63 protein-coding genes are annotated in these 50,624 nt (G+C 65.2%); 36 read left to right on the top strand and 27 right to left on the bottom strand.

Features of this window, described 5'->3' with window-relative positions; all coding sequences use genetic code 11:
• Positions 1–402: 402 nt before the first annotated feature.
• The 27 genes from N5J73_RS14285 to N5J73_RS14155 all read right to left on the bottom strand — a co-directional run bounded on the left by N5J73_RS14285 (position 403) and on the right by N5J73_RS14155 (position 16,123).
• Positions 403–1,053 (bottom strand): response regulator transcription factor, encoded by a 651-nt coding sequence (locus N5J73_RS14285; protein ID WP_049448343.1) that lies wholly within the window; start codon positions 1,051–1,053, stop codon positions 403–405.
• A gap of 28 nt (positions 1,054–1,081) precedes the next feature.
• Positions 1,082–2,137, bottom strand: a complete 1,056-nt coding sequence (locus N5J73_RS14280) for an ABC transporter substrate-binding protein (protein WP_049448326.1) — start codon at positions 2,135–2,137, stop codon at positions 1,082–1,084.
• Positions 2,134–3,525: a sensor histidine kinase gene (locus N5J73_RS14275; protein WP_049448328.1), complete on the bottom strand. Its 1,392-nt coding sequence runs from the start codon at positions 3,523–3,525 to the stop codon at positions 2,134–2,136. Before N5J73_RS14275 ends, N5J73_RS14280 begins: the two co-directional genes overlap by 4 nt.
• Positions 3,518–4,207, bottom strand: a complete 690-nt coding sequence (locus N5J73_RS14270) for a response regulator transcription factor (RefSeq protein ID WP_049448329.1) — start codon at positions 4,205–4,207, stop codon at positions 3,518–3,520. Before N5J73_RS14270 ends, N5J73_RS14275 begins: the two co-directional genes overlap by 8 nt.
• Before the next feature lie 150 nt (positions 4,208–4,357).
• Positions 4,358–4,681 carry a phage protein Gp27 family protein gene (locus N5J73_RS14265; protein ID WP_057503404.1) on the bottom strand — a complete coding sequence of 108 codons (324 nt, stop codon included), beginning with the start codon at positions 4,679–4,681 and terminating at the stop codon, positions 4,358–4,360.
• A gap of 39 nt (positions 4,682–4,720) precedes the next feature.
• The gene (locus N5J73_RS14260; protein WP_057503403.1) at positions 4,721–5,068 is read right to left on the bottom strand and encodes a Mor transcription activator family protein; all 348 of its coding nucleotides are present in this window, start codon (positions 5,066–5,068) and stop codon (positions 4,721–4,723) included.
• A 5-nt stretch (positions 5,069–5,073) separates the two neighbouring features.
• Positions 5,074–5,538 carry a regulatory protein GemA gene (locus N5J73_RS14255; protein WP_057503402.1) on the bottom strand — a complete coding sequence of 155 codons (465 nt, stop codon included), beginning with the start codon at positions 5,536–5,538 and terminating at the stop codon, positions 5,074–5,076.
• A gap of 171 nt (positions 5,539–5,709) precedes the next feature.
• Complete coding sequence (locus N5J73_RS14250) at positions 5,710–6,423, bottom strand: DUF2786 domain-containing protein (RefSeq protein ID WP_082587862.1); 714 nt, start codon at positions 6,421–6,423, stop codon at positions 5,710–5,712.
• Between the two features lie 3 nt (positions 6,424–6,426).
• Entirely contained in the window at positions 6,427–7,335 is a 909-nt protein-coding gene (locus N5J73_RS14245) for a recombination-associated protein RdgC (protein ID WP_057503399.1), read from the bottom strand.
• Positions 7,322–7,639, bottom strand: a complete 318-nt coding sequence (locus N5J73_RS14240) for a hypothetical protein (protein ID WP_064968336.1) — start codon at positions 7,637–7,639, stop codon at positions 7,322–7,324. Before N5J73_RS14240 ends, N5J73_RS14245 begins: the two co-directional genes overlap by 14 nt.
• Positions 7,636–8,307, bottom strand: a complete 672-nt coding sequence (locus tag N5J73_RS14235; protein WP_057503398.1) for a hypothetical protein — start codon at positions 8,305–8,307, stop codon at positions 7,636–7,638. Before N5J73_RS14235 ends, N5J73_RS14240 begins: the two co-directional genes overlap by 4 nt.
• A gap of 1 nt (position 8,308) precedes the next feature.
• Positions 8,309–8,920, bottom strand: coding sequence for a DUF3164 family protein (locus N5J73_RS14230; protein ID WP_057503397.1), 612 nt, complete (start codon positions 8,918–8,920; stop codon positions 8,309–8,311).
• The gene (locus N5J73_RS14225) at positions 8,917–9,171 is read right to left on the bottom strand and encodes a hypothetical protein (RefSeq protein ID WP_057503396.1); all 255 of its coding nucleotides are present in this window, start codon (positions 9,169–9,171) and stop codon (positions 8,917–8,919) included. The genes N5J73_RS14230 and N5J73_RS14225 overlap by 4 nt, the downstream gene beginning before the upstream one ends.
• The gene (locus tag N5J73_RS14220; RefSeq protein ID WP_279941106.1) at positions 9,171–9,650 is read right to left on the bottom strand and encodes a hypothetical protein; all 480 of its coding nucleotides are present in this window, start codon (positions 9,648–9,650) and stop codon (positions 9,171–9,173) included. Before N5J73_RS14220 ends, N5J73_RS14225 begins: the two co-directional genes overlap by 1 nt.
• Positions 9,647–9,874: a hypothetical protein gene (locus N5J73_RS14215; RefSeq protein WP_008265784.1), complete on the bottom strand. Its 228-nt coding sequence runs from the start codon at positions 9,872–9,874 to the stop codon at positions 9,647–9,649. The genes N5J73_RS14220 and N5J73_RS14215 overlap by 4 nt, the downstream gene beginning before the upstream one ends.
• The gene (locus N5J73_RS14210; protein ID WP_040006676.1) at positions 9,867–10,142 is read right to left on the bottom strand and encodes a hypothetical protein; all 276 of its coding nucleotides are present in this window, start codon (positions 10,140–10,142) and stop codon (positions 9,867–9,869) included. Before N5J73_RS14210 ends, N5J73_RS14215 begins: the two co-directional genes overlap by 8 nt.
• A complete protein-coding gene (locus N5J73_RS14205; protein ID WP_024957596.1) occupies positions 10,132–10,521 on the bottom strand; it encodes a hypothetical protein in 390 nt (129 codons plus the stop codon). The genes N5J73_RS14210 and N5J73_RS14205 overlap by 11 nt, the downstream gene beginning before the upstream one ends.
• A gap of 1 nt (position 10,522) precedes the next feature.
• Positions 10,523–10,825, bottom strand: a complete 303-nt coding sequence (locus N5J73_RS14200) for a hypothetical protein (protein ID WP_057503394.1) — start codon at positions 10,823–10,825, stop codon at positions 10,523–10,525.
• Positions 10,825–11,067, bottom strand: coding sequence for a hypothetical protein (locus N5J73_RS14195; RefSeq protein ID WP_057503393.1), 243 nt, complete (start codon positions 11,065–11,067; stop codon positions 10,825–10,827). The genes N5J73_RS14200 and N5J73_RS14195 overlap by 1 nt, the downstream gene beginning before the upstream one ends.
• Positions 11,060–11,296: a hypothetical protein gene (locus tag N5J73_RS14190; RefSeq protein ID WP_057503392.1), complete on the bottom strand. Its 237-nt coding sequence runs from the start codon at positions 11,294–11,296 to the stop codon at positions 11,060–11,062. The genes N5J73_RS14195 and N5J73_RS14190 overlap by 8 nt, the downstream gene beginning before the upstream one ends.
• Position 11,297: 1 nt before the next feature.
• Complete coding sequence (locus N5J73_RS14185; protein ID WP_057503391.1) at positions 11,298–12,473, bottom strand: AAA family ATPase; 1,176 nt, start codon at positions 12,471–12,473, stop codon at positions 11,298–11,300.
• Entirely contained in the window at positions 12,470–12,628 is a 159-nt protein-coding gene (locus tag N5J73_RS14180) for a hypothetical protein (protein WP_008268046.1), read from the bottom strand. The genes N5J73_RS14185 and N5J73_RS14180 overlap by 4 nt, the downstream gene beginning before the upstream one ends.
• Entirely contained in the window at positions 12,628–14,442 is a 1,815-nt protein-coding gene (locus N5J73_RS14175; protein WP_279941103.1) for a DDE-type integrase/transposase/recombinase, read from the bottom strand. Before N5J73_RS14175 ends, N5J73_RS14180 begins: the two co-directional genes overlap by 1 nt.
• Position 14,443: 1 nt before the next feature.
• The gene (locus N5J73_RS14170; RefSeq protein ID WP_279941102.1) at positions 14,444–15,379 is read right to left on the bottom strand and encodes a hypothetical protein; all 936 of its coding nucleotides are present in this window, start codon (positions 15,377–15,379) and stop codon (positions 14,444–14,446) included.
• 14 nt (positions 15,380–15,393) lie between these two features.
• Positions 15,394–15,687 carry a helix-turn-helix domain-containing protein gene (locus N5J73_RS14165; RefSeq protein ID WP_057503388.1) on the bottom strand — a complete coding sequence of 98 codons (294 nt, stop codon included), beginning with the start codon at positions 15,685–15,687 and terminating at the stop codon, positions 15,394–15,396.
• A complete protein-coding gene (locus N5J73_RS14160; RefSeq protein ID WP_057503387.1) occupies positions 15,684–15,917 on the bottom strand; it encodes a hypothetical protein in 234 nt (77 codons plus the stop codon). The genes N5J73_RS14165 and N5J73_RS14160 overlap by 4 nt, the downstream gene beginning before the upstream one ends.
• Positions 15,914–16,123 carry a hypothetical protein gene (locus N5J73_RS14155; protein WP_024957605.1) on the bottom strand — a complete coding sequence of 70 codons (210 nt, stop codon included), beginning with the start codon at positions 16,121–16,123 and terminating at the stop codon, positions 15,914–15,916. The genes N5J73_RS14160 and N5J73_RS14155 overlap by 4 nt, the downstream gene beginning before the upstream one ends.
• 113 nt (positions 16,124–16,236) lie before the next feature.
• Between N5J73_RS14155 and N5J73_RS14150 the strand changes: the two genes are divergently transcribed.
• The 36 genes from N5J73_RS14150 to N5J73_RS13980 all read left to right on the top strand — a co-directional run bounded on the left by N5J73_RS14150 (position 16,237) and on the right by N5J73_RS13980 (position 50,561).
• On the top strand, positions 16,237–16,611 hold the full coding sequence (locus N5J73_RS14150) for a helix-turn-helix domain-containing protein (protein ID WP_099590020.1): 375 nt from the start codon (positions 16,237–16,239) through the stop codon (positions 16,609–16,611).
• Between the two features lie 102 nt (positions 16,612–16,713).
• A complete protein-coding gene (locus N5J73_RS14145) occupies positions 16,714–17,331 on the top strand; it encodes a hypothetical protein (RefSeq protein WP_099590021.1) in 618 nt (205 codons plus the stop codon).
• 192 nt (positions 17,332–17,523) lie between these two features.
• A complete protein-coding gene (locus N5J73_RS14140; RefSeq protein WP_197631435.1) occupies positions 17,524–18,042 on the top strand; it encodes a lysozyme in 519 nt (172 codons plus the stop codon).
• Positions 18,042–18,548: a lysis system i-spanin subunit Rz gene (locus N5J73_RS14135; RefSeq protein WP_099590023.1), complete on the top strand. Its 507-nt coding sequence runs from the start codon at positions 18,042–18,044 to the stop codon at positions 18,546–18,548. The genes N5J73_RS14140 and N5J73_RS14135 overlap by 1 nt, the downstream gene beginning before the upstream one ends.
• The gene (locus N5J73_RS14130; protein ID WP_008265891.1) at positions 18,545–18,862 is read left to right on the top strand and encodes a hypothetical protein; all 318 of its coding nucleotides are present in this window, start codon (positions 18,545–18,547) and stop codon (positions 18,860–18,862) included. Before N5J73_RS14135 ends, N5J73_RS14130 begins: the two co-directional genes overlap by 4 nt.
• Positions 18,859–19,182: a hypothetical protein gene (locus N5J73_RS14125; protein ID WP_024957611.1), complete on the top strand. Its 324-nt coding sequence runs from the start codon at positions 18,859–18,861 to the stop codon at positions 19,180–19,182. Before N5J73_RS14130 ends, N5J73_RS14125 begins: the two co-directional genes overlap by 4 nt.
• Before the next feature lie 13 nt (positions 19,183–19,195).
• Positions 19,196–19,744, top strand: coding sequence for a phage protein Gp27 family protein (locus N5J73_RS14120; protein ID WP_279941101.1), 549 nt, complete (start codon positions 19,196–19,198; stop codon positions 19,742–19,744).
• The gene (locus N5J73_RS14115) at positions 19,745–21,481 is read left to right on the top strand and encodes a hypothetical protein (RefSeq protein ID WP_107378969.1); all 1,737 of its coding nucleotides are present in this window, start codon (positions 19,745–19,747) and stop codon (positions 21,479–21,481) included.
• Positions 21,478–23,004, top strand: a complete 1,527-nt coding sequence (locus tag N5J73_RS14110; protein ID WP_107378968.1) for a DUF935 family protein — start codon at positions 21,478–21,480, stop codon at positions 23,002–23,004. Before N5J73_RS14115 ends, N5J73_RS14110 begins: the two co-directional genes overlap by 4 nt.
• A 3-nt stretch (positions 23,005–23,007) precedes the next feature.
• Positions 23,008–24,285, top strand: a complete 1,278-nt coding sequence (locus N5J73_RS14105) for a phage minor head protein (RefSeq protein WP_099590028.1) — start codon at positions 23,008–23,010, stop codon at positions 24,283–24,285.
• The gene (locus N5J73_RS14100; protein ID WP_057503380.1) at positions 24,285–24,854 is read left to right on the top strand and encodes a phage virion morphogenesis protein; all 570 of its coding nucleotides are present in this window, start codon (positions 24,285–24,287) and stop codon (positions 24,852–24,854) included. Before N5J73_RS14105 ends, N5J73_RS14100 begins: the two co-directional genes overlap by 1 nt.
• A 296-nt stretch (positions 24,855–25,150) precedes the next feature.
• Positions 25,151–26,356 (top strand): hypothetical protein, encoded by a 1,206-nt coding sequence (locus N5J73_RS14095; protein ID WP_279941099.1) that lies wholly within the window; start codon positions 25,151–25,153, stop codon positions 26,354–26,356.
• A gap of 22 nt (positions 26,357–26,378) precedes the next feature.
• Positions 26,379–26,720: a capsid cement protein gene (locus tag N5J73_RS14090; protein ID WP_049399127.1), complete on the top strand. Its 342-nt coding sequence runs from the start codon at positions 26,379–26,381 to the stop codon at positions 26,718–26,720.
• Positions 26,721–26,745: 25 nt separating this feature from the next.
• Positions 26,746–27,690 carry a hypothetical protein gene (locus tag N5J73_RS14085; RefSeq protein ID WP_279941097.1) on the top strand — a complete coding sequence of 315 codons (945 nt, stop codon included), beginning with the start codon at positions 26,746–26,748 and terminating at the stop codon, positions 27,688–27,690.
• Positions 27,691–27,851: 161 nt separating this feature from the next.
• On the top strand, positions 27,852–28,337 hold the full coding sequence (locus N5J73_RS14080) for a hypothetical protein (protein WP_279941095.1): 486 nt from the start codon (positions 27,852–27,854) through the stop codon (positions 28,335–28,337).
• Positions 28,338–28,346: 9 nt separating this feature from the next.
• Entirely contained in the window at positions 28,347–28,880 is a 534-nt protein-coding gene (locus N5J73_RS14075; RefSeq protein WP_107378967.1) for a DUF1320 domain-containing protein, read from the top strand.
• A complete protein-coding gene (locus N5J73_RS14070; protein ID WP_234367979.1) occupies positions 28,877–29,353 on the top strand; it encodes a hypothetical protein in 477 nt (158 codons plus the stop codon). Before N5J73_RS14075 ends, N5J73_RS14070 begins: the two co-directional genes overlap by 4 nt.
• Positions 29,350–29,562, top strand: coding sequence for a hypothetical protein (locus tag N5J73_RS14065; protein WP_107378966.1), 213 nt, complete (start codon positions 29,350–29,352; stop codon positions 29,560–29,562). The genes N5J73_RS14070 and N5J73_RS14065 overlap by 4 nt, the downstream gene beginning before the upstream one ends.
• A gap of 3 nt (positions 29,563–29,565) precedes the next feature.
• Positions 29,566–30,321, top strand: a complete 756-nt coding sequence (locus N5J73_RS14060) for a hypothetical protein (protein ID WP_107378965.1) — start codon at positions 29,566–29,568, stop codon at positions 30,319–30,321.
• Positions 30,321–30,830, top strand: coding sequence for a DUF6631 family protein (locus tag N5J73_RS14055; protein WP_107378964.1), 510 nt, complete (start codon positions 30,321–30,323; stop codon positions 30,828–30,830). Before N5J73_RS14060 ends, N5J73_RS14055 begins: the two co-directional genes overlap by 1 nt.
• A 184-nt stretch (positions 30,831–31,014) precedes the next feature.
• On the top strand, positions 31,015–34,479 hold the full coding sequence (locus tag N5J73_RS14050) for a phage tail length tape measure family protein (RefSeq protein WP_279941092.1): 3,465 nt from the start codon (positions 31,015–31,017) through the stop codon (positions 34,477–34,479).
• A gap of 2 nt (positions 34,480–34,481) precedes the next feature.
• Complete coding sequence (locus N5J73_RS14045; RefSeq protein ID WP_236509559.1) at positions 34,482–35,459, top strand: hypothetical protein; 978 nt, start codon at positions 34,482–34,484, stop codon at positions 35,457–35,459.
• Between the two features lie 3 nt (positions 35,460–35,462).
• Positions 35,463–36,437: a hypothetical protein gene (locus N5J73_RS14040; protein ID WP_279941090.1), complete on the top strand. Its 975-nt coding sequence runs from the start codon at positions 35,463–35,465 to the stop codon at positions 36,435–36,437.
• On the top strand, positions 36,437–38,137 hold the full coding sequence (locus N5J73_RS14035) for a hypothetical protein (protein WP_279941089.1): 1,701 nt from the start codon (positions 36,437–36,439) through the stop codon (positions 38,135–38,137). The genes N5J73_RS14040 and N5J73_RS14035 overlap by 1 nt, the downstream gene beginning before the upstream one ends.
• Positions 38,134–38,916, top strand: a complete 783-nt coding sequence (locus tag N5J73_RS14030) for a phage BR0599 family protein (RefSeq protein ID WP_279941087.1) — start codon at positions 38,134–38,136, stop codon at positions 38,914–38,916. The genes N5J73_RS14035 and N5J73_RS14030 overlap by 4 nt, the downstream gene beginning before the upstream one ends.
• 11 nt (positions 38,917–38,927) lie before the next feature.
• Entirely contained in the window at positions 38,928–39,158 is a 231-nt protein-coding gene (locus tag N5J73_RS14025; RefSeq protein ID WP_099589394.1) for a hypothetical protein, read from the top strand.
• Entirely contained in the window at positions 39,158–39,385 is a 228-nt protein-coding gene (locus N5J73_RS14020) for a hypothetical protein (RefSeq protein ID WP_279941086.1), read from the top strand. The genes N5J73_RS14025 and N5J73_RS14020 overlap by 1 nt, the downstream gene beginning before the upstream one ends.
• Positions 39,378–41,636 (top strand): hypothetical protein, encoded by a 2,259-nt coding sequence (locus N5J73_RS14015; protein WP_279941084.1) that lies wholly within the window; start codon positions 39,378–39,380, stop codon positions 41,634–41,636. Before N5J73_RS14020 ends, N5J73_RS14015 begins: the two co-directional genes overlap by 8 nt.
• 5 nt (positions 41,637–41,641) lie before the next feature.
• Positions 41,642–42,085 carry a hypothetical protein gene (locus N5J73_RS14010; RefSeq protein ID WP_279941083.1) on the top strand — a complete coding sequence of 148 codons (444 nt, stop codon included), beginning with the start codon at positions 41,642–41,644 and terminating at the stop codon, positions 42,083–42,085.
• The gene (locus N5J73_RS24215; RefSeq protein WP_345782447.1) at positions 42,010–42,978 is read left to right on the top strand and encodes a glycine-rich domain-containing protein; all 969 of its coding nucleotides are present in this window, start codon (positions 42,010–42,012) and stop codon (positions 42,976–42,978) included. Before N5J73_RS14010 ends, N5J73_RS24215 begins: the two co-directional genes overlap by 76 nt.
• Positions 42,975–43,718, top strand: coding sequence for a serine hydrolase (locus N5J73_RS14005; protein ID WP_279941082.1), 744 nt, complete (start codon positions 42,975–42,977; stop codon positions 43,716–43,718). The genes N5J73_RS24215 and N5J73_RS14005 overlap by 4 nt, the downstream gene beginning before the upstream one ends.
• 344 nt (positions 43,719–44,062) lie before the next feature.
• A complete protein-coding gene (locus N5J73_RS14000; RefSeq protein WP_049448331.1) occupies positions 44,063–45,202 on the top strand; it encodes a porin in 1,140 nt (379 codons plus the stop codon).
• A gap of 75 nt (positions 45,203–45,277) precedes the next feature.
• Positions 45,278–46,606, top strand: a complete 1,329-nt coding sequence (locus tag N5J73_RS13995) for a CitMHS family transporter (RefSeq protein ID WP_049448344.1) — start codon at positions 45,278–45,280, stop codon at positions 46,604–46,606.
• 24 nt (positions 46,607–46,630) lie between these two features.
• The gene (gene phbB / locus N5J73_RS13990) at positions 46,631–47,371 is read left to right on the top strand and encodes an acetoacetyl-CoA reductase (protein ID WP_049448332.1); all 741 of its coding nucleotides are present in this window, start codon (positions 46,631–46,633) and stop codon (positions 47,369–47,371) included.
• Between the two features lie 207 nt (positions 47,372–47,578).
• Positions 47,579–48,103 (top strand): hypothetical protein, encoded by a 525-nt coding sequence (locus tag N5J73_RS13985; RefSeq protein WP_049448333.1) that lies wholly within the window; start codon positions 47,579–47,581, stop codon positions 48,101–48,103.
• A 160-nt stretch (positions 48,104–48,263) separates the two neighbouring features.
• Positions 48,264–50,561: a TonB-dependent receptor gene (locus N5J73_RS13980; RefSeq protein WP_049448334.1), complete on the top strand. Its 2,298-nt coding sequence runs from the start codon at positions 48,264–48,266 to the stop codon at positions 50,559–50,561.
• Positions 50,562–50,624: the final 63 nt, after the last annotated feature.

Here is a 50,624-nt window from a genome sequence, read left to right as displayed (position 1 = left end):
ACCCAACCCGACCGGCCTCCGACAGATTTCGGTGGCCTGCACCCACGGAGAAGAAAATAAGATCAAAAGCGGGTCGCGCGCTGCGCTTGCTCGTGTAGAGCCGAGCCCATGCTCGGCTTCACGGACCGGCCAGAAAGCAGCCGAGCGTGGGCTCGGCTCTACAAAAAGCGGCCTGTCAGGCTGCCTTTGCTTTTGATCTTCTTTTCTCTTCCGTGGGTGGACGTGCACGGAACCTGTCCGTGGCCGGGCAGGTGGGCTGCGCAGGGGCGTGAGCCGCATGGATGCGGCGACCGAGCTTACATGGACGTACTTGCAGCGGCCCCTGTGCAGTCCACCTGCCCGGCCTCACCCATGAACTGCTCTACGTGTCCACCCACGAGGGGCGGCGCCGTTGGCTGGAAACTACAACCCGGTGCCGGCGTCGCCCTCAGGCTCCAGCGCCTTCACCAGTACCGCTGCCTGTGTGCGGCTGTGGCATTCGAGCTTCTTCAGGATCGCAGTGACATGTACCTTCACCGTGTTCTCGGCCAACCCCAGCGTGTAGGCGATCTGCTTGTTGAGCAGGCCATCGGCCAGGCACAGCAGCACGCGGAACTGCTGCGGGGTCAGCTGCGCCAGGCGGCTGGCCAGCAGTGCGTCGGCCTCGGAGCGTTCGGCGGCCATCGCCGGGAACCACAGGCCGCCATCGAGCACCGCCTGCACCGCCTCGCCGATGGTCTCGGCCGGGGCCGACTTCGGGATGAAACCGGCCGCGCCGAACTGCTGGGCACGGCGGATCACCCGCGGATGATCGTTGGACGAGAGGATCACCACCGGGATGTCCGGATGCGAGCCGCGCACGTGCAGCAGCGCGGAGAAACCGTGTGCACCGGGCATGGTCAGGTCGAGCAGCACCAGGTCCACGTCCGGGTGCGCGTCGAGTGCTTCGGCCAATGCCTCGGCGCTGGCGACCTCGCGCACCTGCGCCAGCGGCAGGCTCTGCCGCAATGACTGCACCACCGCCGAACGCAGCAGCGGGTGGTCATCGGCGATCAGGATGGTGTATTCGCTCATGCGGCCATTGTACGGGCAGGCCGGAGCCTCAGCGCCCTGCCGGCTCCACGCTGCTGCGCCAGGCATCGAGGAACTGGCGGCGCTTGAGTGCGTCCAGATACACCAGCAGGCCCGGGCCGAGCTGGATCGGACGGCGGCTGCGGCCGGGCGCATCGTCGCCACGTGCGTTGCCGGTCACGATCGGCATCAGCCGCGCCTCGCGCGACAGGACCTGCTGGCCTCGCGGGGACAGCAGGTAATCGAGGAAGCGTCGCGCTTCTTCCGGGTGTGGGCCGGTGCGCGGGATCACCGCGGTGCGCAGCACCACCAGGGTGTAGTCCTCGGGCTCCACAATCGCCAGCGGCGCACCCGCGTCGATGCGCGCCTGCGCGTAGGAGCCGAGCACGTTGTAGACCAGCGACAGCTGTCCGCTGGCGACCTTGTCCAGCAGAACACCGGTGCGCTCCTCGCGCACCACGTCGTTGTCGCCGAGCGCGCCCAGCAACGCGCCGGCAATGCTGCCGCGCTGCGCATCCTGGGTCGCCAACAGGTAGCCGACGCTGCTGCGCTCAATGTCATAGGTGCCGACCTTGCCGCGCAGGGGCGCCCCCTCCGCGCGCAGCCGGTCCAACAGCTGGCGGCGCGTGTGCGGCACCTTGGCCGAAGGCATCGCGCGGGTGTTGTAGACCATCACCACCGGCTCATAGCTGATGCCGAATGCCTCGTTGCGCCACTGCGCCCAGGCCGGCAGCGCGGCCGTCTGCGCCGAACGGTGTGGCAGCGCGTGACCGTCATTGACCAGTTTGGTCTGCAGGTCCATGCCGCTGGAGATCAGCAGGTCCGGCGATGCCGGTCCGCCGCGGTCGTGCAGGTAACGTGCGTACAGGTCCTGGGTGATGATGTCCTCGTACACCACTTCCGTGCCGGGGTGCAGCCGCTGGTAATCGGCAATCACCACCGCGAACACTTCGATGTCGGTGGTGCCGTGGATGCGCAGCTGCGCAGTGGCCTTTGCCTGGGCCGGGAAGCGGCGTACGTCGCCCGGTGCTGCAAGCACCGGCACGGCCAACAGCAAGGCAACGGCAGCAGCGAACAGGCGGATCATGGACTGCTCCGGGGCAGGCGGATGGTGGCGATCAACCCGCCCTGCGGGCGGTTGCTGAGGTCGATGCGGCCGCCATGGCTGTCGACCACGCGCTTGACGATGGCCAGGCCCAGCCCGGCGCCACCGGACGGCGCGCCTTCGCCACGGGCGAAGCGCTCGAACACGCGCTCGGCATCGGCGGCCGCGATGCCGGCGCCATGGTCGGCGATGGTCAGCACGGCCTGCCCGCCTTCCACGGTCAACGCGATCTGCAACGGGCCGTCGCCGCCGTACTTGAGGGCGTTGTCGACCAGGTTCTTGATCGCCTCGCGCAGCAGCAGCGCATCACCATGCACCTGCACCGGTTCGGCGGTCATCGCCAGTTGTACGCGCGGCGCCGGGCTGGCCTGCGGCAGCGCTTCATGCAGGGCCTGGTGCACCGTCTCGGCCAGGTCCACCGCCGCAAAGCGCTGCAGATGCGAACGATGGATCACACTGGCATCGCTGAGCAGCTGGTTCAACAGCCGGCTCATGTGGGTGGCATTGCGCTCGATCGCCTGCAGGCTGCGCCGCATGTCTTCGGGGTCGTCGTCATCCAGCGCCAGCTGTGCCTGCGCGCGCAGGGCAGCCAACGGCGTACGCATCTGGTGCGCGGCCTCGGCCATGAACGCGCGCAAGGTCTCGTTGCTGCTGGACAGGCGTTCCATGAAGCGGTTCAACGCCGCCACCATCTGGTCCATCTCGCGCGGCACGCGCGCATCCAGCGGTTTCAGATCGGACGGCTCGCGGCGCGACAGCTCGCGTTCCACCCGCACCAATGGCCGGAACGCGCGATGCACGCCAAAGGCCACCAGCGCCAGCAGCAGCCCGGACAGCACGCCGATCGCCAGCAATGCACGGTTGACCATGTCCTGCGCGACCGCTTCTCGCGCTCGCCGGGTCTGGCCCACCTGCACCTGTACTTCGCCCTGCGCCGAGGCGGCGGCGAAACTGCGGCCGACCACCACGAAGCGCACGGTCTCGCCGCTGTACGCCGCATCAAACAGCTGCGGTTGCGTGCCGGGCCGGCGCGGCGGCGCCGGCAGGTCGCCATAGCCGGTGATCAGGTTGCCGCGGCTGTCTGCGACCCGATAGAACACACGGTCTTCCGGGGCCATCGCCAGCAGGTCCAGCGCGGCATAGGGCAGATCGACCTGCCACTGGCCATCGACCAGGGCCACCGAATCGGCAATGGACAACGCCGAGGACACCAGCAGGTGATCGTAGGAACGGTTGGCGGCGCGCTGGCCATAGCCGCGCGCGGCAAACAGCAGGGCCACCGCGAAGACCGCCAGCAACGCGCCGAGGTAGACCAGCAGCGTGCGCCGTAGCGAGCCCGGTGCGGCGTTCGCAGCGCGTGCGTCAGCCATCGGCGTCGCTGCCGCCGTCGCTGGCTTCCAGCAGGTAGCCGACGCCGCGCACTGTGGTGATGCGCAACGGCGCACTGGCCAGTTTTTTTCTCAAGCGACCGACATACAGCTCGATGGCGTTCGGGCCGGCTTCGTCGTCGAAGCCGAACAGGCCATTGCCGATCTCGTCCTTGCCGACCACCTGGCCGAGGCGGCCGACCAGGATCTCCAACAGTCGGTATTCGCGGTTGGGCAGTTCGATCGGTTCGCCGTCGAGGCTCACCCGGTGCGCCGCGTTGTCGAACTGGAAGCCTCCGATCTGCACCACTTCGCTGGCCTGGCCACGTGCACGCCGCAGCAGCACGCGGCAGCGCGCTTCGAACTCGCGGAAATCGAACGGTTTGCCCAGGTAGTCGTCGGCGCCGACATCCAGCGCCTGCACGCGGTCTTCAATGCCATCGCGCGCGGTCAGCATCAGTACCGGTGTGCTGTCGCCGTGCTCGCGCATGCCCGCCAGCACGCGCAGGCCATCGAGCTTGGGCAGGCCGATATCCAGCACCACCAGGTCGAAGCTCTGGTAACGCAGCACGCTGGCCGCCGCCAAGCCATCGGCCTGCCAGTCCACGGCGTGCCCACTGCGGCGCATGCGGCGGATGATCGCATCGGCCAGATCCGGGTTGTCTTCGACCAGCAGCAGGCGCATGGGCACGGGGGTGGGAGGGGAAACGAATGCTACCGCATGCTGTGCAGGGGTGGGATATATGGGGGCCGCTGGCGTGATAAATGCGGGACTATCCCGGACAAAGCGGGACTACCGCTCGCTTACGTCGGCGACTGATTGCGCCTGGTGCAATCAGTCGCCTGCTCGTTCCAAGGCCGCGAGCTCGGCGAGGATCTGATGCTCACGGACCCTCAGCTGGCCAAGTTCGACCAGTAGACCGATCTTGCTGCTGTTCAAAGCCCCGGATTGTCGGCGGCGCTGCATCATCGTGGCGATGACACCCCCACCCTCAGCATCAAGCGTACGAAGTTGCTGGGAGTAGTCATTGATAGCCGTCTTGCTGATCGAGAATCCGAGGTCGGCCAGCCATTTGGAAAGCTCGACAGACTGGGAATACCCGTTCTTCCGCAACCTTTCGTGTGCCTCGGCCAGAATTTCAGGTGGCAACGTGGCCATTTTGGGCGGTCTGGGCATAGCTTCTCTCGGAAGGTGCAATCAAGGGGAGTTGAGGAACAGGTTCATCTGGTTCAGGTTCCGATCCCGAAGGATGGCTCTAGCCAGCAATTTGCGAATGCCCTGTTCGGACATCCTGTACTGCTTCGCCAGGGCAGGGATCGTTGTGCCCGTTCGTTGGGCCTCGAGTATCTCACGCTCGCGAGGGGTGAGCTTAAAGGCTGCATCCTGAGGAAAGTAGATCGTTTGGCCACCCCAGTTCTCGGCCAACATATCGGCCACTACCGCTCCGATATGCTCGGCTGCATCGTCATCGAGGCCGAACTTCCGCGCAGCTTTGGCCGCCGCCTCAGCAGCATTGTCCAACAGCGCGTTACGGCGGGCCTCCATCGACCTCATGCCGAAGGAGCCTCCCGCCGGGCACGGCGATTGGCGTCGATCTGAAGAGCGGCAATCACTTTGGACAGCTGATCCGGGTTGCACCATTCCAGGCGTCCTACCTTGAACATGTGGCGGGCCACCGAATGTGCATATTCCCACTCGCGCCCCGAATCGGCCAGCAGCGCCTCGATCTTGGACAGCTGCGGGGACAGGTCGCCCTTGGGACGACCGGCCCAGCGCTTGGCCGCATACGCTGCCTTGGCGGGGATGCCACCCAGGCGGCGCAACTCATTGGCGATCGCATCGAGCTGCCGGCGATCGCACTTGCCGGCGCTGCGCTGGGCAACGCCATGCTCCCTGGATACACGCTCGACCAGGTCACGGTAGACGTCCTCGCAGAGGCTGAGCTTCTTGGCACCGGCGTGGATCGCGGCCAGTACCCGGTTACGGCCGTCGCCGGCCTTGCGAGCGCGGGTCATGCCTTGCTCCTTGCGGCCTGGGCGGCTCGGAGGGCGATCTGCCACGCCGGAACCTCCAGGCCGGACTGATCCAGAAGCCGCAGCAGGCCGGCTCGGGATCCGGCCACGATGCGGCCGCCAGCCGTCAGGACGTCGGCGATCTGGGACTTCTTGGTAAGGGGAGCCCTTCGTTCAGTAGCCACCGGTCGTCTCCAGCTTCTTCTGACCTTCCTCCAGGCCTTGGTTGAGCTTGGCCTGCCGCCCTGCGTCATAGCCGCTGGCGTAATCGTCGGCTTTGGACCGCCCACCTTTGATTTGCTTGCCGGTGCTGACCTCAACTTCGCCGCAACGAAGGCTCACCGCTGCGTCGATAGACTCACGGCGCCCTTCCGGCAGCTCTGCACGCGGGAACAGTCGGTAGATCGCAGCCACCCAGCCGAGTGCAAACTCTTCTGCGCGGCGCTGGCGATTCGCCAACTTACGAACGCGTGCAACGTGACGGGCCTTGTCGCGCTGCAACTGGCGGCGCAGCACGGTGAAGGCATATGCGGCGATCTGAGGATCGGCACCAGCACCGAAGAAGCGGAGCGTGGTACGGCCCTGCCAGATGAACTGCTCTTCCTTGAAGGACATCCCACGCTGGCGATTGCCGATCACGCGGCACCTATAGCCATCGGCAACCAAGGCGGCCAGGGCAATCAACGACTGGGGCAGATCACCACCACGAAAGCCGGTTGCGGCCTCGGTATCGCCGATTTCACTGGTGGCCGCGTCCGACTCGGTGAGGCCATAGCGGTCCATCAGCGCCCGAGCCTGGCGCAGTGCCGTCGCCGCCTCGGTGGCATTGGATGAGGCCGCCAGGCGGAGACATGCCTGGATCTTCCGCAAAGCTTGATCACGGGTCATCGATCAACCCTCCCGGCCAGAGAGCTGGAAGGCTTGTTCCAGCATCAGGAACAGGCGACGGATCTCGCCGCTCTGCAGGGCAAAGCGGGCGTCGAACTCGGCGCGGCGGCCGTCGGCATCGGCCTGCTCCAGTTGGGAGAGCGCGCCGTCCAGGAACTTCAGCTTGCGCAACACCAGGTCATCGCCCAGCTCGAAGGACAGCGCGTCCTCCAGCACCAGGGCCAGCTTGGTGACCTGCTTGCCGGCATCCAGGTGCTTGTCGATCTCGTCGCTGCGCAGTTCCTGGTCGCTGCAGCGCACCTTGGCGCCACCCTCGACCGGATCACGCAACTCGGCGGACTCGCCAAGGGACAGGCCTTCCGGCAGAGGCTCGCCAGCGATCCACCCGGTCAGGACCGAGCGCGGCGCGACTTCGGCATTCAGCGGCATCGCCGGGAAGCTGCCGAGCAGGCCGCGAATATCGGACACGAAGGCCTCAGCCACCTTGCGGCTGGAGGTGTCCACGGCCACATAGCCGTTGGCAAGGTCCAGAATAGCGTCGTGGCGGCTGTTCTTGACGAAGGCCTTGGGCAGTAGCTCGTGCAGGACGTCGTCCTTCATGCGCTTGCGCTCACGGCCACCCGGTCGACGCCCCTGTTCCTGTTCCATGACCTGAAGACGACTCTCCAGCGCACGGTTGACCACCGCGCCGGGCAGGATCTTGTCCTCGCCGCCCACGGTCAGCCAAAGGAAGTCGCCCTGCCGGCAGGACAGGTGCTCCTGCTCCTCGCGGCCGAAGGGGGAAATGAAGCCGCGAGAGTTCATTTCCAGAGGGCCGACCGGCTCCAGCACGCCATACGGCAGCACCGTCTCCACTTCGGAGAAGTCGGTGCTGGTTGGGAAGCGGAACAGCACCAGGTTACGCACGAACATGGCGGTTCTCCTCTGAGTTGGTGCCACCGTTGGCGGCGCTCATTGCACCCCAACGCAGGCGGCGCGGATGCTGGGAACACCACGCCAACCAGAGGCCCAGTGCGTCACCCTTTTCCCGCTGCGTCTGCGCCTCTGGCACGCCCGGTACAAGCAGCATCCCCTGCAGCAGTCCCTTTCCGTGCCTGGCTGCGACGCTGATCACCTTGCGCAGCTGTGCGCCGCTTCCTTCTGCGATGAAAATCGCACCGTCCGGCACACTCGTGCCGAACCCGATCTGGCCATTGGCCCAGCAGTACGCGATCACGAGTGCACCCCCAGGAGGTTGATTGGGCCACTGCGCTGCAAGACCAGCACCGGCGGGTGGAGCAGCAGCTCGAGAATGGCGTTGAGGGCCGCTTCGGCTTGGGCTTCGCACTTCTCGGCCATGCCATGCCCAACCTGGCGAGCAATGGCCGTGGCCACGTTCCGCTTCGTCTGCGGGTCGCGCAGGCCACACACGAAGTCGAGCCCGTCCATGCGCCGGATCGCGTCAGCCGTGGTAGACGCCATCGCACCTACCGCCCGCTGGGCGCACGGACCGCACATCGGCGATTCCGCCAAGCCGGTGGGCATGTCGCAGTTGACGCACGCGTTGCGCGGGCCGGAGGTGGCCACCTCAACGTCGGTACGCTCCTCGAAGAACAGCAGGGTCGGCTGCGAAATGTGGCGCTTCAGTCGCCAGGGAAACCCGTCGCCTCGGGCCTCGATGTACTGCAAGGCCAGTTGGACGCTGCCGCGAACTGGCCCGCTTACAGAGCCGCAAGTCGAGTCGTAGCCGCGCACGCCGTCCAGCTCAATGGACGGAGCATGGATCTCCACGTTCGCACGCGCAGCCTGGTCGGCGATCGCCACTGCCAGCACCAGGGTGTTGGCATTCAGTGCACCGCGAACGCCGTCGAAGCGGAAGGTGCAGGTGTCTCGGATCTTGGGCATGTCAGACCCCCGCCACATCGAGGGAAATCGGCTGGTACTGACCCCGTGCATCGCGCTCGTAGAAGCGCACGTAGGTCTTGCTGCCCACCACCGTCACCGCATCACTGATCGCGGTCATTGCCCGCTGCCAGCGGGCGTCATCGAACTGCAGCCGGCGCAGTGACAGCACCTCTGCCGTCTTGATGCTGCCGTCCTGGCCCACCTTGAAGGCGCTGTTGACCAGGGTGCGCAGCTCGGCGCGTGAGCCTTCGGTCCAGTCGTTCAGGCACTCATCGATGAGGGCCTTGGCAGCCTGCAGGCGCTCATCGAACTGGATGGTGTCCTGGCAGGCGCGCAGGATCTTGAAGCGGCCATCGTAGGAATACAGGCTGACGTTGCCCTTGTCGCCGCCGATCTTGGCGCCGTACTGCTCGCCGCTGAGCTGCACGAACGCGCCGATATCGGTGAACGTATCCGCTTTGAAGGTGCGCAGGGCTTCGCGCAGCTCCAGGGCGCGCTGGATCTTCTCCTGCACCAGCTGGTCACGCGTCAGATCGATCGGTTTGATCTGTGCCTCGGGCACCAACCGACCATTACGGTCCTCGCGGTAGCCTTCGGGAATGGATGGGGTCATTGGGCGCCTCCTTGGGCGGCGGGGGTGACAAACGGTTGAGTGGGCCGAAGGACGTCCGGGACGCCTTCGACATGGATAGGGCTGTTGGCGGTGAACCAGTCGGCGCGCCAGCGGCGGGCGGCATCCAGCGAGATGCCGAGCAGGCCGGAAATGCGCTGTGGGGTGAGCTGGCGCGGGTTCTGTGTACGGGCCCACAGTGCAAAGCGCATCGCGCGCAAGTGGTCGTAGCGCTGACGGCCTGTACGTGCCATCACTCCACCCCGCCGAAGATGCGATCGAAGTGGTTGTGCAGCGAATCGACCAGGCGGCCACCGAGGTAAGGCGGCAACTCACCTTCCAGATCCTCCTGGGACTGGCATACGGTGCCGATGGACGGCGTCAGGGGGCCTTTGTCGAAAGCGGGGCCTTTGTAGCCGCCAGCAGCAGATTGGGCCTTCTGCGCCCCTGTCATACCCGGCCGGGTACCACGCACACGCTGCGCCTGCGCGGCAGCCAACGCCGCTTGGTCGATCTTCCAGTCGGGGTTGAGGCGGTAGTTGCGGGCCAGCCCTTCGCCGACGCGCAGGATCATTCCGCACCGCACCGCCTTGGCGACCGCGTTGGACACATAGCCGCGGTAATGGAAGCCGTGCTCCATCACCCGATCGATCAGATCCGCAGAACGGACCACGCTGGCGCCCAGTGACAGGGCGATAGCGTGCTGCATTGCGACGCTGGGGACGGCGCTCATGGCTGAACAACCTGCGGCTGCGTGATGCCGGCTTCCGTACGCGTCAGCACGATGACCGGTGCAGGGCTGGGCGTAGTGCGAGCGACCACGCAAACCACCGCGCGGTGCTTGCCGTCGACCTTGCTGCGGGCCTGGGCGTCTTCGATCGCCTTGTCCGAGTCGGTGAAGGTGTCGCCACCCACCCACTCAGCAGGGACCACCAGGAACTGGCCGCGCTCAGCCATGAGCCACCTCCCGCAGCATCGGAGGACGCTGGGTCCACTCCAGCTGCACGCCCTGGTACTCAGCGGCCATCACGCGGTCCTGCCCGCCGCTGCCGTTGGGCTGGCGGCGCTTGAGGTGGCCACCCACCATCGTGGGAGGGCGGTCCAGAATCAGCACCGCGCGACGGCCATTGCTGTGCAGGCCCAGGATCTCGATGCCGCTGTTCTCCAGCTCGCGTGCCGTGTTGGCGGCGGCATACAGCACGTCGGAATTGCGTTCATGGTTCATGGTTGGATTCCTCGTCGGTAGCGGGCTTGTCCAGCCCGAGTTGTCCGTACAGATCCGGGAGCGCAACGCGCTTCATCGCGCTGACCTGCTCCAGGGAGGTCATGGCGCGCCCGACCAGGAAGGTGCAGGCGCGATCCAGTTCGGCCGCACTGGCGGCCAGGTGGTAGCCGTGAGCCGGGTGGGCGCAGATCGGGTGTCCCTCGCGCCGCAGCTGCTCGATGATCTGGCGCAGGCGGCGCTCGTCGGCGGTGCTGGTACGTGAAGTGATCTGCTGCACCAGGTCGCGGGCGGTGATGCCGTTGACGGCGCCGCGACGGCCCTGCAGCTGCAAAAGCACCGTCTGTGGGGACAGCTCTTGCGGTAGCAGGGCCAGCTGCATGTCAGTCGGCCCTCCGATCAATGCCGGCGGCGACGGCCAGGTCGACGATTGCGTCCGCATCCAGGTACCAGCGCTTGCTGGTGCTGGAAGACGTGACCTGAATGCCATAGCTGGGCAGAAGATCGATCCCGTACTCGCCGCCGGTCTGCATGTCCAGGATGTACAGCGTGGCCACCGCTGAGTCCTCCAGGAAGGGCGGCTTGCTCGCCACCATCCCTACGGGCCGATGGCGCTTGGGGTGGGCGCTGTGGCTCTTCCGGTTGCGCACCTGCCCGTGGCAGCGTTTGAGCGTCGGAACGGCCATCACTCCTCCTCGTCGTCGTCGCCGTCGCGCAGCTGGTCGACCAGCGCACGCAGCTGCTGCAGGTTGAGGCTGTCCAGGAGCGAGGCCATGTTCTGGCCGTCCCGCCAGTCGATGTGCGCTCGGCGGAACAGATCCCGGTGCATCACCGTCACCTGGCGATCGGGGAGTTCCGCTTCGCGCAGCAGCTGATGCGCGAAGCTGCGCAGGTACGGCAGCCCGTCGGTGGCGGCGCGGTCAGCCATTCGCCACCCCTTCGCGCTGAAGCACGTCGGCTGGGACATGGGCGATGATCCGTTCCCAGCTGGCGCGGGGCACGATCACCACCTGCAGGATGTCCAGGTTGATCGGCTCGGGCTTATCCTGAACATCGAAGGGGATCAGGATGGCCTCGGTAGCGAACGGCCACTGGTCGCCCTGCGGTGCCCTCACCATCGCTTCTGCCACCGGCCAGCCCTCAGTTCGGATCGCCATCTCACACCCCCCGCACGACATCAGCGGTGACGGTTGGCACGCCCAGGTCAGCGGCGCGGTTCATCGCCGCGGTCAGCGCGTTCTGGACGGCCAGCGGGTACAGCAGCGACCCTGCGCCGCGCGAAGGGACCAGCTTGGCGCGCAGGGCATCGATGGCCCCCTGTTCCACGACCTTGTCCAGAGGCACCTGGGCACGCTTGAAGCGGTGCGAAAGGTACGCTCCCAGCTCGTTATCCAGTGGCGGAAGCGTGATGATTTCGATGCGCTGCACGACTTCGCGCACCTCCGGGTTGTGTTCGGAGAGCTTCACGCCCAGCTCGGGCTGGCCGATCAGGATCACCGACAGCAGCGGGCGCAGGCCGTCCTTCAGCTCGCGGAAGCGCTTGAGGTGCTTCAGGGTTGGCAGCGGCAGGCTGTGAGCCTCCTCGATCACCAGCACATGGCTGTGGCCCGAGCGGGAACTGTCACGCAGGGATTCGTGCAGCTGGCGGAAGCGGGATTCGGGGCTGCTCTTCGGCTTGGCCAGCGGGGCGACAGCGGCCATGATCGCCTCGGCGATATGGTGGCTGCGCAGGGTCTTGCCCACGGCATCGCTGCCTTCGCTGGCCAGCACGTAGGGTTGGATCACGATGACGGCCTGTTCCTCGCGCTGGATGCGATCGACCAGATCTTCGCGCAGCGTGCTCTTGCCAGCACCGCTCTCGCCGATCACCGCAGCAAAGCCGCCGTGGCGGGCTACCTGGTACATGCTCTCGCGGACATAGCGAATGTCCGGCGACAGGAACACCTCTTCGGCGCTGGCCGGATCGGCGAAAGGATTGCTGGTGAGGCCGAAGTGACGCTTGGCCTGTGGAGTCAAAGCCTGAAAACGCAGTAGCATGGGATCTTCCTCGTCGTGAATGTCGTTGTCGTTATCGGTGTCTTGCGGTGGGGAAACCGGGGCTGGCGTGACCCCGCACGTCGGCCCCTCCTTTTCATGCCAGTGGGCGTCGGTTACGCCGTGCTGGGTCAGGCAGGAACTGATGGCAGCGCGCACCGCTGCCGGATCGCAGCTGGTGGGCAACTGGCCGTGGTTGATCAAGGCATTGAGGGCCGGACGGCTCAGACCTGCAGCACTGGCCAGGTCTCCCTGCTTGATGCCGGCCTCGGTGAGCAGGCGCTTCAGACGCAACGTCATGGGCGAGCCCTCCGCCCCTGCAAGGCAGCCTTCGCAGCTGCATAGGTGTTGAAGCCAGCCTTTCGCGCAGCGATCTCCAGAGCCTGGCAGTAGCCGAATCCGTCGCGTTCCTGGATGAGGCGTGCGTCTTTCTTGATGCTGTCGAGCGAAGCCATCACGCGGCACCTCCTTCCACCAGCCGGAGACCACCGCGCTCAGGCGTTGCCAGGGCGTGCGCCCAGGACTCGACCTGATCCACCGGCAGGCCTTCCGGCCAGCGCTGGGCGGTGCGTGCGTAGTGGTCGGGCGACCAAGCCGAACCGGCGGCCTCCAGTAGCGGCTTCAAGCGCATGGCCGCTTCCACATGGTTCAGCGGCGGTAGCTCGGCGCGGATGGGCGTGACCGAATCGACCGTGAAGCGAGGGGCCTCCACCACATCGGGAACCGCAACATCCACGCGATGGCCGCGCCGCGGCAGGTGTTGAATCTCCGGTGCCTGCTGCACCGACTTGTAGGGGTCGATTCGGCCACCGAACGGCATGGCCTTGGCCTTGCGCTGCGACTTGGCCTGCTCGTCGGTCTCGGCATCCATCGCCAGGCGCTCGACCCGTTTGCGGTTTGTGTCCGCCGGGGTATCGGCGTGCGCGCGGTAGGTGCCGACCGCCACCGCACCGGTGAACCCGTATGCGTCTGCCTCCAGCGGCTCCATCGTGTACCAGGTGTCGCGGCCAGCATCGTCGGTAAACAGCGCCTGTGCACCGAATTCGCTGCCGAAGGCATTGCGGGCAACGGTCAGCTTCTGGCCCACAATCACGCCCGGCACGCCGGACACATCAAAGGTCTTGCCCAGGAAGCTGATACGCAGCAGTGGGTTGACCTTGCGCAGTTCCGGTGCGCGGGTCGCCAGCTTCATGCAGTCCTCCGCCGCCGGTACCAGGCGCAGCTGATCAGGCTTGATCGTCATCCACGCCTGGTAACGCGAGGACTTGTGCCGGGTGTGCTGAGCGGTGGCATTGAAGTTACGCATCCAGCGCCACGCCGATGCATTGAGCTGCTCAAGGCTCTGCACGTTGTCGAAGCGAAGGCGGTGCTCGAACTTGCGTTCGATCAGGTCGTTGGTCTTTTCGACCTGGCCCTTTGCCCACGGCTGGCCAGGCTGATTGATCCAGATCCGGATGCCCAGGGCGGCGCACAGGTTCTTGAACATCGCGCCCGTATTGGCGCTGCCGGGGTCCACCATCACCATCGTCGGTGCGCCACAGAACGGATCAGCCGCACCGCGGTACTGCATGGCGTTGATGAAGGTGCGGCACAGGTTCTCGCCGCTCTCCGCGCCCAGCACGTACTCCACGTAGAAAGCGCCGGTGGTGTGATCGGTGAACACATAGCGCCAGACGCGCTCGTTCTCGACGCGCGCCAGGTTCTTGGGCTTGTTCTTGTAGAACTCGCTTGCCGGCATCGCATGCAGGCCGTCCTGGCGCTTGAGGTAATACAGCACGCACAGGCTGGGATCGGCCTGCCACACCTGGTTGGGATGTTCGCTGGCCAGCTGAACCTTCGGTGCAGGTGCCGACAGCTGATCAGGGTGCAAGCGATTGGTGCGTAAGGCCTTGGCTGCCGAGCTCTCGCTCAGCAGTCGGATCTCGCCGGTACCGGCATCCACAGTCTCGCCGCGCACCATGCCATTGGCGCGCAGCATGTCGATGGCCTCGCCGATGCTGGCCAGGCGTTTGCCGGTGCCGCGACGCGACTCCAGCAACACAGCGGAAATCAGTTCCAGTTCCTGCTGGGTCCAGTCGGAGTTGCCCCGATCGCTGCGGCGCTTGCGCGGCTTCAGCGAACAGGTCAGCTTCGAGACCTGTCGGTACAACGTCTGTACGCTGCAGCCCCATTCGGCGGCGTATCGCTCGGCAATGGCGCGTTTCTGGCCGTGCCCGGCGCAGAGCAGGTCAGCAGCGGCCTGCTCGATCAAGCTGGCGCTGAGGGCCATATCAGCCCTCCCGCTTCCAGTCGGCCAGGCGGCGGTCATGGATCACCGTGACGCCCACCTCCTGATGGTCGCGGACAAGACGCAGGTCGTTGATCAGGCTGGCGATGATCCCGGCCACCTGCTCATCAACGTTGAGGTCGTGTTGCTCGGCGTGCTGCATCAGCGTGATCACCGCGCCGCTGAAGCCGGCTTCTTCACTGCCGCTGGCGATGGCAAGGCGCACCTGGGAGGCGGCCAGCTCCAGTTGGGTCAGCAGTTCCTGCGACTGTTCGTCCGGCGTGGCCTTCTTCCACTTCTTCTGAGCTTTTGCCGTCTTCTCCTCCGCCTTGTTGAGATCGTCGCTCAACTTGGTGATGCGCTGATCCTTGGCGTCAAGATCGGCGCGGGCTTCGCGGATGGCTGCGCGGAGCTCAGCGCGGGACATCGTCTCAACATCGTCGAGTGACAGGCCGCCGGTCTCGCCTTGTTCGGCGAGCTCGATGAACTGCTCCTCCGGCAGCGAGAGCAATTCGATCAGGCGGCTCTGGCTCTTGCTAGCGGTAATCAAATCCCTCGCATGCGAGGGATTTGGCAGGTTGGCCACGCGGCGAGCGGCTTCCATCATCCGCCGGGCCTGCTCTTGACCAAGCCCAAGTCGCTCCAGAAGGCCATACCAGTCGCCGTGGATTGCGCATTCGCGGGCCACCACCAGGTAGCGCCCGGCGCGCAGGAAGGCTTCGCAGCCCCGGTGCAGTTCGCTGCGGATCGCGTTTTCATAGTGGTCCGGGTGCCACGGCAGGCCGTCGCCGAACTGGTCCACCACCTCGCTCTGGTGCTCACTGAGGATGACCAGCTCCTGGCTGCGCTCGGCCAGCTTGTCCGCGTCCAGATCCTGGACAACCGGCTCGGCCTGGGCGAGCGGCTTGGCGCCGCGCTTGTTGAGTTGCTTCTCTGCCATTTCGATCCTCGTCATCAGTTGGGGCTACGGCTGTAGCGGTTCTTGAAGTCGTCCAGCTGGCGCTCTTCACGAGCCACCTCGGCTTGATGGGCCAAGGCGATCTGGACAATTCGGGGGGCCAGGCGCCAGTTTTCCTGGTCGAAGGGGGAGCGTTCGACCAGGCCGTCTTCGGCCAGGCGCTGCAGGTTGCGCAGCGTGGTGCTGGGGGATTCGCCGATGCCGTCGGCGATCGGCTTCAGGCGCAGACCGGTGCGGCTGTGCCCGGCCAGGGTGAACAGCAGGCGGGTGAAGATGCTCTGCTCGCTCATGCCGCAGCACCCTGTTGACGGCGTGCCAGCTCCGTCAGGATCCGGACGGCGCGGCGGTCGGCTGCGTCGACGGCACCAGCCAGCGGCAGGGTGTTGGCCAGCGGCTCGTCTGATTCGACGGCGCACTGCCAGTTGTTCACAGCGGTGGCGTACTGGTCACGGGCCGAGGCAAGCAACAGCTCCAGTTCGCGGGTCGGGACTTCGTCCAGGGGGCGGCCGGCGGTGCTCATGCTGAGGCGCTCAGGCCTGCGGCCTTCAACAGCCGGCGCCGCAGGGCCTGACCCTTCGGGCCATTCCAGCGTCCGATGAGGACGTCTCGGGCGTTCTGCGGTGGGACGCCGTTCTCCATGCACCAGCCGCGGAGACTGGTGCCCTTGCCAACGAAGGCGGTGCGGACCTTGAGGTGAAGATCCAGGCTGGGGGCGGGTTCGCTCATCGCGTGTATCCTTTGATCCTTGTTCCATTGGTTGGCTGCTGTAGGCGCTGCCAGTGGAAGTAATCATGGTACGGATTTCCGTGCCTGTCAACACATATGGCATGGAATTTCGTATGACTATCGGAACCCGTCTGAAGGCTGAGCGGGAGCGCCTGGGGCTCACGCTGCCCGAGTTCGCAGAACTCGCTGGCGCGAAGAAAAACACGGTGATCGACTGGCAGAGGGACGTATCCAGTCCGCCAGCCGCCAGGCTTGCGGCGCTGGCGGACTCCGGGGTGGATCCGCTTTATGTTTTGACGGGGCTACGCAGCATTGCCCGGCCAGGAATGTCGGAACCCGAGGTCATGCAGTTCAATGAACTGGTAGATACCTTCTGGGCACTTTCCGACACCAGCCGTTCCGTGGCTCTCGGGCTACTGGAGGGACTGCTATTGAAGGACATCAAGGCGGGAGCGTCTCGCGCAGTTCGGAAGCGAACAAGGGCGTAGTGCGAACGTCGTGGCCTCGCCGAGCTTCGATCAACGAAACATCAGGGTTAGTGCCCTGATACCGGTCACCGGGTGACAGTTCATCTGCAGGGAGTTGAATACATGAAAAGCACGGAATTCGCGTCGGCACTGTATGGCAACGAATCTGCCATCAAGCCGAAATCGGCATTGCTTCGCATCGCCTCGAGTGCGCTGCTTGTTCTGGTGCTTTGTGCCGCAAAGGCTACAGTTGGTGCGGACTTCCGTGCCGAACAGCTTGCTCGGCTTGAAGTGGGTAAATCGACACTTCAGGACGCCATAACTGCACTCGGCACGTCGCCTCAGAACTCGCAGATTGGAATTACTGGGTCGGCCGTCTACACGTGGACGTTTGTTGAATCGAAGGTCAACTGGTTCACCGCTCGAGGCAGCGTCGAAACCAAGCAAGTCGTCCTCGTCTTCAATCCTGATGGTTCATTCCAACGCATATCGGATATGCAGGGTGTTGCACTTGATCCACCCACGATGAAGCGCTTGTTCATTGATCCGGCGGCGGACGCCACACGGCGGATCCAAACTGCCCTTGCCGCGCAAGGTCTCACTCAAAATGACGCGCGTGGCGAGCAAAGCCCAACAGCTGCAGGGCTCACGGTCGAGCCTGAGTTGGACAGGGTGAAGGGCGAGGTGCCGGCATCTTCCGGTAAGAGCTGGTGGGAAGCACATAAGCCCAAGAGCGAATAGTCTTCGGCTTCTAAGCACATCGTGACGGGTGCCCACCCTCTCACGCGCGCGCGTGAGATTCCTCGAAACCAGTTTCAAAGACGACGCTCAGCCAAACGCTGAAACTCTGCCCATCGGTTTGGCGCGCACTGGCGCACCTGGCCGACGGGCATCCTCGTCTGCCCGTCGGCCATCTTTCCCTGGAGATGGCGCATGGCAGCAGAGCAACCCGGTAACAAGGCACTGCCCATCGCGGGAGGAATGCTGGCGACCATGCTGGCGTTGCTGCTCGGGTTGGTGCAGCCCTTCGAGGGCTACTCGGCCCAGCCCTATCGTGATGTGGTCGGCAAGCTGACGGTCTGCTACGGCCATACGGCCAAGGTAGAACAGCGCACCTACACCCGCGCCGAATGCGAGCGCCTGCTCCAGTCGGACCTCGGCGTCGCCTGGAACACCGTGCAGAGTTGCATCAAGGTGCCGATGACGGACTACCAGGCAGCTGCCCTGACGTCGTTCGCCTTCAACGTCGGTCCCGGTGGCGCTGGGGTCAAGGACGGTCTGTGCTTCCTGCGCAACGGCCAGCAGCCGCGGATCCGTGTCTACGCCAATCAAGGGCGCTGGGACCTTGCATGTGCCCAGCTGAGCAACTGGGCCAATGCCGGCGGCAAGTCCTATAAGGGATTGGAGCGCCGCCGCACCGCTGAGCGCGCGATGTGCGAGGGCCGGTACTGATGGTCCGCACCCTGACCGCAACGGTCGCCCTGCTGCTGGTGCTCCTGCTGGTCGCCATTGCCGCAGCACTTCTCTATCGCGGCAATGCCCTGGACTCGCAGGCCCGCGATGCCACGGCGCAGCAGCGCGTGACCACGCTTCAATCGCAGCTGGAAAGCGAGCGCAGTGCTCGCGACACCGAGCATACCCAGGCCAGGGAAATGGCTCAGATCGGAGACGAACATGAAGATGATCGGGAGGCGTCCGCGTCCATCCCTGCTGCTGTTGTGGCTGACCTGCGCGCTGGCAATCTCCAGCTGCGCGACGACCTCGCCACCTGTCACACCGCCCGCCTGTCCCAAGCCGTCTCTGGCGCCGTCGAACGTGATGCGAGCGCCCAACTACGTCCAGAGGTTGCAGGCGCTGCTCTTCAAATCGTCACCGAAGCTGAAGACCACGTCCGCTCCTGCCAACGCGTCATCGGCGTCCTCACCGGACAGCGCCCACCCGTCGAGACCAACCCATGATCGTTGAAGTACAGCCGCTCTACCTGGTGTGGTTCGCCGGCATCGGCATCACCCTGCTTGGCGGCCTGATCGCCGGCGGCCGCTGGCTGGTCAACCAACTGCAGCAGCGAACGGATCAGCAGTTGGCCATCCTTATCAACGACAGCAAGCGCTGGCGCGAGGTTGAGAGTCACCTCACCGACTTCCGCCTGGAAGTTGCGAAGGATTACGTCCGCCGCGAGGACTATGCCCGCGGACAGAGCGTTATCGAGGCAAAGCTTGATGCAGTGGCTTCGAAGATCACGAACATGCAAAGCAAGGGGAACACGCCGTGAGTCACGGAAATCAAGGCCCGGATTTGGGCAAGCTGCGCAGGGAGCAGCTGCGCTGGCTGATGTTGCTGGTGCTGGATCGCTCACGCCCCTATCCGATCGGTGAAGCCGTCCTGGCCGGCGCCGCCCAGGACATGTACCCGGATGCCACCGCGCTGGAGGTTCGCCGGGAACTGGACTACCTGGACACCCGTCGCCTGATCGACATCACCAAATCCCCGTCGGGGCCGTGGTCGGCGGAGCTGACCCGCCACGGTGTGGACATCGTCGAGTACAGCATCGACTGCGGTCCGGGGATCGCCCGCCCGCCGAAGTACTGGTGACCCCATGCCTCCCGTGAGCAAGATCGACTTGTTGCCGGCCGATGTGCGTGACGAGCTGGATCGGCGCCTGGTTGCCAACGCCTTCGGTGGCAGCATCTCGCTGTCCGAATGGCTGGGCGAACAGGGCTACGAGATCAGCAAGACCACCGTCAACGAACGCGCCAAGCGGCTCAAGCGCCGCTTGGCTTCGATCAGTGCCAGCACCGAAGCCATGAAACTGGTGGCCGAGCAGGCGCCGGACAATGCCGCCGAGCGCGGTAGCGCGCTGATGGGCCTGCTGCAGACCGACCTGTTCGAAGCACTGCTGCAGTTCCAGGAGGCAGCCGACCAGGACGACGAGAGCATTTCCCCCGCCGATCGCATTGCGCTGTACAGCAAGGCGGCCAAGGCCATTGCCGAGCTGACCCGCTCTTCCATCGTGCGCGAGAAGTTTGCCGGCGAGATCCGCCAGAGGGCGCTGGTCGACGCGGCCAGCCGGGTCGAGGAGGCTGCACGGGCGAAGGGGCTGGACGCCGAGGGCGTGGAGTTCTGGCGCAACAAGGTGCTGCATGGAGTCGGCTAAGTGAGTGCACTGGGTCCCCTGCCGGATACCGAGCGCGTCCTGGACTGGGATGAGCTGCCTGAGAGCGTGCGCTCGATCTCGGCCAACTTCGATCCGAGCAAGGCCGGTGTGCTGATGGCTCATCAGTCCGAATGGATCCGGATGCAGGAAGGGCTGGATATCGCGGTCTGCGAGAAGGGGCGCCGCACTGGCATCACCTTCGCCCAGGCGCTGAGCGACACCATCACCGCCGCTTCTGCCAAGGACGCCGGCGGCGACAACGTGTGGTACATGGCCGACACCAAGGAAAAGGGTCTGGAGTTCATTGGCTATGTGGCCAAGTTCGCGCCGATCATTGCCCAAGGCCAAGCCTCGCGTATCGAGCAGCACATCTTCCAGGACCAGCAGCCTGACGGCACCAGCCGGCAGATCCAGGCCTTCCGGGTTCGCTTCGCCAGTGGTTTCCGTATCACGGCACTGTCCTCGCGCCCGGAGAACATCCACGGCCTGCAGGGCGTGGTCGACCTGGACGAAGCGGCGCTGCACAAGGACGTGGCCAAGGTGCTCGAATCAGCCACCGCGCTGCTGATCTGGGGTGGCCGGATCCGCGTGTGGTCCACACACCGCGGCAAGAAGAATCCGTTCAACCAGCTGGTGCAGGACGTCCAGGCCGGTCGCTACGGCAAGAAGGCCGGGGTGATCCGCATCAGCTTCGATGATGCCGTGTCCAACGGCCTGTACGAGCGGGTCTGCGCCATGCGTGGCAAGGTGGCCACCGCCGAGGGCAAGAAGGAGTGGTACACCGCCATCCGCTCGGCCTATGGCCCGCGCAAGGCCGCCATGCGCGAGGAGCTGGATGTCATCCCGCGCGACGGAGATGGCTCGGCCATCCCCTCAGTCTGGATCGATCGGGCCATGTCCGAGGTCCGCCCTGTGCTGCGCTTGGTCTTCGATGACGACTTCCCCAAGCGCTCGGAGAAGGAACGCGAGATCTGGTGCTCGGTCTGGATCGCCACCACGCTGCTGCCGGTGCTGCGTGCTGCGGTGGCCGGGTTCACTGGGCGCTGGGCGGTCGGCATGGACTTTGCGCGCCACCGCCACTTCTCGGTCATCAAGCCGGCCAAGGTCAGTCAGGATCTGCGCCGGGATGTGCCGTTCCTGATCGAGATGGCCAACGCGCCCACCCGCCAGCAGGAGCAGATCCTGTGGGCGTTTCTGGACGCGCTGAATGAGGGCTTCCGCGGCCGCTGGTCGTTCGCTGGCGACGCCACCGGGCCGGGCCAGACTCTGATGGAGTACACAGGCGACCGTTACGGCCGTGCCGAGCTCGATGCCGAGACGGGCCGCTACAGCGGTGGCCCAATCCACGAGGTCACCCTGTCGCGCCCCTGGTACAGCGAATGGATGCCCAAGTACATCGCGTTGTTCGAGGACGGATTCATCACCGTGCCCAGGGACGCATCGCTGGAGGATGACCATCGGGCCGTGGAGTACGTTGATGGCATTCCGATGGTGCCGCGCCTGGAGCGCAAGGACCTGCAGGATCCGGAACTGGTGCGCCACGGCGACGGCGCGATCGCAGGCGCCCTGATGCAGTTTGCCGCGCTCAACCACGTCACCTCGGTACCCATCGAGTTCCAGGCGGCCGGCGCTCGCGCCTACATCGGCGACGGCCGAGCCGACGGCGTGGCCACCGTCGTGACCGATGATGCCTTCGGCACGGTCAGCGGCGGCAATGATTTTGGAGGATTCGCATGACCATCGCCCGCCCAGAGATCGGCCGCGAGATTGCCACCACCGCCGATGGCATCGACATCACCCGTGGCTACACCGGGCCGCTGCTGCTGCCCTTTGATAGCGTGCTGCGCAATCGGGGCGGCTATGACCTGCAGATCTACGAGCAGGTGCTGTCCGATCCGGAGGTGAAAACCACCTTCGGATCGCGCCAGGACTCGGTGGTGGCCTGCGAATGGCAGGTGGAGCCCGGTGGCGAGAAGCGCATCGACCGCCAGGCGGCAGAGTATCTGCAGGAGCAGCTGCACGGGATCGGGTGGGACAACGTCACCCGCAAGATGCTGTTTGGCGTGTTCTACGGCTACGGCGTGGCCGAGATCCTGTACAAGGTCGACGGCACCCGCATCGGCCTGGAGGCGATCAAGGTCCGCAATCGCCGACGCTTCCGCTACGGCAAGGAAGGCGACCTGCGCCTGCTCACCCAGACCCAGATGACGGAGGGCGTCCCGGCACTCGCGCCGTACTTCTGGAACTTCTGCTCCGGTGCCGATCACGACGATGAGCCCTACGGCCTGGGGCTGGCGCACTGGCTGTACTGGCCGGTGCTGTTCAAGCGCAACGGGCTCAAGTTCTGGCTGATCTTCCTGGAGAAGTTCGGCATGCCCACCGCAGTGGGCAAGTACGACAGTGAGGCGACCGATCCGGAGAAGTCCAAGCTGCTGCAGGCCACCCGCGCGATCCAGACCGACAGCGGCATCATCATGCCCAAGGGCATGGAGCTGGCGCTGCTGGAGGCCGGGCGCAGTGGCACGGCCGACTACAAGGCCCTGCAGGACTATATGGATGCCACCATCCAGAAGGTGGTGCTGGGCCAGACCGCCAGCACCCAGGGCACACCCGGCAAGCTGGGCAACGACCAGCTGCAGCGGGAAGTGCGCCGCGACATCATCACCTCCGATGCAGACCTGGTGTGTGAGTCCTTCAACAAGGGGCCGGCGCGCTGGCTCACCGAATGGAACTTCCCCGGCGCAGCCATCCCACGGGTCTACCGCGTCACGGAAGAGCCGGAGGATCTGGACGCCACTGCCAGTCGCGACAAGAAGATCCTCGACCTGGGCTACAAGCCCAAGCAGGTCTACATGGACCAGACCTATGGGGACAACTACGAGCCTGTCCAGGCGCTGCCGGAGCCACCTGCGGTACCGACAGCGATCGATGGGCCGCAGTTCGCTGATGCCGGCGGTACGGTGGGTAGCCTGCTGCGCCGGCACTATCCGGCGGCCTTTGCCGACAGCACCCCGAAGGCACCTGATCCTGCCATCGGCCTGGGCCAGCAGCTTGATCGGCGACTGTCGCCCCTCGGTGCTGGTTGGGTGGAGCAGATCCGCCAGCTGGTCGATGAGGTCGATTCGCTGGAGGAACTGCGCGACCGGCTGTTCGAGCTGCATCCGAACATGACCCTGGACGACTACGCCTCGGTGATGGCCGATGCGATGACGGCAGCGACGCTGGCCGGCCGTACCGACGTCCAGGGCGCGGGAGACTGATCAATGGCCGGCGTTGCCTACGCTCAACTGCCGTTCCAGGAGCAGATCGAGTTCTTCCGTCGCAAGAAGAACGTGCTCACCGAGAGCTACCTGGACGTGTGGGAGGCCGAGCACGACACCAGCTTCATGGTGGCCGGTGCCAACCGTGACGCACTGCTGGCCGACTTCCGGCAGTCCATCGACCGTGTCATCGCCGAGGGCCGCACGCTGGAGCAGTTCCGCGAAGACTTCGACCGCATCGTGGCCACGCATGGCTGGGATTACAACGGCGGCCGGAACTGGCGCTCGCGGGTGATCTACGAAACCAACCTGCGTCAGAGCTACAACGCCGGGCGCTGGGCCCAGCTGCAGCAGCTGATCAAGGTACGGCCGTTCTGGCGCTACAACCACAACGATGCCGTCGAACACCCCCGGCCACTGCACGTGTCCTGGAATGGCATGGTGCTACGCCATGATGATCCCTGGTGGCGCTATCACTATCCGGCCAACGGCTGGGGCTGCCAGTGCTACGTCGATGCGCTCAACGAACGCGATCTGCGCCGCTTGGGCAAGGACGGCCCCGACACGGCCCCTGAGGTTGTGATGCAGTCGGTGACGGTCGGGCAGCGCAGTCCCGGTGGACCGCGCACGGTGCTGACGCCGGCAGGCGTCGATCCTGGCTTCGGCTACGCGCCTGGAGCAACGGCGGACCACTGGCCCAGTGGCCGTGGTGGTCCGGTCACACCGCCCTCGCTGACAGGCCAACTGACCTCCGCTCTGCAGAGTGCACTGGAGACGGGCGCGCGGCTGCCAGCGGCGCCCGCTGCCGCCAGTGCCGCCCAGGCCTTGGCGCGGCCGCGTGCCAGGGACGCCCTGCAGGCCGGCTACGCAAGCTGGCTGGCCAGCATTGACGCCGATGCCGCGCACGCTGCTCGCTACCTGGCCGGCGCACTGTCTCCCGGTCTGGTGTCGCAGCTGCAGCGCGCTGCCGTTCGACCAGCGACGGCGGCCTTTGCAGTGTTGGCTGAGCAGCTCCCCATCACTCGGCCTGGCGCGGTCGCCATCGCCGCAGCCGAGCTGCCTATCCGCCTGCTCGATGCGGTGGCCATCCTATTGGACGTGGCCGCAGGCCACCTGCGGTATGTCCTTGCGGTGGGGCGCCCGGCCTTCATGGTGGTCGACGTGGCCATCTCGGAAACGGGCGTCAGCACCATCCAGCCCCAGCTGCAGATGCTGATGCCTTCTGATCTCAAGCGCAGCGTCGCCGATGGCACGCTGCAGCTGCTGCAGGGAGCACTCTGATGGCGCAGCTCGAAGTCACCCTGGATTCGGCAACACCTGCGCTGGCTGATGCGCTGCGCCAGCTGGAGGGCGAAGCACGGCAACTGATCCTGAGAGACTGGGGCGAGTACCTGCTGAGGTCGACACGCGAGCGAGCCAAGAAGGAGCGTGATCCGACCGGACAGCGATGGCGTGCACTGGAGCCAAGCTACAAACGCTGGAAACAGAAGAAGCGCCCCGGCGTCCCGATTCTGAAGTTTGATTTCCACATGCTCGGCGACATGGCATCGTGGCAAACGGATGGGAATGAGGCCGTCTTGGTTGGTACCAATGCGCCCTATGGCGCCATCCATCAGTTCGGCGGCACCATCCGTCACCCGGCGCGCCCGGCCAAGATCTACTTGAAGACTGGCAAAGGCGGTAGCCGGTTCGTCAAAGCCAATCGCAAGAATACGCGCTATAGGCGCTCGATCACGATGCCTGCTTACACGAACACCATCGCTGCTCGCCCTTGGCTTGGCGTCAGTCGCGAGGATGAGAAAGAGCTGCTGGATATCGCTCAAGATCACGTGAGCGGCGCCTTCGATTGATCGTCGCGTGGGAGGCGCTCTGCGCGCCGCTACAGGCGCGCCGCCACACTCGGGCGTCACCCACACCGGCTTGGTGTCTGACACACCTGTGCGGCCGATACTGGCACTTGTTTCCACGCAGGACGATCACCGCACGCGCATCGTGCATCTGCGGTTGAAATTCTCTGCAATGCACCGTCCCAAGACGTGAGACGGTACTGCGGGAAAAAGGAGGGCATGAGCCAGTCCGCTGCCGCCCTCGAAAGTTGGAAACCAGTTTCAAAGACAGCGACCTCTGGCGCGGGAAAACTGGCGGCATGAACCAGCCCGCCGCCACCCTGCAGATCTTCAAAGCCGGCACGCACGTTGCCGAAGACGGCCGCACGCTGACCTTCAGCGAGGCGGATGTGCAGCAGATCGCCGATAGCTACGATCCGGCGCTGCACGAAGCGCCCATTGTGGTGGGCCATCCCAAAACCGACGACCCGGCCTATGGCTGGAGCAAAGTGCTTCAGGCCAAGGACGGCCTCCTGATGGCCGAACCGCACGAGGTAGATCCTGCCTTCGCGGAGCTGGTCAACAACGGCCGCTTCAAGAAGATCAGCGCCTCCATCTTCATGCCCGATTCGCCGGGGAACCCGACGCCGGGCAAGTACTACCTGCGCCACATCGGCTTCCTGGGCGCGCAGCCGCCGGCAGTAAAGGGGCTCAAGTCGGCCTCCTTCGCCGAAGGCGATGACGCTGCGTGCTTTGCCATGTCGCTGGCCCCGCTGGGCTGGACGCTGACGGATCTGTTCCGCCGCTTCCGCGACTGGCTGATCGATACCCAGGGCCTGGAGACGGCTGACCAGGTCATTCCGGACTGGCAGATCCGCGGCATCGAGAGCAGCACACGCGATGACGAAAACTCGCGCACGTCGGCCCTCTTCGCATCGCCATTGCTCACCCAGTTCCCGCGCAGCGCCCTCGATGGACCTGCGCCCGTCCAGGCACCGCCTCCCACTCGTGAACAGGTCAAATCGGAGATCGACCCCATGTCCCAGCAGAACAACGTCGAGCACGCACAGCGCCAGCAGCAGCTCGACCAGCAGGCTTCCACCCTGGACGCTCGCGAGAAGGCCCTCGCCGCCCGTGAACAGGCCGCGCGACGCGAAGACGCAGTGGCGTTCGCCGAAGGCCTGGTGAAGGAAGGCAAGCTGCTGCCGCGCCAGCAGCCGGCCGTGGTGGAACTGCTGTTGGCTCAGCCCAATGGCAAGGATCCGCTGAACTTCGCCGAGGGTGAAACGACGGTGTCCAAGCCGGCCGAATCGGTGCTGCGCGAGCTGCTGACCAGCCTGCCCAAGGCCGTGGACTTCAGCGAGAAGTCCGCTGGCGACGCGCCGAACGCAGCCGCGAACTTCGCAGCGCCTGCGGGAGTGCATGTGGATGCAGGCCGCGCGGATCTCTTCAACAAGGCCAAGGCCTATCAGCAGCAGCACCCTGGCACGTCTTGGGCAGCTGCAGTCGCCGCGGTCGGCGGCTGACTCATCTATCCAGGAGCCCACCATGTCCCAGAACATCGCTCTGCTTACGCTGTCCGTGCTGGCCACGGCAGCCCTTACCAACAACCGTTTCGTCTCCCCGGCGGGCGGCGTAGCAGCTGCCGGCGGCAACGCCTACGGCGTCACGCGCTCCGATGCGGCGATCGGACAACTGGCTCCGGTTGACGTCTTGGGCACGACCCAGGTGACCGCAGGTGCCGCCATTGCTGCGGGCGCTGCCCTTGAGGTCGGCGTCGACGGCAAAGCCGTCACGGCTGACGCGGGCAAGGTCGTCGCCCGCGCGGCACCTGGCGCCAAGGCCGCCGCCGACGGCGACGTGCTCGAAGTGATCCTCATCCCGAACTGACCGGCAAGCGCCGCAGGAGATTTACATGTCCGCACAGATGACCCCCGGCCAGGTTCGCGTCGTTGACCCGATCCTTTCCGAGCACGCCCGTGGCTATCGCCAGGCGCAGCTCGTGGCCACCGCGCTGTTCCCCTTCGCCGATGTCGCCGCCTATGGCGGCCAGGTGATCGAGTTCGGCAAGGAATCCTTCAAGATCTACAACTCCAAGCGTGCCCCTGGCTCGAACACCAAGCGGATCCGCTTTGGCTACCAGGGCAAGCCCTACTCGATCATCCCGAGTGCACTGGAAGCCCTTGTGCCACGCGAGCACATGAAGGACGCAAGCCAGGTGCCTGGCATCAACTTGGGCACGCGAGCTGTCAACACCGCGCTGCGCTCGCTGCTGCTGGAGTACGAGGTGGACAGCGCCAAGATCGCCACCTCCGCCAGCAACTACGACAACGATCACAAGGTGACGCTGGCTGGCAACAACGTGTGGTCCAACGCCGCCTCAAACCCGGCGCAGGATGTCGAAACCGGCAAGGAAGCGGTGCGTGACAGCATCGGCTTGTATCCCAACACCATGCTGCTGTCTGCCAAGTCGTTCAAGCAGCTCAAGCAGCATCCGAAGCTGATCGATCGCTCGGCTAACACAGGCATGCGCAAGGTCACCCTGGACCTGCTCAAGCAGATCTTCGAGATCGACAACATCGTGGTCGGTGGTGGTGTGGTGGCCGACGACAACGGTGCCTTCGGTGACGTCTGGGGTACTTCGGCTGTCTTGGCTTACGTCAGCCCTGGTGCGGACGTGAACGCCAACGTGGAGGAGCCCAGCTATGGCTATGGCTATCGCATCGAAGGCATGCCGCTGGTCGAGCTTCCGTACTGGGATGCGAATGCCAAGAGCTGGATCTACGGCGTCAGCAACGACGCCACCCCGGTTCTGGCCGGTATGGCTGCCGGCTACCTGATTCAGGGCGCCGGCCTGTAATACGCCGCCGGCGACAGGACGTCGCCGGATTGGCTGCCGCTCATCCGTACAACCCAGCGAGCGGCAGCAGCAGGCGAACGCGGGCCTGGCCGTGCGAAGCACAGCAAAACTATGCGTGACAGCCGGAGAGCACGGCACCACACCTATTCGGAGATCTCGTCGTGGCCAAGCCCCGCACTGTGCCGCCCAGCGCACCCAAGACCGTCCAGGACGACACGCCGGCCGACGTGCCGGCCGTGAAGGAAGAGAAGACTACGGACGCGCAGCCGGCGACGGACGGCTCGGTACCGGAGCAAGGCCGAGGTGAGCTGGAGTCCGCCGCGTCGGTTGTCCGTGCAGCCGATGGCGCTGCCGTGGACCAGTCGCAGGCCGACCGTTCGGCAGCGGACCAGGGCGCGGACGCCGAAGCGGGTGTTTCTTCGCCTGATGCTGCGTCTCTCGACGCTGTCACTGCGCCTGCTGCCTCCACGGCTGGGGCCAATGATGCGCCGAGCGCCTGGTGCTTCGAAGTACTCAGCCCGTTCAAGCACAACGGCGTGGTCGTCAAGCCGCCGGCATGGATCGAGATGACCTGGGACGATGCGGAGGACTACCAGGATGCAGGCGTCCTCGGTGATGAACCGGCCACCCCGGAAGAGCTGGAGTAATCGGCCGCCATGTCCTACTGCACGCTCGCACTGCTGTCGGCGGCCAAGCTCGCTCAGGAGCTGGCGCAGGTGGCCACGCCGGAGCGCTATCCGATCGTGGACGATGCGCTGATGGATGCCACGCTGCTCGGCAGCGATCGCAGCGCCTTCGACCCAGCCGACGTGGCGATCGCCGATGAGGCGGCCGCGCACGTGCAGCGCGCTCTGGACGACGCCGATGGCTTGATCAACGGCTACCTGGTCATGCGCAAGCCCAAGCCCTATCCGGTGCCGTTGCCGGCGCCGGTACCGGGGATTGTGTCCACGTGGGCACGGTGGATTGCGCGCTACCTGCTGCATAAGGACCGGGTCAACACCGAGGAGCGCACCGATCCGGTGGTGCGCGACTACAAGGAAGCACTGCGCTTTCTGGAGCTGGTGCGCGATAGCAAGTTCAGCCTCGGCGCCGATGACCCGCTGCCTGCGCCCAGTGGCGGCGCGCCCGAGGTCTGTGCACCGCCGCGGGAGTTCAGCCACCGCACCCTGCAGGACTACGGCCGGTGAGCACGCAGCCCTTCGACATTGGCCTGGTGCGCGATCGCATCCGCCAGGGCGTCAGCGACAAGGACGTGCGTCAGATCCAGGGTAGCGCCGACTACGCCGCCGTCCAGGCGTTGCGCGACTTCCCTGCGCCGTGCTGCTACGTGTTGCTGGCCCGCGAGATGCCGCTGGAGACCAAGACCGGCGCCTCGATCCTGGGCCAGCAGTCGCGCCTGGCGCAGCTGGTCGAAGTCAACTTCGCGGTGGTGACCGTGTGTCGCAACTACCGCGAACAGCGCGGCGCCCAGGTGATTGATGAGCTCCGGATCCTTCTGGGCAAGGTTCGCCAACCACTGCTGGGCTGGACGCCGCCCATTGCCGGTGGCCGTGCCTGCCAGCTCATCGAGGGCAACCTCGAGGACTACGACGCCGCTACCGCCCTGTGGGTCGACGTATGGAAGACCCAGGCCCTTCTTCAACCTGAGATCCCGCGATGACCACCCAGAAATACACGATCAAGAAGCCGGGCCTGACGCTGTCGCGCAAGCCCATTGCCGCCGGCGAAACAGTCGAGGTTCCCGCCGACCTGGTGCCTTGGGCAGTCGAACGCGGCTTCATCGACGCCCCCGAGGCCGATTCCACCCCCAACACATCGCGCAGGGCCGGTGGCCAGGCGCCTACTGCCAGCGCCCAGGAGGCGAAGTAAGCCATGTCTAAGACCGAATATTTCTCGTTCCAGGGCCGCGTGTATCTGGGCCTGCGCAATGCCGACGGCAGCCGCGCGCCGGCGCGCTGGGTGTATGACGGCAGCGTCCTTGAGCTGGCCATGTCCAGCACCCGTGAAACCAAGAAGGAAAGCTGGTCGGGTGTGCGCGGCGTCGCCGCCACCATGACCACCGAGCGCAACCTGGGTGTGCGGCTGACGCTGGGTCAGATCAACACTGACAATCTGGCGCTGGCCACCGACGGCACGCGTCTGGATCTGGCGTCGGGCTCGGTCGCCAACGAGGCCATCGGCGACGTCAAGCCGGGCGACGTGGTCGCATTGGAGTACGCCGCGATCAGCGCGCTGGTGCTGGAGGGCGGTACGCCGGCAGCTCCGCTGGTGGCCGACACCGACTACACCGTCAACCCGGTCACCGGCATGATCACCTTCCTGACCACCAAGTCCGCTGTGGCCGCTAAGACCTACGAGTACGCCGCCCACAGCGTGGTCAAGGTGTTCGAGAGCAGCAAGTCGGAGTACTACGTGCTGTTCGACGCCGTCAACAGTGTCGACGGTACCACTCAGCGCGTCCGCGCCGACGTGAACCGCATTTCGTTCCCGGCGGCTGAATCCCTGGCGCTGATCAACGATACCTTCGGTGAGATCGTGCTCAATGGCGAGGCCAAGATCGATCCGGTTCGCCAGTCCGATCCGCGCTTCGGTCTGTACGCCCGCGTCATGCTGGTGGACGCCGCCTGATGGCCACCCGAATTGGCAACCAGGACCAACTGCCCTCCGAATCCGGCTCGCCGGATTCGGGGGCAGTGGCCGACGAACTGGACATCCTGGCTGCGCAGCAGCAGGGCCAGGTCGACGGCAAGACCATCATCGTGCGCGAGTACGGCTTCTTCGAAGGAGCCCGCATCCTGCCTCTGGCCGCTCCGCTGCTGGCCGACCTGCAGCCGCTGTTTGAGGGAAGTGAGCCCGCGTCGATGCTGGAGGTGACCGATGTACTGCTATCGCACCCTGACCTGATCCGCCATCTTCTGGCCTGCGCCATCGCCCCTGCGCCGGGGGAGTGCCAGGATGCTGCCGCCGAGGTGCGGGCACAGGAAGGCTGGCTGGAAACGCTCAATGAAACCGACGGCGAGCAGATGCTGCTGCTGTGGTGGCAGGCCAACGGAAATTTTTTGCTGCGCCGGCTGCTGCGCAACGCCGTCGGCAAAAGGGTGAGCCAGTCGGCTATGGACGGGTCTTCACCGACCTGATCTGCGCTGGCTACGGCCGCTGCTTTGCCGACATCGGTCGGATGACGCAGCGCCAGATCCTGCTCGCTTGGGAGCATGTCCAAGCCCAACAGCGGCGAGCACGGCGGGAGCGCATTACCGACACCAACGCTGCCTATGCCGGGGGCGATCCGGCGACCACCTTGCTGAAGGAACTGAAGTAACAATGGCCGCCACCCGCAACCTTGAACTTGCGATGCGCATCGCCCTGGATATCGAGCAGGCCCAGAAAGCCCTGCCGGTACTCCAGCGGGGTCTGGCCTCGGTCAAGGACGCCGGCACTGCTGCCGGCGCAGGTCTGGAGGGTGTCACCAAGGGAGCCGACAAGGCGGCCGGCGCGCTGGATCAAGCCAGCCGCAGTAGCGCGTCTGCAGCTGACCGGGTGCGAACTGCCGGCGCGTCCATGCAGAAGACGGTCGCCGATGAGATCCGCTCGATCTCCGAGCTTGATGCCCGCCTGCAGCAGGGCGCGGCCAGCATGTCTGAGCTGGCCGACACCGAAGCCCTGCTCGACCGGGTTATGGCGCGCGGGCTGATCACCGCCGAGGACTACAACAGCGCGCTGAAGACGCTGGACAAGCAGGAAGCATCGCTGAGCCGCACTGAGCAGCAGCGTCAGCGTTCCCTAGAAGGCGTCATGGGCCGATACGACGGTGCGTCGGCCAAGCTGCAGAAACTCGAGCGCGACGAGCGCGAGCTCCAGTCGGCGGTGGATGCTGGCCGCATCAGTCGCGAGCAATACAACCGCGCCCTGGCCGGCATCAATATCCAGCGCAATGCCGTCAACCTGGCCGAGGCCAACAATCGCGGGCGCGGACCCGGCGCTATCTCCGCGGGCCAGTACCAGATGGCGATGCGCCAGCTGCCGGCGCAGATCACCGATATCACCACCAGCATCGTCAGTGGCATGCCGATCTGGATGGTGGCCATCCAGCAGGGCGGCCAGCTGAAGGATTCCTTCGGTGGTGTGGTGCCAGCCGCGCGTGCGCTGGCTGGCGCTATCACCCCCACCGTAGCCGTGGTCGGCGGATTGGCCGTGGCGGTCGGTGGCCTGGCACTGGCCTGGAAGCAAGCGGTCGACGAAGAGATGGCCTTCCAGCGGGCACTGATCGTCACCAACAACTATGCCGCCACCAGCACTGCCAACCTGCAGGCTCGGCGCGATCAGCTCGCCGGTCTCCAGGGCGTCTCCCGAGGCACCGCTGCTGAGGCGCTGACGAAGGTGGCGCAGACCGGCCGCTTTACCGGTGAACAGTTCGAGCTCGTGTCCCGCAGTGCGGCCAAGATGCAGGCCTCCGCCGGCCAGGCCATCGATACCACCGTCGCCAAGTTCCTCACCCTGAAGAAGGATCCTGTCGAAGGCCTGTTGGCGCTGACCGAGTCGGAGAACTTCCTGACCGAGGCCCAGCTGGCGCGGGTGCGCGCCCTGGTGAAGGAGGGCAACCAGCAGGAAGCTGTGGCGGAGGCGATCAGGATCTACGCCGACCGCCTGGACGACGTTGCTGCGCAGAGCAATGAAACGATGCCCGCGCTCGCCCGTGGTTGGCAGGAGGTCAAGAAAGATGTCAGCGGTGCATGGGGCGCGCTCGGCGACTTCACCAACGCAGTTGTGCAGCTGGCCGGCGAATGGGGTGTGCTGGCCAAACTGCCACGATTGTCCGATCTGCTCGGGTTGGGCGTGGTCGGCAGCACGCTGACCAAGAACTTCGGGCTTCCCTCCTTTGCCGACCTGACCGGAAAGATGGCAGCGCGCATCCGGGCGGCCTCTGGAACCAACGCGCCTGTGAAGGTGCAGATGGCTGGCATCGACGCCCCCCTCACGCCGGAGGAAGAAAAGGCCAGGCAGGAGTTCGAGCGGCTTCGCATCAGCAATCTGAGCAAGGTGAAGAAGCTCGAAGAGGAGATCGCCAATATCCGGGCACTGGGCAAGGCCGGCCGCATGGATGAAAAGTCGATCAAGTCCCTGGAGGCAGAGGCCCGCGCACGCTATGCGGAGAGCCTTCCCAAGAAACCCAAGGGTCCCAAGTCAGAAGCCCAGAAGGATGAGGCAGCGGCGCAGCGCGAACTGGAGCGCCTGAAGCAAGAGATCGAGTTGGTCGGCACGCTGGATGAAAGCCGCAAGAAGGCCACCAAGACGGCAGAGATCGAGGCTGCGATCAAGGAAGGGAACTTCCAGAACGCATCGGCAAAGACCAAGCAGGAATTGCTGGACACCGCCAAGAAGCTGGACTCTGATCGCCTTCGCGTAGAGGCGGCAAAGAAGCTGCTGGAGGTGCAGGATCAGATCGCCAACCTTGAAGGGCGCGGCCCCGATGCGCAGCAGGCCAAGAGCCTGCGCGAGCTCGAGGTCACACGCCGGCAGATGGTCGAGGCTGGCAACCAGGCGGGCGTGGAGCAGGTCGACCGTGCCAAGGAGCTGGTGCGGCTGACGGCGGACCTGCAGAAAATGCAGGAAACCTACAACCGCGCGATGGGCGAGATGGGTCTGGCCCAGCAGCGCATCCAGGTAGAACTGCAGGCGGGGCTGATCACCGAGGCACAGGCCCGCCAGAAGCTGGTGGACCTGTCCCAGCAGCAGCTGACCGCCCTGGGCGATCTGCCCGATCGCATGCGCGCTACGGCTGAGGCGCTGAAGAACCCCGAAGCGCTGCAGGCGGCCGAACAGATGGCTGTCAAGCTCAAGGAGATGGCCGCCACCACCAACCTGCTGCAGCAGAACGTGCGCACCACGTTCCAGAGCGCATTCCGTGACGCTCTGATGTCGCTGGCCAATGGCAATGCCACCCTGGGCGAGATCGTGCGCAGCTTCTTCCAGTCCATCGCCAGCGGCCTGGCTGGGTACGTGGCCGATGAGCTCTCGGCAAAGCTGGCCTCCACCCTGACTGGCAAGCTGTTCAACAAGGGCGCCGAGGTCGGTACCGAGGTTGCCGCGGCGACAGCGACGCAGGCGTCGGCGGCGGCCCTGTCCTCTGCCGGCGGCGTGGTGACCGCCGGCGCAAGTGCTGTTACTGGCAGCGCGTCGGCCTTGGCGGGCGCGGGTGGCGGCTTGATTACTGGTGCGGGAGCGCTGACTGCGGCTGCCATCCAACTGCAGGTGGCGGCATCGGCCTTGGCAGCCGCGAACGCGGCAAGCGGAATTGCGAGCGGCTTGGCCGGTCTCGCAGGACCCGGAGGTGTTGCAGGCAAAGTGACTGTCGGCGCGATGACGCCAATCCTTCGCGCATCTGGCGGCCCTGTCAGTGGCCCTGGAACCAGCACCAGCGACAGCATCGCGGCCTGGCTGTCCGATGGCGAGTTCGTGGCCCGTGCCAAGGTGGTCCGACAGCCTGGTGCGCTGGCGTTCCTGCACGCCTTCAATGCCATTGGCATGGATGCCGTCCGGCGCTGGGGCGCGTATGCCTTTGCCGACGGTGGCCTGGTCAGCCAGATGCCCTCGCTGCAGCACTCGCCGGTGTTCAACACCGTGGCCGCAGCGCCGACAGGCTCGCCTACTCAGCTGGGTCTGCGCCTGATCAATCAGGTATCTCCGACTCTGTTCGAGGACTACATCGATGATCCAGGCAGCGACAAAACCATCATCAACAAGATCAGCCGCAACGCTGCGGCGATCCGCCAAGCACTGGAACTCTGAACATGGCCTGGGCAACTGACACCGCAGCCAATATCACCGACCTCATGGCCCGCCTCCGGGATTTCCTGACCACCAACGCGGCCCTGGTGGCAGCGAACCAGCAGTGGCAAGTGGTGGGCGGCGTAGCCAGCGGTCCGATCGCGGCCAACGATTTCGTGTCACTAAAGGGCCGTGGGCTCTCCGGAGAGGATGAGATCTACGTGTCGCTGCAGGCGTGGGTAGTGCCGGCCAGCAACTACTACAACATGCGCATGCGTGGCCACACGGCGTACAACCCGGATCTACCTGGCATCCTCACGCAGCCCGGTGCGAACTCGAACTACGTGTCGATCCTGGGCGTTAATTCACCGATCAAATACTGGTTTATTGCCAACGGGCGCTGCTTCAAGGTGATCACCCGCATCAACGGGCGATATGACGCTCTGTACGCTGGTTTCATCCTGCCGGAGCACCTGCCGGGGGACTGGAGCTACCCGCTTTTCATCGGCGGCTCTTTCCTGGGCAGTAACGGTGTAGCGTCGCTGGATACCTACGGCCACTCCAATTTCTGGAATGCGATCGCGGACGGACAGAGCAACGACTCGTTGAGTCAAGGCTATCTCTTCACGCCGATGCAGGCGTGGTTGCCCGTTCGTAATGGGTACACCACCACGTACATGGCCACGGGCCGCATCACCATGCCCTGGAACCCATATGTGGGTAATCAGAACCTCCGCAGCTGCCTGGATGGTCAGCGCTGGCTGCAGCGCGGCCAGCTTATGGCGGTCGGCTGGACCTCGGGCAGCGTTGATCGCGGGTCGCGCGTCAGCGAGGTTCCGGAGGGTGGTCAGTTCTACGGCAGCTTTGACGGCGTCTTCTACACGCCGGCCTTCGGTGCCACAGCTGAGCAGATCGCTACGGTCAACGGGGTGGACCATCTGCTGGTCCCCAATGTCTATCGAACAGGCGACGGGCAGTACGCCGCATTTGCTCTGGAGTAAGAGATGGCCTACGCCGAATTCATCAATGTTCCCAACGTACAGACCCTAATCGACCTGGCGGTGCAGTTCGCGCAGGCCAATGGCTGGGCCGTCGAGCGCAACAATCTGGTCGGTGCCAATCGCACCGCCACGCTCCGCATTCCTGGCGTCTCCGACTACGTCCATCTTTTCAACACCGACCAGCTGAGCCTGAGATCTCGCATCTCGATTGGCTATGACGGAAACGGAGCACCGTCCGTACAGCCGTTGGTGTCCCCGCGCGATATCTCGACATACGAACTGGCTGGGCCATTCCCCCGTTTGAAGCTGTTCGCCAACGGCAATGCGATCCACGTCGCCATCGCCCAGGCCGTTGCCGGAGAGTACCGCCATCACACCTTCGGCGTTCTTGAGAAGGCTGGCGCATACATGGGCGGCACGTACGTCGACGGGACCTATTGGGCGCGCACCGGAAGCTATAGCGGGATGCTGACATCGAGTGGCAGCAACGTTATTCCGTTCGGCCACAACACCAGCGCAACGGGCTGTGGACACGTGCGTGCGGATTCGATTGAGGACGGCCGTACCAACAGCTACAGCAGGATCTGCAATTACTACAACAGCACCCTGGATGCCGAGGGGCAGGCTGGATCCGGTGTCGGATCTATCAACCAGTCGACCACCTCTTCCAGCTACGACAGCATGTGGTTGGGCTACGCCCTCGCAGGTTGTGACGAGAACACCTTTTCTGGCCGCAGCGTGTTTCAGCCGATCCAGTTGAGCATTCGCCGCCCCGGTACCGGTGTGTACCTCTCACCGATCGGGCGAGTACCCGGACTTCGTGCCTGCTACCTGGAAAAGCTCGAGCCCGAGCAGGAGATCACTATCGGCGAAGACACATGGATGGTGTTTCCTTGGCTGCGCAAGCTGGCCATGAGCAGCGTGACCAACGCGCCTCCGGCCAGCGGCAACTATGGCTGGGCTGTGAAGAAGTCCTGATGGCCATCCTTCTCACCACGCAGAGCAGCACAGGGCCCAACTGGCGCAGTGGCAATCTGGCGATACCCCGCACCCGCATTCCTCTCCAGTTTCGCGGCGCAGCTGCACGGCTGGGTTTCTTCACCGGGTCGACCAAAGAATCGACCATCGAGGAACCCGAACAGCGATCCAGCGGCCCCCAGCAGCGCACCTCGTTCGATGACTGGTACTACCGCATCCACGTGCTGCCACTGCGCATCGACCTGGGCAATCTGGTCACCAACCAGGTGCGCTACGTCCAGGTTTGGAACTCCTACCTCCAGCAGCAGACCCTGACCTCGGCAACCCTTGAGAACGGCGAAGGCGTTGAGATGGTGGGCCCTGGCGCTCCGCCGCTGCCCTTTGCGCCCCTGCAGCTGCGCCGTTGGCAGCTATCGGTCACGACCGAAGGCCCGCCGGTAATCGCGGCGACGTTGTCCTACGACTTCGTGGCCCTGGGGCGGCGCACCGTCACAATTACCGGCAATCGCATGTCGGCCTGGATGCTGCCGCCAGATTGGTCCCGGCCGGTGTCGGAAACCCTGGCGTGGGCAACCGACGTCCAGCAGGCCACCGACGGCGGTGAGGCCCGCTTCCCGCTGCGCGCGTCGCCGCGACGCTCTTGGGAGTTCAGCGTCTTGGCCGACCGGCGCGAGCGCCAGGTGCTTGAACACGCCCTGTTCGACTGGTCGGCGCGCACTTGGGCGCTGCCGGTCTGGAACGACGTGTCGTGGCTGAGTGCGCGCCTGGCGCTGGGTGTGCAGTCCATCCCGGTACAGGCCGCTACGCAGCGCGACTACCGCCCCGGCGGCCTGGCCATGCTTTGGAAGGACGTCACCACCTACGAGCTGGTGGAAGTGGCCGACATTGCCGCCGACAGTCTGCAGCTGGCCCGCCCCACGGCCAACGCCTGGGCACCTGGCACACGGGTGCTGCCCTGCAGGACAGCTCGCATTGCCGAGACCCCCAGCCTGGAACGCGTGACCGACCAGGTCATGCGGTCGACCGTGCGCTTGGCTGCGGTGGAGACCTGCGACTGGCCAGCAGCGGCGCCGGCGGCGGTCTATCGCGGTCGACCTGTGCTGGAGCAGCGCCCCGACCTCGACCAGGCGCAGACGGCCGAGTTCGGCCGGCAGCTGGTGGTGATCGATGGCGATATCGGCCCTGTTGCCGTCGATGACATCACCGGCAAGGCATGGCCACTGCAGTCGCACGCCTGGCAAACCTGGGGGCGCACCGAGCAGGCCAATCTGCGCAGCCTGCTGTACTGGTTGCAGGGCCGCGCGGCTGCGCTGTGGGTGCCGTCTTGGGCCGATGACCTGGAGCTGGTCGAGCCAGCCCTAACCACCTCCAGCGGCATCGTGGTGGCTTGGGCAGGCGTGGCCCGCTTCGGGCGCGCTCAGGCAGGTCGTCGTCACCTACGCATCGAGCTGTTCAGTGGGCAGGTGCTGTACCGGCAGATGATTGAGGCCACCGAGTTGGATCCGCAGCGGGAGTTCCTGCAGCTGGACGTGCCACACGGGATTGCCTTGCAGCCAAGCGCCATTCGACTGATCAGCTGGATGGTACTGGCACGCCTCAGCTCCGACACCGTGGAGCTATCGCATGAAACCGATGGTGAGGGTGTCGCGCGTTGCCGCGTGTCCTTCGCCGGCATTGGCGCTGAGGAGAGCGAGCCGTGAGCCTGTTCTCCCGTCATGTGGAACTGTACGAGTTCGGCCGCGGCTCTCAGCGTTGGCGGTACACCTCCAGCGATCGCGCAGAGATCTACGACTCGCAGCAGTTCACCGCCGTGGTCATGAAGCGCGGTCGGTTGGGTCAGTCGGCGCAGGAGGCGCGGTCTAATCTGGAGGTCACGGTGCCGCTGTCGTTGCCCTTGGCGTCAGTGCTGCGCCCGTTCCCACCCACCGAGCGCATCACGGTGCGTTGGCTCAGGGTGCGCAAGAACGATGGCGTCATTCGGGACACCTGGAATGGCGTACTGAGTGATTTCACTGAACGGCAGAACGATCTGGTGCTGACCTGCCAGAGCAACATCGGCGCAGCCGCCACCAATGGCCTGCGTCGCTGCTGGCAGGGGCCGTGCCCCTTTGCGCTGTTCGATGAAGACTGTGGGCTCAATCCGGAGTTGTTCCGGATCGATGGCGTGCTGTCAGCCGCCTCGACGATGACGATCGCATCCGCTGCCTTCGCCGCCAAGCCGGATGGCTGGTTCGTGGGTGGTTTCGTCAAGTGGAAGAACGGTGCCGCCACCGAGTACCGGTTCGTCGTTGCCCATGTCGGTCCTGTGCTCACCCTGCTGACTGCTGCGCCGCTCGCTACCGGTGAGCTGGTTTCGGCCTACCCCGGTTGCGGCCATGCGTTGCCGGTGTGCCACGAGAAGTTCAACAACGCGCCCAACTTCGGCGGGCAGCACACGATCCCGAAGAAGAACCCCTTCGGTCCGGACCCGATTTTCTAAGGAGTCGATATATGTGGTTCCAGATGGTGATGATGGTGGTGTCGCTGGTTATCAGCTTCGTGTTCCGTTCGAAGCCAGCGGTACCCAAGCCAGCTGCGCTGGAGGACTTCAACGTCCCGACGGTCGAGGATGGCCGGGAGTGCGCAATGGTCTTCGGGACGAACTGGATCGATGACCCCAACGTGCTGTTCTACGGTGATCTGCGCACCACGCCGATCAAGGTCAAGGGTGGCAAGAAGTGATGGGAAGCCCTGTCCTGGTCACGGTTGAGCACGCGCGTGCCGCCAAGCTGGGCGAGCACAGCGGCGTGCTGTGCGCTGCCGGTATCCGCACCTGGATGGATCGACATGGGCTGGATCTGCGCCGGTTCCTAGATGAAGGCCTGCCGGTAGAGCAGTTCGAAGCGCTGGACGACGCGTTCGCCCAGCGCCTGGCCGCGATCGCTCGCGAGGAGGCCAGCCGTGGGTAGTGGCAAGAAGCAGACCGTCGGCTACCGCTACTACATGGGCATCTACTTCGGTGAATGCCTTGGCCCAGTGGACTCGCTGCGAGAGATCCGCGTAGGCGATCGCAAGGTCTGGGACGGCAGTGCGCAGACGGTGTGGACCAAGCTCTTCGGCGTCAACGTGCCGCGTACTGTGCCAGAGACGGGGCCGATCACGACCTCACGGTCCATCACGATTCTCGCCCCGGAGGTGTTCGGCGGTGACAAGGGTGAAGGCGGCATCGTAGGTACGCTGGAAGTACGCATGGGCGAGCCCGCCCAGATGCCCAGCACCTACCTGCAGTCGCTGGTGCCCGGCCCGTGGCCAGCGGCACGGGGCCTGTTTACGACCGTGTTCAATGGCCAGGTGTCGGCCATGAACCCGTACATCAAGAACTGGACGAAGAAGGTCTCGCGCTGGCGCCAAGGCTGGAAGAAAGGGCTTTGGCAGGGCGACCTGGTGCAGATCGATGAGGGCATGAACCCGGCGCACATCATCTATCAGGTGCGCACGGAAGGCATGGGCCACCCGATCGACGTGATCAACGATGAGAGCTTCCGCAAGGCGGCCCAGACGTTGAAGGATGAAGGGTTCGGCCTGTGCCTGAAGTGGTCCCGATCAGTGCCTGCCGGAGAGTTCATGGACATGGTGTGCGACCACATCGGTGGCATGCGCATCGAGGATCCGGTGACGGGTCTGACTGAGCTGGTGCTGGTGCGGCCGGACTATGACCCGGCGACCTTGGAAGAGATCGGACCGGGTCAGATCATGGAGCTGCTTGAGTGGCAGCAGCCGCTACTGGACAACAGCGTCAACGAGGTCACGGTCGTCTATCGCGATATCGCGACCAACAAGGATGCCGCCGTCACCTACCAGAACCTGGCCAGCGTGCAGGCCCAGGGGCGAGTGGTCAACAGCCGGAAGAACTACCCAGGCCTGTGGAATGCCGCGCTCGCCGGCCGGGTCGCGGCGCGCGAAGTGGCGGCCGTGAGCGGCCTGCCCTGCAGGGTGAAGATCCGCGTGCGCCAGGATGCGGGCCCCTTCAAGCGCGGGCAGGTGCGCGCCCTTTCGTGGCCACGACGGGGCGTAGTCCGTATGCCGGTACGGATCCTGGACATCGACAGCGGAACGCAGACCGAAACGTCCGTGGTGCTGACTGTCGTCCAGGATGTCGCCGGCATGGCTTCGGCCAGCTACATCCAGCCTTCGGACAGCGCTTGGGTGGAGCCTGATACCAAGCCCAAGCCGGTCACCGTGCAGCGACTGCAAGAGGCCAGCTACCGCGATCTGGCCACCACCCTTGGGGCAACGGAGCTGGCCGCCGTCTCGGCCGACGCCGGCTACCTGACCTCGATCGGCGTGCGGCCGTCCTCGGTGGCATTCGGCTATACGCTGCAGACCCGGCTGGGTAGTGCGGCGTTCGCCGAGGCGGGCGCGGCCGACTTCGCTCCTACCGGCCTGCTGATCACCGCGATGACGGCCACTACAACGGCCATTGCGCTGTCCGCCGGCGTCAGCCTGGACATGATCGAGGTCGGCACCGAGGCGCTGATCGATGACGAGTTGGTCCGGGTGGTCTCGATCGACCCGGTGGCCGCGACGCTGGCCGTGGCCCGTGGCTGCGTGGACACGGTGCCGATGCCGCATGCGGTGGGTACGCGGGTGTGGTTCACCGACGAGTACGTCGGCTTCGACGGGCGCGAGTACCTGGCCAACGAATCGCCCCAGGCGAAGCTGATCACCCGCACCAGCCAGGGCGAGCTGAATCCGGATCTGGCCACCGCGATCGCGCTGACGATGCGCCGGCGCCAGATCCGGCCTTATCCGCCGGGACGGCTGCGTATCAACGGCGACACCTATCCTGCTGAGGCCTGGGGCGCCGGCGGTACCGTGGTGGCCACTTGGGCACATCGCGATCGCCTCTTGCAGGCCGACCAGCTGGTCGACTCCGAGCAGTCCAGCATCGGCCCAGAATCAGGCACCACCTACACCGCCCGCTGGTACCTGCAGGACGCCCTGGTGCGCACGCAGACGGGCATCACGGCCGCAACCGACAGCTACCTGCCGCCGGTCGGCAGCGGCGGCGAGACGCTGCGGGTTGAGATCGAGGCCGTTCGAGATGGCTTCGGCAGCTGGCAGCGCCTGCAGCACACCTTCCTCTACCGCGCCCAACTGGTGACCGAAGCGGGCGACCGCATCGTCACGGAAGCCGGCGACCCGATCATCCTGGAGTAGTCGATATGTCCGATACAAAAGTAACTGCATTGCCTGCAGCGACGGAGCTGTCAGGAAGTGAGAGCTTCCATGTGGTCCAAGCTGGTGAGAGCCGAAGGGCTACAGCGGCTCAACTCGCTAGGCTTGCATCTGGTAACGCCGGTGTCAGCATCACTACTAAGTCAGCCAGCGCTACGCTATCGCTGACCGACGGCGCGTGGCTCGAAATGGATGTCGCCACGGCCAACAGCTTGACGATCCCCCCGAACAGTTCGGTTGCGTTCCCTGTTGGAACGGTCCGTAATGTCCACCAGCGCGGAGTGGGGCAGACCACCATCGTCGCTGGCGCCGGCGTCATCGTCCGCACCGATGAGACCCTGAAGCTGCGCAAGCAGTGGGCCACCGCAGTCTTGGTAAAGCGCGGCGCGGACGAGTGGGTGCTTGCAGGCAGTCTGGAGGCAGCGTCGTGATCCCGGGCGTAGTAGCTGGTGGGTTCCAAAGATCCCACCCTGTCCCGCCCGGGACTCGGGTGTTTTTAGCTGACGGAACGTTCGTTGTACCAGCTGGCGTGTCACGCGTTGATGTGTTGATCGTAGCTGGCGGTGGTGGTGGTGGTTCCCGGCAAGGTGGCGGTGGTGGTGGCGGTGGCGTGAGAGTGGAAAAGAACGTCAGCGTCATGGCAGGGGATGCGATCCCGGTGGTGATAGGTGCTGGGGGGGCCGGCGGCACTGCTGGCGGGCGCGGGGGCAATGGTTCCAATTCATCGTTTGGATCCATCAATTCCATCGGTGGCGGAGGTGGTGGTGGTAGAACTGCAGATCTGCAGGGAGCAAACGGGGGTAGTGGAGGCGGTGGAGGCGGTGGAGGCAATGGTGGTGTTGGCACGTCTCTGCAGGGTTATGGCGGAGGCGGCTCGCCCTCCGTTAAGCCCAATTTGGCTGGAGGCGGCGGCGGGGGCAGTGGCCCGGGATTCATGAGCTCATACACGGGAGTGGAGGACTACCAAGGCAACGCGGGCCGTGGTGGCGACGGCTTGGAATTCGAATCGCTTTCCGATTTAGGAGACCACGGGTGGTTCGGCGGCGGTGGTGGCGGCGGGGGTTACAACACGCTGGACGTCGATGGCGGCGGCGAGGGTGGGAAAGGTGGAGGCGGGAGGGGGGATGGCAGAGGTAAGGACTCGCCGGCTACTAGTGCTGCCGCCGGGATGTCTGGTTCTCCAGGAACTGGCGGAGGTGGTGGCGGATCGGGCAGTTCGGCGTTTACAGGAGGAGCTGGCGGCAGTGGCGTGGTCGTGGTTGTCTGGCCGGCCGGCAAGCTTCCTCCGTCAATTCTGGCTTACTCTGGTGTCTCGCAAACATGACAACCAATTTCAAAAAAACCGCTGATACTCCTCGTCCGCCAGCATCGATCATCAAACTGGTGACGGCATTGGTGATGCGGCGGTGGATATCAGATCCACGACTTTCAGACACGGTCACTGTCGTTGCTGCGGACATGCATCCTCCGACGACGGCAGGCCTTCAGGCTGGAGACGTAATTTCATGGCGAGATCTGGCGTACGGCTTGCTAGTGCCATCGGGAAATGACGCTTCGCTTACCGTTGGTCGTCTCGTTGGTGAGATGATCTTGGCTAGTGAAGGAGCACCGCCGGGGAACGGGCTGTCTCGGTTCATAGCTGCAATGAACTCCCTGCTCTCAGGTCTAGCTATGGAGGGCGCTGTAGCATTCTCTACCCACGGTGTTGATACGGATTCCAGGCTTACAGCTCGCCAGGCCGCGCGGCTGATGGTAGAGGCTATGGCGGACCCGTTCCTTCTGACGGTAATGGGCACCCTGTCGCACGTCGTGACGATTACTGGCGTGAATGCCCGTACGTACTCGATCGTGCACACCATTAACCCTGACGGTGACGTTAAGTTCCCTGAATTTCTGTGCGGCAAGACTGGGAGCTATGCATCGGTTGCTGAGTATTGCCTAGTGATGGGCTGGAGCAAGCCAGATGGTGGCCACGGTGTTGTATGCGTCCTGCGATCGCCAACAACTGCGGACCGTTTCGTCGATGCTCGAAAGATCATCGACTTTGAGAAGGCGATTGCCTAGCTCGCTGTCGCGGTTTGCGGGTGATCGTCCCCAGATGGGCGGATTCCGCCCCGCGCAATTTCATTCCGCTGGGCGCAACATTCATGGCCTACCGTTTATCTCACTGATGGCGCGCGATTTATCGCGCGCCGTTACAGCATGCCGCTGCCGCGCTCGCCGGGCCCCGTCCGGAGGCAGCAGCGGGTCGCTTTACGCTGCACCGCACAATCCGTTGACAGGACGATGACAGCTTGCCCGACCCAGACTGCGGCCGCGCACCGTCCGGTGCCCACGATTGCCGCGCGCCTGGCGCGCACCTGGGAGGGTTTGTGGAATTCACGTTTGCCTGGCGGCGTCCTGCCGCCATGATGGCGCTGGCTGCCCTGTCGGCGCCGGCCTTTGCCGCCGAAGACGACCGTCCGGTCACCGCCACCCTCGGTGGCCGCCTGCACCTGGACTTCGCCACCTTCGACAACGACAACCGCGGCACCCCGAACAAGGACGACACCGAAATCCGCCGTGCGTGGGTTGACGTGTCCGGCAAGTTCTTCGTGGTCGACTACAAGCTGGAAGCCGATTTCTCCGGCGACCGCGTCGAGGCCAAGGACGTGTACCTGGCACGCAGCTTCGGCAAGGCCGGCAAGCTGACCGTGGGCCAGTTCAAGCAGTACTTCTCGCTGGATGACCGCACCAGTTCCAACTACGGCAGCTTCCTGGAGCGGGGCAACGCCGGCACCACGCTGGCGCCGCTGTACCGCCTGGGTGCGTCATGGCAGGCCAACCCCGGTGACTTCACCTGGGCGGCCAGCCTCTACAGCCTGGAAAGCATCGACGCCTGGCAGGTGAAGGGGCGCGCTGCCGGTGGCCGCGTCACCTGGGCGCCCTCGCCCAGCGATGGGGACGTGCTGCACCTGGGCCTGTCGCTGGCCCGCGAGGCCTACGACAACCCCGGCGCCAACGGCGTGCCCGGCCTGCGTATCCGCCCGCGCCCGGCCGGCCATCTGTCCGACGAGAGCCGCCTGACCCTGGTCGACTTCTCCGCCGGCCGCGATACCGACGTCAACAAGTGGTCGCTGGAGTACGCGCAGGTGCGCGGCCCGCTGTCGTGGCAGGGCGAGTTCAGTGGCGCCACCTTCGACGACGGCGCGCAGCGCGGCGATGTGATGGCCGCCTACGGCATGCTCAGCTGGTTCGTGACCGGCGAAAGCCGCGCCTACGACCGCAAGACCGGTCGCTTCGCGCGAGTGAAGGACATCCGCCACAAGGCCGGCGCCTTCGAGGTGGCGCTGCGCTACGACCAGATGTGGGGTGCGCAGCATCTCGACGGCGCGCCGGACCTGCGCCGCGGCAGCACCGAAGCCTGGACGCTGGGTGGCAACTGGTACCTGCGCGACAACCTGCGCTTCATGCTCAACGTGATCGAAAGCCGCAACCGCGACCGCCTGGCCGGGGTGACGGTGGACCGCACGCGCGCGGTTACCGGACGCCTGCAGTACGACTTCTAAGCCCGGATTCCCGGGCATGCCGCCCGGGCGCCTTCCACTCCCCCACGTCCTGTTTTCGCAAGGAGTCCGCAGATGATGCTGAGCATCCTCGGCTTTGGCATGGTCATTACGTTCATGTACTTGATCATGAGCAAGCGCCTGTCGCCGCTCGTCGCCCTGATCACCATCCCCATCCTGTTCGCGCTGATCGGTGGCTTCGGCGCCGGCATCGACGAGATGATGCTGGAGGGCATCAAGAAGATCGCGCCGACCGGCGTGATGCTGATGTTCGCCATCCTCTACTTCGGGGTGATGATCGATGCGGGCCTGTTCGATCCGCTGGTGCGGGTGATCCTGCGCTTCGTCAAGGGCGATCCGATGAAGATCGTGCTCGGCACCGCGGTGCTGGCGATGCTGATCTCGCTTGATGGTGATGGCTCGACCACCTACATGATCACCGTCTCGGCGATGCTGCCGCTGTACCAGCGGCTGGGCATGAACGCGCTGAACATGACCTGCGTGACCATCCTCGCCGGCGGCGTGATGAATCTGACCCCATGGGGTGGCCCGACCGCACGCGCGGCCACCGCGCTGCACGTGGACCCGGCCGACGTGTTCGTGCCGCTGATCCCGTCGATGGTGATCGCCTGTGCCGGCGTGCTGCTGCTGGCCTGGTACCTGGGCCTGAAGGAACGCCGCCGCCTGGGTGTGGTGACCTTGCCGCAGGGTGGCAGCTGGATGGACAACAGCGTGTCCGATGACAACAACGCGCTGCCGTCGGTGGAGGACGCCGAAGACATCAAGCGGCCGAAGCTGCTGTGGGTGAACCTTGCGCTGACCGTAGCGCTGATGATCGCGCTGATCATCGGCGTGCTGCCGATGCCGGTGCTGTTCATGGTCGGCTTCGCCATCGCCCTGGTGATCAACTATCCGAACCTGGCCGAGCAGCGCCGCCGCGTGGTCAACCACGCCGGCAACGTGCTGTCGGTGGTGTCACTGATCTTCGCCGCAGGCATCTTCACCGGCATCCTCAACAACACCGGCATGGTAGAGGCGATGTCGCACAGCTTCCTGGCCGTGATTCCGGAATCGTGGGGCCCGTACCTGGCGGTGATCACCGCCGTGGCATCGATGCCGTTCACCTTCTTCATGTCCAACGACGCGTTCTACTTCGGCGTGCTGCCGATCCTCTCCGAGGCCGCCGGCAACTACGGCATCACCCCGGTGGAGATGGCGCGCGCCTCGCTGGCCGGCCAGCCGGTGCACCTGCTCAGCCCGCTGGTGCCGTCCACCTACCTGCTGGTGGGCCTGGCCAAGGTCGAGTTCGCCGACCACCAGAAGTTCACCCTGAAGTGGGCCATCGCCATCTCGATGCTGCTGATGATCGGCAGCCTGCTGTTCGGCCTGTATCCCCTCGCCGCCTGACCCTTTGCCAAGGAGCCTTCTGCAATGACGCTTCGAATCGCTTACGTCACCAGTGGAATGGGCAGTGTCGGCACTGCCATCTGCCAGAGCCTGGCCCGCAGCGGCCACACCGTGGTTGCCGGCTGCGCGCCCAACTCACCGCGCAAGGCCAACTGGCTGCGCGAGCAGCGCGAACAGGGCTTCGACTTCATCGCCTCCGAAGGCAACGCCACCGACTGGGCCTCGACCAGCGCCGCGTTCGCCAAGGTCCGCGCCGAAGTCGGTGAAGTGGACGTGCTGGTCAACAACTCCGGTGGCAGCCGCGACCTGCTGTTCCGGCAGATGACGGTGGAGGACTGGAACGCGGTGATCGCCTCCAACCTCAATTCGCTGTTCAACCTGACCAAGCAGGTGGTTGATGGCATGGCCACGCGGGGCTGGGGGCGCATCATCAACATCGGCTCGGTCAGCGCCCACAAGGGTCAGATCGGGCAGGTGAACTACGCCACCGCCAAGGCCGCGATGCACGGCTTCAGCCGTGCGCTGGCGGCGGAAGTGGCCTCGCGTGGGGTCACCGTCAACACGCTGTCGCCGGGCTACATCGCCAGCCAGGCGATCAGCGGCTTCCCGCCGGATGTACTGGACCGGCTGGCCGCCTCGGTGCCGGTGCGCCGCCTGGGACGCCCGGAGGAAGTAGCTGGCCTGTGTGCGTGGTTGGCGTCGGATGAAGCTTCGTACGTGACCGGCGCCGACTATCCGGTCAACGGTGGCCTGTACATGGGTTGAGCCCGTCTCCACGCAAGGCGTGGACCGCCTCCCCCACGGAGTGCGCGGGGCCGGTGAACCTTCGCTTGCGAGGGGGATCCGGCCCCTTTTTGTTTCTGCATTTTCGGGACGTATTGCCCGATACATCGGCAGAACCGGTGCTATACCTGCCAACGCTCGCCGAGCCCGATGGATGAACGGCCGGAATCGCGGATCAAGGAGGTTGGCATGCGTGCATTGCTGATTGCGCTTCTTGTGGTCGCCACCCCGCCACTGGCGGCCACCCCACCTGCTGCCACTGCGGATGAGGCGGATGCAACATGGCGGCTCGTGGAACGCTGGTCCTTGCAGCTGGCACGCTCTGACCTTGTCGCGCAGCTATCGCCACTGGCTCCGGCCGGCTCGCGCTCGGAAGCAAGAAGGGGCCGGGGCGACAGCGCCACCATCGATCTGGCGCCCTTCGTGGTCGCTGGGAGGATCAAGGGGCCTTCTGGCCAGATCTACACCGATGCGTCGGGGCGAATCATCAAAGGCATTACGCTGCGGCTGGGCGGCGCCTGCATCTCGCGAAAGCAGATGGGTCGTCGCTACCCCGACTTCAATGTCCTTTCCGTGCCGTCAGGGCATAGCCTGGACGAGTCGACGGTGTTCGGCACGGTAGTGAACGGCATCCAGATCGGGTTCTCATTCTCCGAACATGACCGTGACTGCATGGACCAGCTCAAATTCAACTGGCCCGGTGAGCGCTTCTGATTCCCACCCGCATACCGCCATGACGAACATGTTGCAGGACACGCACGGCGGCCCTGCTCCGTTCGTTGGTTTTTCGTAAAGAAGGTTTCATGTTCCGTTCGCATAGTGGCCATGCACCGCGCACGTATGCCGGTGACCACCCCCAATGCAACGGACCACCATGCAGACCCGACACCTGACGATCGCCGTGGCGATCGCGCTCTCCGCCACCGCCAGCGCCCATGCCGCCACCGCCGCCGATACCGGCGCCAGCACCGATGCCGCGCTGAGCGCGCAGACGCTGGATACCGTCTCCGTGATCGGCCAGGGCGAGACCCGCCAGGTGCAGCGCATCACCGCCGTCGACAAGCAGGTGCTGCCGCCGGGCACCAGCGGCCAGAAGATCCTCGACCGCCTGCCGGGCGTGTCGGTGCAGTCCAATGATGCCTTCGGTGCCAACGAGGAATCGCAGACCATCAGCCTGCGCGGCTTCGACAAGAGCCGCCTCGGTTACACGCTGGACGGCATTCCGCTGGGCGACAACAGCTACGGCAACTACAACGGCCTGAGCATCGCCCGCGCGATCATCGCCGAGAACCTGGCCGGTGCCGAGCTGTCGCAGGGCATCGGTTCGCTGGGCGTGGCCTCGACCAGCAACCTGGGCGGCACCATCCAGTACTTCTCGATGGACCCGTCCACCGAATTCGGTGGCCGCGCCAGCGTCACCGTTGGCGACGACAGCCAGCGCCGTGGCTACCTGCGCGTGGATACCGGCGACATCAACGGCTTCTCGGCCTACGTGTCCGGCGTGCACCAGGACCAGGACATGTGGGCCGCGCCGTACCAGAACCAGACCACCCGCCAGTTCAACGCCAAGGCGGTGTGGAACGTCGGCGATCACCGCTTCGGTGCGTTCGTGGCCACCTCGCGCGCCAGCCAGGCCAACTACGCCTATCTGTCCAAGGACATGCTGGCCCGCGGCCTGGGCTATGACTGGAACATCTATGCACCGGACTGGGATCGCGCCGTCGCCGCCGCGTACTGCGCGCCGGGCACCTACAACAAGGCACGCTGCGCCTTCAGCGGCGGCGTCAACAGCATCGACGACGCGTACTACCAGAGTCGTGCGCTGCGTGACGACAACCTGTACTCGGTGGATGCCGACCTTCGCCTGGGCGAGCAGGGCCGCCTGAAGCTGCTGGCCTATCACCACGACAACCGTGGCCAGGGCCACTGGTGGGCACCGGGCCAGCCATCCTACCCGGGCACCGACAAGATGCTGCCGATCTCGATCCGCAGCACCAACTACACGATCAACCGCGATGGCCTGACCGCCGCATTGTCGTGGACGGTCGGTATCCACGAGCTGGAAGCCGGCCTGTGGTACGAGCAGAACGACCATAACGTGTCGCGCAACTTCTACTACATCAGCGGCCCGTTCCTGGACGACCTGTACCTGAAGAACCCGGACCGCCTGCTGTTCAACCAGGACTTCGACATCCGCACGCGCCAGTTCTACGTGCAGGACCGCATGCGCTTCCTGGACCAGCGCCTGACCGTGGATGTGGGCATCAAGAGCCCGAACACCCGCATGCGCGCCACCGCCCAGCCGGGCGTTGAAACCCGCATTGCGTCGGGCACGCTGACCGCCAAGGAATCGGTGCTGCCGCAGCTGGGCCTGGGCTTCAAGCTCAACGCCAACAACGAGCTGTTCGCTTCCTATGCCGAGAACATCGCCGCCTTCGTCGGCGGTGGCAGCGGCGGCCCGTTGCAGGTATCGCCGGAATCGTTCGCGGCCAGCGCCGGCCTGGAGCCGGAGAAGTCCAAGAGCCTGGAAGCCGGCTTCCGTACCTTCGGCGAGAAGTACCAGGCGTCGATCGCGGCCTACAACGTCAAGTTCGACAACCGCCTGCTGTCGCTGAACCCGTGCTCGAGCATCGAGGTCGGCACGCGCCCGGAGTGCGTGACGCGCTTCATCAACGTCGGCTCGGTGAAGAGCCACGGTGCGGAGCTGACCTTCATCCTCAAGCCGATCGACGGTCTGCAGTGGTACAACGCGCTGTCCTGGAACAAGACCACCTACGAGGATGACTACACCTCGGGCGGCGCCATCGTACCGGTGGCCGGCAAGATCACGGTGGATACGCCGCAGCGCATGGCCTCCAGTGAAATCAGCTGGAACCGCGATGGCTTCTTCGCCAGCCTGCGTGCCAAGTACACCGGCAAGCGCTACTACACCTACACCAACGACCAGTCGGTGCCGGGCGTGACCACCTTCGACGCCGGTGCGGGCTACGACTTTGGCCCGGGCCTGGGCCTGCGCAACGTGCGGGTGTCGTTGAACGCGACCAACCTGACCAACAAGCGCTACGCCGGCCAGCTGAGCTCGTTCGCGCCGACCGATCCGAAGGGCACGCGCTATGCGATCCATGCGAGCGCGCCGCGGCAGTTGTTCATGACGGTGGCGGCGGAGTTCTAAATCGAAAGCGTTGCCCCGCGGCGTCTTGATTACCGCTGCGGGGCAGGGCCGGATGGGCAGGCG

Source organism: Stenotrophomonas sp. GD03654 (assembly GCF_029845105.1).
In the GTDB taxonomy this organism is placed as follows: Bacteria; Pseudomonadota; Gammaproteobacteria; order Xanthomonadales; family Xanthomonadaceae; genus Stenotrophomonas; species Stenotrophomonas africana.
Note: the sequence above shows the minus strand (reverse complement) of the source record. Positions and strands in the feature narration are given on the sequence as shown.

Bases quoted from the DNA above. Each gene is read 5' to 3' on its own strand.
- N5J73_RS14285 (WP_049448343.1), bottom strand. From the start codon at position 1,053: ATGAGCGAATACACCATCCTGATCGCCGATGACCACCCGCTGCTGCGT.
- N5J73_RS14280 (WP_049448326.1), bottom strand. From the start codon at position 2,137: ATGATCCGCCTGTTCGCTGCTGCCGTTGCCTTGCTGTTGGCCGTGCCG.
- N5J73_RS14275 (WP_049448328.1), bottom strand. From the start codon at position 3,525: ATGGCTGACGCACGCGCTGCGAACGCCGCACCGGGCTCGCTACGGCGC.
- N5J73_RS14270 (WP_049448329.1), bottom strand. From the start codon at position 4,207: ATGCGCCTGCTGCTGGTCGAAGACAACCCGGATCTGGCCGATGCGATC.
- N5J73_RS14265 (WP_057503404.1), bottom strand. From the start codon at position 4,681: ATGGCCACGTTGCCACCTGAAATTCTGGCCGAGGCACACGAAAGGTTG.
- N5J73_RS14260 (WP_057503403.1), bottom strand. From the start codon at position 5,068: ATGGAGGCCCGCCGTAACGCGCTGTTGGACAATGCTGCTGAGGCGGCG.
- N5J73_RS14255 (WP_057503402.1), bottom strand. From the start codon at position 5,538: ATGACCCGCGCTCGCAAGGCCGGCGACGGCCGTAACCGGGTACTGGCC.
- N5J73_RS14250 (WP_082587862.1), bottom strand. From the start codon at position 6,423: ATGACCCGTGATCAAGCTTTGCGGAAGATCCAGGCATGTCTCCGCCTG.
- N5J73_RS14245 (WP_057503399.1), bottom strand. From the start codon at position 7,335: ATGTTCGTGCGTAACCTGGTGCTGTTCCGCTTCCCAACCAGCACCGAC.
- N5J73_RS14235 (WP_057503398.1), bottom strand. From the start codon at position 8,307: ATGCCCAAGATCCGAGACACCTGCACCTTCCGCTTCGACGGCGTTCGC.
- N5J73_RS14230 (WP_057503397.1), bottom strand. From the start codon at position 8,920: ATGACCCCATCCATTCCCGAAGGCTACCGCGAGGACCGTAATGGTCGG.
- N5J73_RS14225 (WP_057503396.1), bottom strand. From the start codon at position 9,171: ATGGCACGTACAGGCCGTCAGCGCTACGACCACTTGCGCGCGATGCGC.
- N5J73_RS14220 (WP_279941106.1), bottom strand. From the start codon at position 9,650: ATGAGCGCCGTCCCCAGCGTCGCAATGCAGCACGCTATCGCCCTGTCA.
- N5J73_RS14215 (WP_008265784.1), bottom strand. From the start codon at position 9,874: ATGGCTGAGCGCGGCCAGTTCCTGGTGGTCCCTGCTGAGTGGGTGGGT.
- N5J73_RS14210 (WP_040006676.1), bottom strand. From the start codon at position 10,142: ATGAACCATGAACGCAATTCCGACGTGCTGTATGCCGCCGCCAACACG.
- N5J73_RS14205 (WP_024957596.1), bottom strand. From the start codon at position 10,521: ATGCAGCTGGCCCTGCTACCGCAAGAGCTGTCCCCACAGACGGTGCTT.
- N5J73_RS14200 (WP_057503394.1), bottom strand. From the start codon at position 10,825: ATGGCCGTTCCGACGCTCAAACGCTGCCACGGGCAGGTGCGCAACCGG.
- N5J73_RS14195 (WP_057503393.1), bottom strand. From the start codon at position 11,067: ATGGCTGACCGCGCCGCCACCGACGGGCTGCCGTACCTGCGCAGCTTC.
- N5J73_RS14190 (WP_057503392.1), bottom strand. From the start codon at position 11,296: ATGGCGATCCGAACTGAGGGCTGGCCGGTGGCAGAAGCGATGGTGAGG.
- N5J73_RS14185 (WP_057503391.1), bottom strand. From the start codon at position 12,473: ATGACGTTGCGTCTGAAGCGCCTGCTCACCGAGGCCGGCATCAAGCAG.
- N5J73_RS14180 (WP_008268046.1), bottom strand. From the start codon at position 12,628: ATGGCTTCGCTCGACAGCATCAAGAAAGACGCACGCCTCATCCAGGAA.
- N5J73_RS14175 (WP_279941103.1), bottom strand. From the start codon at position 14,442: ATGGCCCTCAGCGCCAGCTTGATCGAGCAGGCCGCTGCTGACCTGCTC.
- N5J73_RS14170 (WP_279941102.1), bottom strand. From the start codon at position 15,379: ATGGCAGAGAAGCAACTCAACAAGCGCGGCGCCAAGCCGCTCGCCCAG.
- N5J73_RS14165 (WP_057503388.1), bottom strand. From the start codon at position 15,687: ATGAGCGAGCAGAGCATCTTCACCCGCCTGCTGTTCACCCTGGCCGGG.
- N5J73_RS14160 (WP_057503387.1), bottom strand. From the start codon at position 15,917: ATGAGCACCGCCGGCCGCCCCCTGGACGAAGTCCCGACCCGCGAACTG.
- N5J73_RS14155 (WP_024957605.1), bottom strand. From the start codon at position 16,123: ATGAGCGAACCCGCCCCCAGCCTGGATCTTCACCTCAAGGTCCGCACC.
- N5J73_RS14150 (WP_099590020.1), top strand. From the start codon at position 16,237: ATGACTATCGGAACCCGTCTGAAGGCTGAGCGGGAGCGCCTGGGGCTC.
- N5J73_RS14145 (WP_099590021.1), top strand. From the start codon at position 16,714: ATGAAAAGCACGGAATTCGCGTCGGCACTGTATGGCAACGAATCTGCC.
- N5J73_RS14140 (WP_197631435.1), top strand. From the start codon at position 17,524: ATGGCAGCAGAGCAACCCGGTAACAAGGCACTGCCCATCGCGGGAGGA.
- N5J73_RS14135 (WP_099590023.1), top strand. From the start codon at position 18,042: ATGGTCCGCACCCTGACCGCAACGGTCGCCCTGCTGCTGGTGCTCCTG.
- N5J73_RS14130 (WP_008265891.1), top strand. From the start codon at position 18,545: ATGATCGTTGAAGTACAGCCGCTCTACCTGGTGTGGTTCGCCGGCATC.
- N5J73_RS14110 (WP_107378968.1), top strand. From the start codon at position 21,478: ATGACCATCGCCCGCCCAGAGATCGGCCGCGAGATTGCCACCACCGCC.
- N5J73_RS14105 (WP_099590028.1), top strand. From the start codon at position 23,008: ATGGCCGGCGTTGCCTACGCTCAACTGCCGTTCCAGGAGCAGATCGAG.
- N5J73_RS14100 (WP_057503380.1), top strand. From the start codon at position 24,285: ATGGCGCAGCTCGAAGTCACCCTGGATTCGGCAACACCTGCGCTGGCT.
- N5J73_RS14095 (WP_279941099.1), top strand. From the start codon at position 25,151: ATGAACCAGCCCGCCGCCACCCTGCAGATCTTCAAAGCCGGCACGCAC.
- N5J73_RS14090 (WP_049399127.1), top strand. From the start codon at position 26,379: ATGTCCCAGAACATCGCTCTGCTTACGCTGTCCGTGCTGGCCACGGCA.
- N5J73_RS14085 (WP_279941097.1), top strand. From the start codon at position 26,746: ATGTCCGCACAGATGACCCCCGGCCAGGTTCGCGTCGTTGACCCGATC.
- N5J73_RS14075 (WP_107378967.1), top strand. From the start codon at position 28,347: ATGTCCTACTGCACGCTCGCACTGCTGTCGGCGGCCAAGCTCGCTCAG.
- N5J73_RS14065 (WP_107378966.1), top strand. From the start codon at position 29,350: ATGACCACCCAGAAATACACGATCAAGAAGCCGGGCCTGACGCTGTCG.
- N5J73_RS14060 (WP_107378965.1), top strand. From the start codon at position 29,566: ATGTCTAAGACCGAATATTTCTCGTTCCAGGGCCGCGTGTATCTGGGC.
- N5J73_RS14055 (WP_107378964.1), top strand. From the start codon at position 30,321: ATGGCCACCCGAATTGGCAACCAGGACCAACTGCCCTCCGAATCCGGC.
- N5J73_RS14050 (WP_279941092.1), top strand. From the start codon at position 31,015: ATGGCCGCCACCCGCAACCTTGAACTTGCGATGCGCATCGCCCTGGAT.
- N5J73_RS14045 (WP_236509559.1), top strand. From the start codon at position 34,482: ATGGCCTGGGCAACTGACACCGCAGCCAATATCACCGACCTCATGGCC.
- N5J73_RS14040 (WP_279941090.1), top strand. From the start codon at position 35,463: ATGGCCTACGCCGAATTCATCAATGTTCCCAACGTACAGACCCTAATC.
- N5J73_RS14035 (WP_279941089.1), top strand. From the start codon at position 36,437: ATGGCCATCCTTCTCACCACGCAGAGCAGCACAGGGCCCAACTGGCGC.
- N5J73_RS14025 (WP_099589394.1), top strand. From the start codon at position 38,928: ATGTGGTTCCAGATGGTGATGATGGTGGTGTCGCTGGTTATCAGCTTC.
- N5J73_RS14020 (WP_279941086.1), top strand. From the start codon at position 39,158: ATGGGAAGCCCTGTCCTGGTCACGGTTGAGCACGCGCGTGCCGCCAAG.
- N5J73_RS14010 (WP_279941083.1), top strand. From the start codon at position 41,642: ATGTCCGATACAAAAGTAACTGCATTGCCTGCAGCGACGGAGCTGTCA.
- N5J73_RS14005 (WP_279941082.1), top strand. From the start codon at position 42,975: ATGACAACCAATTTCAAAAAAACCGCTGATACTCCTCGTCCGCCAGCA.
- N5J73_RS14000 (WP_049448331.1), top strand. From the start codon at position 44,063: ATGATGGCGCTGGCTGCCCTGTCGGCGCCGGCCTTTGCCGCCGAAGAC.
- N5J73_RS13995 (WP_049448344.1), top strand. From the start codon at position 45,278: ATGCTGAGCATCCTCGGCTTTGGCATGGTCATTACGTTCATGTACTTG.
- phbB (WP_049448332.1), top strand. From the start codon at position 46,631: ATGACGCTTCGAATCGCTTACGTCACCAGTGGAATGGGCAGTGTCGGC.
- N5J73_RS13985 (WP_049448333.1), top strand. From the start codon at position 47,579: ATGCGTGCATTGCTGATTGCGCTTCTTGTGGTCGCCACCCCGCCACTG.
- N5J73_RS13980 (WP_049448334.1), top strand. From the start codon at position 48,264: ATGCAGACCCGACACCTGACGATCGCCGTGGCGATCGCGCTCTCCGCC.